Below are 57671 nucleotides of genomic sequence, written 5' to 3' on the forward strand. Positions count from 1 at the left end.
CCGGCGGCAACATCGTGAACCTGCGGATGCACCACCGGCAGTCCGACTTCTTCGATGTGGACATCGACGTCGACGTCAACGACGCGCGCCACCTGACGCACATTTCCGCCGCGCTCCGTGCCAATCCGAGCGTTGAAGAGGTGGAGCGGACAAAGGGGTAACCCGGGGGGCGCCCCCAAAAGGAGCGGCGGCTGAGGTATGACGCCCCAGCCGCCAGTATGCATCTCCCCGATGCCGTATCCTGATAGCAAGCGTCGCTGGTCGCCGAGGCGCGCGATTACCCAAAGAGGGTAGTCGGGCGGGCCGCCGCGCGCGGCGCAAACGAAAAGGGCCGGCGGGCGCCTCGGCGCGCCGCCGGCCCTCCGCCCACCACGAGGCGAATTGTCAGTTGGCGCCCTTGGCCAGGTAGTTGTCGAGCGCTTGCCGGGCGACGGTCTTGCACCCGCTGCTGTCGGCGACCCGGACGATGTCGTCCAGCGTGACCAGGGTCTCGACCGCCGGGCAGATGCCGCCGCGGCGGGCCCCGAAGGTCCGGCCGGAGGGCGGGGGTTCGACGAGGGCGCGCAGGGTCTCGAAGCGGGCGCTGTCGGCGGCGGCCATTTTCGCGCCCGGTACGGTCACGCCGGAGGGACCGCCCTTCAGCGTCGTGACCTCGCCCGAGGCGCGCATGAGGGTGATGGTCTTGCCGGCGCCCAGCGCCACCTTGGCGCCTGCATCGAAGGCCTGGCCGCGCTTGAACGCAGGGTCGGTCGAATTCACCACGATGTAGTCGCTCGCCGCGGCAGCGCCGCAGACCGTGAGCGAAAGAGCCAATCCAATCAAAATCTTACGCATCTATCTCACCCCGAAAGATGTCTGGCGCCCGTCCCGTGTCGGCGCCGCACTAGCATATCCGCGCCGTGAACGGTACCTGAACACCGACCGTCGCTCTCATGTACGCGACGTGGGGTCGCACAGACGCACCGCGCCGAACTTCGCCAGCCAGGCGAGTCCGCGCTCGGCGAAGGGACGCCGTTCGGCCGGCGTCGTCGCCAGCAGCTCGCCCACCGTGCGCGGACCGTTCCGGAGCGTCTCCAGCAGCGCCATCGCCTCGGCAGGGCTCGGGAGACGGGCGGCCTCGACCCGGGCCGATGGATTAGCGAGCCGCGCGGCGACCGCCTCCGGGGCCTCCACGAGCGCGACGATGTCCGCCGGTCCCAGGATCGCGCTGGGATAGGCGCTGAACATCCGGAAGGGGTCGGGGCGGTGCGGGTGCTCCTGCCCGGTCTGCGCCGGGACGGCCTGGCGGCGGCGGGCCAGTTCGGCCCACAGCGCCTGGTACTGCGGAATGACGACCCGCCAGTCGAAGGTCCCCCGCGCCCGCTCGCGGCCGGCTTCGCCCATCCGTGTCCGAAGCCCGGGATCCGCCAGCAGCCTGCTGAGCGCCTGCGCCGTGTCGCCGATATCGACGGCGGTGAACAGGGAGGTCGCCGCGGCGTAGGTCCCGTAGCCGATCAGGCGCTGGTCGTAGGCGTAGATCAGGTCGCCGCCCAGCCCGGGACGCGGCGCGACGGTGCGGATCCGGTAACCGTCCACACCGTGGCGCACGGTGTCGCGATAGCCGTCCCAGTCGCTGACGATGCAAGGCAGTCCCGCCGCCATGGCCTCCACCGGCGTCAGGCCGAATGTCTCCTGGACGTTGTCCGACAGCGAAAGGAACACGTCCGCCGCGGACAGGATCTCGTTGCGCGTGGACACCAGGCTGTCGGGCGCCTCGCGGATCAGAAGCTCCGGGCCAAAGGCCGCCGCGGCTTCGCGCCAGGCCGTCTCGTCGTCGGAGCTGAGCCCCGAGCCGTAGACCAGCCAATAGATGGGCCGGCCGAGCGTCTGCGCCGCCGCCTGTAGGGCCAGGGCCATGGGGGCAGGATGCATCTTTGTCCCGATGCTGAGCCGGCCCGAATAGAGCACCACCGGCGCGTCGGCCGGGATGTCGAGCCGCGCGCGCCAGCGGTTCCGCGATCCCGGATCCTGGCGGAAGTCGTCGGTGTGGACGCCCAGCGGGATTGTCGCCAGTTGCACGGCCGGCAGGCGGCTCGCGCCGAACCGCTCCTGAAGATAGGCCGCCGAGGATTCCAGGAGGTTTTCCGTGGCCTTGCGAACGGAGTCTGATGTGCAGACCAGGGCGTCCCACGGCTCCAGCGGCGCGGAGAGCAGGGCCGAGATCTCATCCAGGATATGGGTCGAGGCGATCGTGTGGGTGACGCCGGTGATGGAATAGGCCGTTGCGCCGAACGCATGGCGCGCCCAGGCCTCGGCGCGCAGCTCCGGCGTAGGAATGTGAACGCCGCCGGTGTAACCGAGCGCCGCGCGGTCGCCGCGGCCCAGCCAACTCACGGGCCGGCCCACGCCACCCAGCCGGGAGACGAGCGCCTCCAGCGCCGCCGGATCCTCGTCCAGGGCGTTCCATAGGTGGAAGCGATCGACGTCGCCGTACCGGAGGAACCCGCGCAGGAAGCCTTCGCCGGCGGCATGGCGGCCCATGGGCCGCGGCCGCGAGCCGTCATAGGCCTCCAGCGCCAGCCGGATCGCCGCGTTGGCCATGGCGGCGGCCGCCGCCTAGCGCGCCGCCGTCTGGGTCGTTGCGCCCGGCATGGCGCGCGATCCGTCGCCGACGATGGTGAAGGGCGCCCAGAAGTAGGGATGCGAGAACTGTTCGCTCTGCTGCAGGGCGATCTGCGCGCGCGCCATCGCGGCCGCCTGGTTCCCGGACGTCGCCGAGAACATGCCGGTCATGAGCCGCACCGTCGCCACGGAGTCCACGGACCAGTGCGACACGATCAGCGAGCGGCCGCCTGCGTAGATCACCGCGCGGGTCAGGCCGCCCAGGGCCTCGCCGCCGCCCTGCAGGCCGCTGGAGGCCTCGTCGCCCCCCGCGCCGCCGGTGTCGCAGGCGGACAGCACCACGAGGTCCGCGTCGAGCTTGAGGTCCAGGATTTCTGTGGCGTCGAGCAGGCCGTCGGAGTCGCCCAGGCCCACCGAGGTCATCAGCGCCGGCTCGGGCAGGCAGGCCGATGGTTGGGGCAGCAGGCCGTGGGTGGCGAAGTACAACACCTTGTAGTCCGCGAGGTCCTTGCGCGATTTCACCGAGGCGTCGGTGAAGGCCGCGCCGGTGACGATCTGCTCGCCCTGGTTCCCGGCGATGCTCGCGCCCACCTGGCGCACCTCGTCGGCGGTATCGGGCAGGGCGGGCATCTGCAGCAGCGCCAGCCGCGTGTTCTCGCAGACGTTGCTGAGGTCCCGCTCGCTGCGCAGGCTGACCGAACGACGGACCACCGAGGCGTAGGCCTGAGCGTCGGACTTCTTCGGCGTGGCAGGATCGGCGAAGCCCAGGAAGCTCTTGGTCGCTCTCGACGGCGCGAAGGCGCGAGACTGCATGAACGAGGCCGCGGACAGGACCAGGGCGGAGTCTACCTTGGCGCCCAGCCACGCGACCTTGCGGTAGTCGGGGTCGGCCCCGGTCGCCACGCCGGCCAGCACGGTGGACGGATCGGCGGTCACCAGTGCGCCGACCGGCAGCGAGATCAGGGCGCCGTCGGGCTCGTACACCAAGTGCTTCGCGGCCATGATGTCCGACGCCACGGGGCCGAAGAGCTGCTGGAACAGCCGGTGGGCGGTCGCAACGTCGAAGGCGGGCAGGGTATCCTCCGCCTCGAACGGAGCGCGCAGGCGGCGGACGGCGGCGCCGGCCGTGCCGCGGTTCAGCTCGATCGCATAGGGCCGGGCGCCGGTGGGCGTCACCAGCAGGCCGTAGCCCCCCGTGTCCAGCAGCAGGATCTTCACATAGACCTCGTCGGGTCCGAGAGCCTTCTGCAGGTCGGACAGTTTCGCCTCGGACGAGACGAGTTGGGCGTAGCGCGGATTGGCGGCCAGAAGCTGGCTCTCCAGGGCGTCGGACTGTGCCTGCAGTGTCTTGAGCTTGGCCTCGATGTCCGAGCGCGCCGCGCCTTCATATGTGTTCGCGGCCTGCAGGTTGGCCGCCTGGGCCTCGGTGGCGCGCAGCTCGCGGCGCGTGTCTTCAAGGGCCCGGACCAGGCCGGTGACCGCACTGTCGCCGGACGCCACGCGCGCGGCGAGCTTGGAGACCGTCTGGGCGGTGGCGTTGGACACCACGCTGGCGGCCGCCGCGAAGAAGCGCGCCTTGTAGTCGTCGGCCTTGGCTGGGTCGCTGCCGATCCGCTTGAGCAGCAGGTCGAAGTAGGGCGCGGCGTCGTCGGCCGACGCGCCGAGCGCGCCGCGCTGGGCCTGGAAGAGCTCGAAGGCCCGGGCATAGGTTGCCAGCGCCGCGTCCTCCTGGCCGGCGCGCACCTGCGCCCGGCCGAGGTCCAGCAGCAGCCCGCCCTCGGCGGCGGTGCCGGCGTGGCGCAGACGGATGGTGCGCAGCGCTTCGTTGTACTTGCCGATGGCCTGGGCCGGCTGACCGGAATCCATGTCGATCTCGGCGAGGTCGGCGGAGATTCGTGCGCGGAGCCACACGTTCAGCGCGCCGTTGGCCTCGGCCGAGGTCAGCGTGCGGCTGGCGCGGGCCAGCGCATCGCGCGCGCCGGCGGCGTCGCCTTGTGCGGCCAGGGACGAGCCCATGACCTCGAGGGCCTGGGCGTCCTGCACCGACAGGCGGTCGGCGAGAGTGACGCGGCTGCCGCCCAGTACGTCGCGGCCGCCGGGCCGGTTGTTGAGCGCCGAGGCCAGGTCGCCGCCGATGGCGAGGCCTTCGGGCCCCTGTGTCACGGCAGGGCCGGTCACGGCCAGGCCGCGGGCCGCCCGAACCTCGTCGCTGGCCTTGAGCGCCGCCTGGGCGGCGGTCACGGCGTCGGCGAACCGGCCGGCGTTGCGCAGGTGCAGGGCGCGATACGTGCGGGCGCGGGCCGACAACAGCGGATCGCCGGCGGCCGCCACCTGGACGTCGGCGTCGCGGAACAGCCGGTCGGCTTCGGCGAAGCGGCCGTTGTTGGAGACGTTCAGCGCCAGGTTCAGCAAGGCGTCGCCCAGTTCGGCAGGCGGTGCGCGGCGGGCTTCGGCGTCGGCGACCAGCGCCTGGAAGTCGGTCTCGGCCTCCTCAAAGCGCCACTCGTTGTTCTGGACGTAGGCGCGGGCGCGCAGACGATTGGGGTCGGTGGCCGCGGCCGCCTGCGAGCGGGCGAGGCCCCCCGTGGCGCCGCCGAAGTCCGCCGCGATCTCCGCGCTGGCGGCCGAGGTCTGCACCTGCGACATCGCCGGGGGCTTGGCGGCGCCGGCGACGACCTTCAGGCCCGTCTCCAGCACGTCGGCGATCTGGGCGGCGCCTTCCGCGACATAGACCTGTCCGCCGCGGTTCGAGACGTAGGTGAGATAAGGCGCCTTGCCGGCCGCGCTGCGGCAGGCGCGGCGGTCCACCGGACCCAGTCCGGCGACAGCGGCCGACTTGGGATCGGCGCAGTCGGCGCGGGCTGCGAGGGCAGCCTGCCACGCGCCGGCGTCGGCGCTTCGGGGCAGGGCATAGAGGCGGCCCAGACTGCCCTCCCAACCGCGGCAGCGGATGTTCCAGGCGCGCCGGCCTGCGGCCTGCACGACCGGGTCGTCGTAGTCGCGCACGGCCTGGCAGACGGCGCCCGAGGCGGCGCTCTGGCCCAGGGGGATGAGGTCGGCGCGCGTCTGGGCGCCGGCGACGGACGGGGCCGCCGCGACCGCGGCGATGCTGGCCATTCCGAGGAGGAGGCTCTTGCGGATCATTTGGATTGCCTGCGCTTGCGCCAGATTTCTTCGCTGCCGGCGCCCGTGACCACGGGGTCGGTGACGATCTCGTCGGTGGGGGGCTCGGAAAGCGTGAGCAGCACCGGCGGGCTCGTCAGGGTTTCGGCGCCCAAGGCGTCGACGCTCGCGTCGGTCTGGTCGCTGTCGCCGAGGCGGTCCCGGGTCGTGAGGATGCCCGCGTTCATGTCGCCCATTCCGCCGCCGGAGGCGGGCGTGGCGATGACGGGGCAGTTATTGGTTCCCACGTCGCACGCATTGAAGCGGTACTGCGCGCCGTCCGGCCGGGTCGTGGGATTGCCGCTGGCGTCGACCACCGTGAAGGTGATGCCGCTGCCGGCCGCCGCCCCCGTGACGACCTTGCCGTCCGCGCCGGCCAGGGCGCCCCAAAGCTCCACGATCCGCGGCGGGTCGATGATCAGCGCCGGGCTGAACGCGCCGGTGAAGAATAGGCCCGCCGTGCCGCCCGAGCCGACAGGCGCGGTGTTCTGTTGCACGGCCTTACCATCCGCCGACACTTCCAGCCGTCCGGTGGCGACGAAGACCTTGCCGACCTCGTCGCCGATGGGCGCGGCGCCGGCCGGCTGGCCGGCCGCGATGTCGATGGCGGTGATCGGCGTACCCTGGATCAGGCTGATGAAGCGCTGCGAGCCGAACAGGACGTCCTGCCGAGCGGCCAGCCGCACCTCGTCGAAGGCCCGGACGCCGGTGTAGCTGGCGCCGTTGTTGGCGAAGGTGGCCGCGCCGAGAGCGCCGCTCACCAGGATCGACGCCGGCCGCCAGGACAGGTCGCTGGCGTCGCCGATGCGGAGCGTTCCGCCGTTCGCGCTGGGCGCCACGGTGCCTTGCACCGACGCGGTGTTGGACGACCCCACCAGGAAGGCGACGTTCGGCGTGGCGGCGGTGTTGACCGTCAGGTTCTGCAGCGTGAGGTCGCCGCGCGCCGAGCCGGTGGTCGAGCCGGCGTAGAACCGGGTCTGACCCGTCACGCGAAGCTGGCCGAAGTCCGCCCCATCGAACACGAAGCCCGACCCGCCGGCATCGCCGCCGACCCGCATGGCGCCGCCCTTGGACTCGATCTGCGCGCTGGGCGTCGTGAGCAGGCCCGTGAGGTCGAGGTCGCCGGCCACGATCCGGATCGAGTTCGCCGCCGTTGTCGCGCCCAGCGTGGCCTTGCCGGCGACGTCGAGGGTCAAATTGCGCCCGGCGCTGAGCGGCGTGGTGGAGGTGAAGTTCCCCGACGATGTGATCGAGAGGTCGCGCGCGACCGAGCTGATCGTTGCGCCCAGCGACAGGGAGGATCCCTGAACGATCAGATCGCGGCCGGTCTTAAAGCTCGTCGTGGTGACCCCGCCGCTCAGCGCGCGCAGGGTCAGGTCCTCGCTGGCCGACACATTGCCGGCCGTGACCGTAGCGCCGACCAGGGTGACCGAACCGGCGTCCGCGCGGACGTCCGCCACCTTCAGCGCGCCGGCGGCGCTGACCGAGATGTTGCGCACGGCGCTGAGCGAGTTGGTGATCGTGAAGTCGCCCGTGGTGCTGCCGATCGAAAGGTCGCGACCGGCCCGGACCGAGTCGAGCGCGACCGTCGGCGCCCGCAGCGTGGCGTCACGGGCCGCCGTGACCGTGAAGGCGCCGGGCGTTCCCGTCACCTCGACCACGGCGTCGCGGCCGGCGATCACGCTGACGGCGCTGGCCCCGACTACGCTGCCCGTCCCCGTGCCCAGGCGGGCGTCCAGGTCGCTGGACTGGACCTGCACCACGCGGCCGTTGCCGGCCATGTCGGGATTGCCGGCGAACTCCAGGCCGACAACGTCTTGGCCCGCGCCCGTTAGGGTGGCGCTGCCCAGCGAGGCCGTGCCGTGCGTCGCCAGCACGTAGATATCGTCTCCAGCCGTGGCCGATCCGACGCTGGCGTCGCCGGCCGTCGCGACCACATAGAGGTCGCCCGAGGTCGTGACCGTTCCGATCTTCACGCTGGCCGCCTGGCCGAAGACCCGCGGCGCCGTGATCGTGCCGACATCGGCCGCGCCGCGAAGGTTGACGCTGCCGCCGGCGGTGATCGTGTCGATCCGACCGGAGGTCAGGTCGAGGGTCACGTTCTGCGGGGCGGAGAGGGTGATCGCGCCCGAGACGTCACCACCGCCGTCGCCGACGGTGATGTTCTGGCCGGAGGTGACGGTGAGCCCCCTCGGCGCCGAGATGTTCTCAAGCCGCGCGTCCGCCTTGGCGTTGATGACGCCCGGGCCCATGGCGCCCACGCCGGCGAGAACGACATCGCCCGTGGTGGAGGTCACCTGCAGGGCGCCGCTGGCCACCACCGCGTTCGCCTTGACGTCGCCGCCCTGGACGACGAGGTCCCGGGCCGAGGTCGACCGGCCCAGTTCGACGCTCGCCGTCGCGGCGATGCGGGTGTCGCGGCCGGAACTGATGGACGAGATCGCCGTGGGGTCGAAGAGGCTGGCGACCAGCGCGGGCCCGTCGAGGTCGATGGTCTCGACCGGGGCGAATCCGAACCCGTTGTCGTCCTGGCCGCAGTCACCGCGCGTGTCGCACTCGGCGGCCTCCTGCTCGTCCTGTTGGATCGTCTTGGGGTCGACGAATTCCTCGGGCGGCCGCGGCCAGGGCCGGCCGATAACCCGGCCCACCTGGCTGATCTTCAGGTCGCGCGAGGCGTTGGACTTGTTGAGGTAGATGGCGGTGGAGGCGACGCCGGCGAGCGCGGGGGCCGCCTGGCGATCGGCGATGCCGCCGCCGCCGGATAGGATGATGTCGCCGCCGTCCGCCTTCACGGCCTGGGCGGTCACAAGCCCGTCGATATTGATCACCGCGCTGCCAAGCGCCGAGCGGTTCACCGCCGCGACGAAGACCGCGTTCGCCTTGGTCTCCGCACCCAGGTCGAGGGCGATGTCGGCGTCGGATCCGCTGCCGGCGTCGGGTACGATGAAGTCCACCAGATCGAAGTCGCCGCCCGTCCCGGGGGCGAGGCGGATCTGGAAGTTGCGGGCGGACCCATAGAGCGCGCTGCCCTCGGTCGCGCTGACCAGGGCGTTGCCCCGCGTCTGCACAGTCGGGCCGACGAGCGCGACCATGCCGCCATGGGCGGTCAGCGACGCGTTGGCTAACACCATTATCCGGGCGCCGCTGATGTTGTCGGCGCCGTTGAACGAGAAAAGGTTGTTCGTGGGCTCGAGGAAGCTCGCCAGGTCCGGCGTGCCGATCGCGACCAGGATGCCCCCGGCGTCGACATGCGAGCCCTTGCCGAAGATGATCCCGTTCGATGCGCTGAACCAGATGTTGCCGCCGGCTTGGCCGCCCACCTTGCCTTCGATCGAGCCTTCGATCTTGTTCTGCTGCAGGCCGGTGATCCGGTTCAGGACGATCCAGTTCTTGGCGCCGAAGTTATAGGTGACGGACTCCTCCGGCTTGAGGTTGTAGCCGGTCCAGGTCAGCACCGTGCGGGGCGCGCCCAGAGTGATCTCGGTGTGCGTGTCGGTGCTGACGATGTTGGGCTGGGCGCCGCCGGCGCTCACCTGCGGGATGCCACCGCCTGTGGGCAGCGCCGAGGCGGGGTGGGGCAGCAGGCTGAGGCCGCACAGGGCGCCGCACAGGGCGGTGCGGGCGAGCAGGCCGTGGCGCTGGGCGATCGGGGCTTGGAGGCTGGCGTGGGTCGGAGCAGTCGACATCTGGCTTTCCTTCCGCATCACAGCAGGCTCGCGGTGAGCTGGATCAGGATGCGGTCGCCCGGCCGCGACGCACCGCGGGCGGTGGCGTGCAGCGGGTGGGCGTAGGTGACTTCGAGATTGGCGCGGTTGAACAGGCGGAAGATCACGCCACCGCCCACGGACGTGAGGCTGCGGTCCCTTTCGAGCCCGCTGAGCGCCGACTTGTTGTTCACGACATAGCCGGTGTCGACGAAGGCGTAGGGCGCGGCCAGCACCTTCGGGTGGACCTGCAGTGGCCCGTAGCGGACCTCGAAGGCCGCCGAGACGCCCTTGTCGCCGAGCAGCGCCGCCGGGTCGTAGCCCCGTCCGACGGTCAGGCCGCCCAGCGCGATCTGTTCATAGGGCAGGAGCACGTCGTCGGCGTACTGCGCCTGGGCGCGGATCGTGCCGGTGAGGCGCTCGGCGAGGGCGACGTCGGCGCCGCCCTGGGCGCGGACCACCCAGGCGTCCGGCTTGCCCAGCGCGCGCGTCAGGCTGGGGTCGCCCGCGTCGCTGGCGCCAAGGATCGACAGGCCCCGCCGAAGGGTAACGCCGCCGGAAAGCAGCACCGGCCGCTCGGCGACTTCGGTGCGATAGTCTCCGTCGGCGCGCGCGTAGAGCACGCGCAGCTTGTCGTGGCTGAGCTGGCCGAAGCCGCCAGCGTCCGTCTTCTGGTCGATCAGGTCGAGACCGCCGGCCAGGTTGAGGTTCTGGTTGCGCGACCGGACCAGCGGGTAGGCCAGCTCCACATTGCCGACCATCGAGCGGCTCTTGAGGTCCAGCGGCTTCAGCGATGCGCCCGGCCGGCTCTCTCCGTATGTGAAGGCTCCGCGCGCCGTCAGGCCTTCCGACCCGAACCGTGCGCTCTCGGCGATCTGCACCAGCCACTGCTCGTTGGAGTCCAGCGTGTGGAACGCGGTGAGCGAGGTGCTCTCGCCATAGGCCGTGTATCCAGCCAGCTCGGCCCGGACGAGACCGCCCCAACGGCCGGCGGATTTCGAGCCGGTGTTCGTGACGTTGGCGATCGCCTGGGGGCCATCCTTGGAGACCGTGAGGTCGATATCCACCGCGCCGCGCTCGCCGCTGGTGGACGGCCGAACCGCCGCGCGCACGCGCAGGCCGGGAATGTCGGATGCCAGCAGCAGGTAGCGCTGGGCCCTGGCCATGTCGAAGGGCCTCATGCCCCGCAGCTTTTCCGCGTAGCGCTCGACCGCCGCCTGGGCGGGGCCGACGTCGCCGCGCACCCGCACGTTCACAACGTGCGCTTCGATCACCTCCAGCGTCAGCGCGCCGCCGGCGATCCGCTGTTCCGGAATCTCGACCCGGGCGAGGACGCCGTGGTCGAAAACGATACGGGCCGCGTTGTCCCGAATACGGCAGATGACCGACACCGGCTGGGGCTTGCCCACGAACTCCGCATAGGCGCTCCGCAACTGCGCCTCGCTTACCGAGGTGGCCCCGCGGAACGCGACGCTGTTCAGCGTCACCTGCACATCGGATGACTCCAGCGGGCAGGGGCCCGGCGGTTCTGGCGTGAAGGCGCTGGCCGCCCGCGATGGCGGCGGACGCGAGACCCGCGCTTCGGGATTGAGTTCGGCGGCCGTGGTGCCCGGCGTGGCGGGCGTCTGCGCCCAGGCCAAGGCCGGTGTCAGGGCCGTGGTCGCCAGAGCGGCCACGGCAAGGCGCACGCACACACCTGCGCCAAGAGCGCTTAAGCTGCGCCCGGTCATATCAGGAACCCCCCAAGGTCGATTGGTTCGCGTCTTATCGATCGAAGAACGCATTGTTAAGTACGTGCGGTTGTCGCCCGAGGACGCATGCACGTCGCCCGCGGCATGGCAAATGGGCGGTTAGCAATCTATTCAGGCTACCGAAGCTCCACTGACCTCGCTAAGATTCGCAGCGGGTTGCGTGCCGGGGGAGGGCCGATGGGGGAGGGACGAACGTCGCGTGTCGTCGGCGCGCTGTGCGCCGCCGCCGTTCTTGCGATCGGCGGCCTCGCGATCGGATTGGGCCGTTCCGCCACGGCGGCGCCCGAGGCCTCCGCCGGCGGCGTGCACGAGGGCGTGGCGTCGTGCGCCGGCTCGACGTGCCACAGCCGCCAGGTCGATTCCGGCGTGAACGTGCGCCAGAACGAACTCATCACTTGGCAGGATCCGTCAAGTGTCGCCGGAGCGCACAGCCGCGCCTACCGCGTACTCTATGATGCGCGCGGGCAGGCGATCATCCGCAAGATGGGCCTGGATGACGGCGGCGTCGCTCGCCAGTGCCTGGGTTGCCATGCCGATCCCGCGGGCGCCGGCCAGCGCGGCGCGCGTTTCCAGATTTCCGACGGCGTGGGCTGCGAAGCCTGCCATGGCGGCTCCGGCGGCTGGCTCGCCAGCCACCGGGCAGTGAACGGCTCGCATGCCGACAACGTCTCGCGCGGCATGAAGGCGCTGGAGAACCCCCGGGTGCGCGCCGGCGTCTGTCTCGATTGCCACTTCGGCGGCAACAGGCCGGGCCAGTTCGTCAGCCACGAGATCATGTCGGCCGGCCACCCGCGGGTGGCTTTCGAGCTCGACCTGTTCTCCAGCCTGCAGCAGCACTGGGATGTCGACGCCGACTATGTGAAGCGCAAGACCTACGCTGGCGGCGTGAAGACGTGGGCGGTGGGCCAGGCGCTTGCGCTGGACCGCGCGCTGACGCTCTACGGCCAGCCCGGGCGTGGGAACGGCGCCTTCCCCGAACTCTATTTCTTCGACTGCCACGCCTGCCACCGGCAGATCTCGGACGATCCGAAGGCGCGGCCGCAGTGGCAGGCCAACCCAGGCCGACCGATCCCGGCCGGAACGCCGCCGTTCAACGACGAGAACATGATCATGCTCTCGGCGGCCGCCAAAGTGGTCGCGCCCGGCCTGGCCGCGCGTTTCGACGCCGACAGCCGGGCGTTCCACGCCGCCCTGGCCCGCGACCGGTCCGAGTCGATCCGCGCCGCCGCCAAGCTGGCCGCCACCTCGCGCGCCCTGGCCGACGCCTTCGCGGCCCGCAGTTTCTCCCGCAGCGAGACGCTGGCCATCGTGGACGTGGTGCTGCAGGGCGAGATCGCGCGGCGCTACACCGACTACGCCGGCAGCGCCCAGGCGGTCATGGCCGCCGACACCCTGCTGAACGCCCTGGTGAAGTCGGGCCAGGTCGATCCGGGCGCCGCCGCGCGTATCCGGCCGAACCTGGACCGCGCCTACGCCCAGGTGCGGGACCCCAACAGCTATCGTCCTGACGCGTTCCGAGCCTCGCTGGCCCAGGTCGCGCAGGCCGCGAGGTCGCTGAGATGAAGTCTGGAATGCGCTGGGCCGTGTCTGTGGCCGCGTTGGCGCTCGCGTCGTGCGGCGGCGGCGGAAGCAATGGCGACAGCGGCGGCGGGACGACCACGCCGCCGCCCACCACGCCGTCCGCACCGGCCTATACCCTGCCGGCGGCCCAGAGCCTGACGACCGCGGATGTCCAGCAGGTGATCGCCCAGGCCGTGGCCGAGGCCAAGGCGCGCAACCTGCCGGCGGTGATCGCGGTGACCGACCGCGTCGGCAATGTGCTGGCCGTCTATTCGATGACGGGCGCGCGAGCGACCGCGACGCTGCGCGCCGCGCCCAACGGCCAGAACATGGACGCCCAGGGCGTCGTCGTTCCGGCGGCGGCGGGCGCGATCGCCAAGGCCATCACGGGCGCCTACCTCTCGTCCGGGGGCAACGCGTTCTCGACCCGCACGGCCAGCATGATCGTGCAGGAACACTTTCCGCCGGCTCCCACCACGGCGGGGCTCGAAGGCGGGCCGCTGTTCGGGGTTCAGTTCTCGTCGCTGCCGTGCTCGGACGTTACCACCCGGACCGCCGCCACTTCGATCGGACCGCGCCGCTCGCCGCTGGGCCTGTCGGCCGACCCTGGCGGCTTCCCGCTCTACAAGAACGGGGTCCTTGTGGGCGGCGTCGGCGTCATGGCCGACGGGGACTACGGCTTCGACAAGAACATCCTCGACACGGATGACGACGCGGAGGAGGCGATCGCCTACGCCGCTGCGACCGGCTTCGACGCCCCCACTGAGATCCGGGCCGAGCGCGTGACGGTGGACGGCACGTCGCTGCGTTTCAGCGACGCCACGGCGGCCGGCCTGCGCAGCGTGCCGGCCAGCGCGCCTGCCTTTGCCAGCCTGCCGGCGGGAACCGGCGCGTTTACCGCGGTCACCGGATATTACCCGGGCGGCGGTGCGCTCGCGGGCGCTACGTACGGAACCGAGGCGTCGGGCCTGCGCCTGGCTTCGAGCGCCGAATTCTCCATCGCCAGCGCCATGGTGTTGACCAATGGTTCCGGCGCCAACCGCTTCCCGATCCGTGGGGGCACGGACGCCGCAGACGGCCTGACGCCGCTGACCGACGCCGAAGTGCGGGCGCTGCTCGAGGAAGCTTTCACGGTCATGAGCCGGGCGCGCGGCCAGATCCGGCGCCCGCTGGACAGCCGCGCGCAGGTCTCCATCAGCGTGGTCGATAGCCGGGGGCAAATCCTCGGCATCGTTCGTGCGCCCGACGCGCCGGTCTTCGGCATCGACGTCTCGGTCCAGAAGGCGCGCACGACGGCGCTGATGTCGGGCGCCTCCGCGGCGAGCGACCTCCTGGGCGACCCCAGCGCGGATGTTCGCGGTTTCGTGCAGAAGGTGCGCGACTTCTTCCCGGATCAGACCGCTCTCACCGGTAAGACGGCCTTTGCGGCCAAAGCGATCGGAAACCTCTCCCGGCCCTATTTCCCCGATGGTGAGGTCGGCCGGCCGAACGGTCCGCTCTCGCGGCCCATCGCGCAGTGGAGTCCGTTGTCCACGGGCCTTCAGTCGGCGCTGGTCATCGGCAATATCGGCCAGCACCTGAACTACGTCACTGGGGCGTCCGCCACCGACACGCCGCAGCGCTGCACCTTCCTACCCGACGTCGCGCCCGGTCAGAACCGGCTGCAGAATGGGCTGCAGATCTTCTCAGGCTCCGTACCGATCTACCGGGGCAGCCGGCTGGTCGGATCCATCGGCGTCTCGGGCGACGGCATCGACCAGGACGACATGATCTCGTTCCTCGGCGCGCACAACGCCGGTGTCCGCGTTGGCGGCATCGGCAATGCGCCGGCGGCTATCCGCTCGGATCAACTGCTCGTCGGGCCGACGTCGACCCGCCTGCGCTACGTGGGCTGTCCGTTCGCGCCGTTCCTCGACAGCAGCGAACAGAACGTGTGCCAGGGGAAATAGGCATGCGCCCGGCCACGCTTCTCGCGCTCACCGCCTTTGCCGCCCTCGCCGGGCAGGCCGGGGCCGCGTCCGCGCGCGAGAAGCCGGCCCTTAGCATCGACGACATTCTGGACGGTCGGGTCGCGGCGTCCGGCGCAGCCTCGGCCGGCGTCTCCGCGCAGGACGTGGCGGCCCAGGAGCCGGCCGCGGAGCCTCCGCCGCAGGCCACCGCGCCGGACGGCGAGCCTGCGCCGACGATCGACGACATCCTCGACGGCCGCCGTATTCCCGGCCGGCAGAAGGACCTGCCGCCGCCGGTGGTGCAGGACAATCCGGGCGCCGTCCGCGCGCCACCACCCGAGGCATTTCCCAAGGATGAGGTGCCGATCCCTGACCGCTGGCGTCTCGCCGGCGCGCTGGGCGTCACCAAGCCGCGCTGGTTCGACCCCTACAACCAGAACTTCCTGAAGGGCGACATCCCGATCAAGGGGACCGAGGACTGGTTCTTCGCCGTCACCGCAATCTCCGACACGGTGGTCGAACCGCGCAGCTTCCCGATCCCGGTCAGCGTCCAGACGACGTCGCGGCCGGGCAGCCTGGACGTGTTTGGCACCAACACCAGCCTCGTGCTGGCGCAGACGTTCATCGCCGCGGCCTCGATCATCAAGGGCTCGACGGCGTACAAGCCACCGGAGCTGGAGTTCCGGGTCGCACTGGCGTTCCAGGACAACTACGTGGACGTGCCCGAGAAGCGCGTCCTGCATGTCGAGCCGAGCAAGCCCACCCACCGGAACGACGCCTTCATCGGCGTGCAGGAAGTCTTCCTCGACTACCACCTGCGCAACGTCTCCGACCGCTACGACTTCGACAGCCTGCGCGTCGGCATCCAGCCGTTCTCCAGTGACTTCCGCGGCTTCCTGTTCCAGGACAACCAGCTCGGCGTCCGGCTGTTCGGCAACCGCGACAACAACCGGATCCAATACAACCTCGCCGCCTTCTGGCGGGTCGAGAAGGACACCAATTCCGGCCTCAACGACCTGACGCAGACGCCGCGGGACGACTTCGTCTTCCTCGCCAACCTTTACCGCCAGGACCTGCCGTTCCCGGGCATCACCTCGCAGGTGACGGTGGTCTACAACCGCAACCGCGAGGCTGGCGACATCCAGATCGACGAGAACGGCTTTCCGGTGCGGCCGGCGCTGATCGGCGACCTCCGGGGCCGCGACTACGACGTGACGTACCTGGGCTACAACGCCGACGGCCGGATCGGGCGGATCAACCTGACGGCCTCGGCCTATGCGGCGCTGGGCGAGGACCGCAACAGCATCTTCACCGGGCGCAAGACCAAGATCCGCAGCTACTTCGTCGCGGCCGAGCCTTCGATGGACTTCAGTTGGGTGCGGCTGCGCCTGCAGGGCCTGTACGCGTCGGCGGACAAGGACCCGTACGACAACAAGGAGACCGGCTTCGACGCCATCTTCGAGAACCCGCAGTTCGCGGGGTCGGACACCAGCTACTGGATACGCCAGACGATCCCGTTCGCCGGCGGCGGTCGGGTAATCGGCATCAACGCCCGCAATGGCGTGCTGAACAGCCTGCGCTCCTCGAAGGAAGAGGGGCAGTCCAACTTCAACAATCCGGGCACCATCCTGCTGGGGGGCGGGGCGGACGTCGACGTGACCCCGCAGCTTCGCGTCTCGACCAACATCAACCACCTGTCGTTCGCAAACACGAACGTGCTGCAGGCGCTGCGGATGGAGGGCTCGATCCCGAAGTCGCTGGGCTGGGACGCCTCGCTCTCGACTATCTGGCGGCCGTACATGACCCAGAACGTGGTGTTCCGGGCCTCGGCGGCGGTGTTCGATCCGGGGGCCGGGTTCAACGACCTGTTCACGAACCGCGACCGAGATAAGCGGTACTATTCGATCCTGCTGAACGCGATTCTCACCTTCTAGGGACAAGATGCTGAAATTCGGGGCGAAATGGCTGAGGACGGGCGCGCTGGTCGCGGTGGCCGTGCTCGCGCCTCTGTCCCTGAAGGCCAGCGAGGCGGAGAAGCCCGTCGCGCGCAAGTACGTCGCGGCGGCGCCGGCGCGGATCGGCATGACCGACGCCGAGGTCGACAAGGACAGCGCCGGTTGCGTGAGCTGCCACACCGACAGCGACGCCAAGACCATGCACATGTCGCAGGCGGTCAAGCTGGGCTGCGCCTCGTGCCACGGCGGCGACGCGGGTGTGGTCGCGTCGGTGGGCCTGGCGAAGACCGACCCGCGCTATACGGCCCTGCGCGACAAGGCGCACGTGCTGCCAAAGTATCCCAAGACTTGGCACTACCCCAGCTCGGCCAATCCGAAGCAAAGCTACGCGCTGCTGAACAAGGAAAGCCCCGAGTTCGTCCGCTTCGTGAACCCGTCGGACTATCGGGTCGCGCGCCAGGCCTGCGGCGCGTGCCACATGGAGCTGATCGAGCGGGCCGAGCGCTCCCTGATGGCCACCGGCGCGATGCTCCTAGGCGGCGCGTCCTACAACAACGGCCTGCTGCCCTATAAGAACTACGTCCTGGGCGAAGCCTACACCGCCCATGGCGAGCCGGCCCGCCTGCTGTCGCCGGGCAACCCTCCGGGCACGGTCACGCCGGCGCAGGCCAAGCGTGGGGCGCTGCCGACGCTCTATCCGCTGCCGACCTGGCAGGTGACGCCCCCCGCCGACATCTTCCGCGTCTTCGAGCGCGGCGGGCGCAACATCAACAGCCAGTTCGCCGAGGTGGGGTTGCCCAATGCGAACGGCGCCCTGCAGCGCCTGGAAGAGCCGGGCCGCCCCGATATTCGTCAGTCGAACCGTGGGCCCGGCACGGGCCTGCGCGCTGCGATCCCGCTGCTCAATATCCACAAGACGCGCCTGAACGACCCCTTCACCTGGTTCATGGGCACCAATGACCAGCCGGGCGACTATCGCTCGTCGGGCTGCGCGTCCTGCCACGTGGTCTACGCCAACAACCGCCAGCCGCACGCCAGCCTGACGTGGGCGCCGTTCGGCCGCGACGGGGAAAGCGCCCAGGCCGACCCGACCATTCCGAAGGGCGAATCCGGGCACCCGATCAAGCACGCCTTCACGCGCTCGATCCCGACGGCCCAGTGCATGAACTGCCACATGCACCAGCCCAACATGTTCGTGAACACCTACCTCGGTTACACGATGTGGGACTACGAGGCCGATGCGCCCTTCATGTGGCCCGAGCGGCAGAAGTACCCCACCTCGGAAGAGATCCGGAAGGTGCTCAACCGCAACCCCGAGGGCGCCGCGCCGCGGGGCAAGTGGGCAGACCTCGACTTCCTGCGCAACGTCTTCAGCCTGAACCCCAAGCTGAAGGACACCCAGTTCGCCGACTACCACGGCCACGGCTGGAACTTCCGCGCCATCTTCAAGCGCGACCGCGACGGCAACCTGCTCGACAAGGACGGCGCGGTCATCGCCAACGACGACCCTGAGAAGTTCCACAAGGCAGGCGCGCCCGAGTTCACCCCGGCCGGCCAGAATGCGCCCGGCAAGGCGGTCCACATGATGGACATCCACGCCGAGAAGGGCATGCAGTGCGCCGACTGCCACTTCAGCCAGGATAGCCACGGCAGCGGTCTGATCATGGGCGAAGTGGCGAATGCGGTGGAGATCCGCTGCAAGGACTGCCACGGCAGCTCGCAGGCCTATCCGACCCTGCGCACGTCTGGACCGGCTGCGGACCCGAAGGGCAACGACCTGTCCCTGCTGCGCAACCCCGACGGCCAGCGCCGTTTCGAGTGGATGGAGCGAGAAGGCCGCCAAGTGCTGATCCAGCGCTCGCTGCTGGACCCCAAGCTGGAATGGCGGATCAAGCTGACCAAGGACACGGTCGATCCGACCTCGCCGGACTACAACGCCAAGTCGGCGCGCGCGAAGCTGATGAGCAAGATCAGCGAGAACGGCAAGCCGTTCCAGTGGGGGCCGGGCGTGGCGCCCGGCAACCGTGCGCACAACGACGACGAGATGGAATGCTTCGCCTGCCACACCTCGTGGACCACGGCGTGCGCGGGCTGCCACCTGCCGATCGAGGCGAACTGGAAGACCACGACGCACAAGTACGAGGAGCAGGAGACCCGCAACTACGCGACCTACAATCCGCAGGTCGCTCGGGACGACATGTACCAACTGGGCAAGCACATGACGACGAAGGGGGCCACCATCGCGCCGATCCGCTCGTCGTCGGCCCTGGTGCTGTCCTCGACCAACGTCAACCGAGAACGCATCTACGTGCAGCAACCGCCGATCGCCGCCTCGGGCTTCTCCAGCCAGGCCTTCGCGCCGCACTTCCCGCACACGGTGCGTTCGACCGAGACCAAGACCTGCTCGGACTGCCACGTCAGCGCGGCCAACGACAACAACGCCATCATGGCCCAGCTCCTGCTGCTGGGGACCAACTTCGTGAACTTCGTGGGCCAGAACGCCTGGGTCGGCCTGGACGGCGGCGTCGAGGCGGTCCGCGTCTCCGAGTGGAGCGAGCCGCAGGCGGTGTTTGGCTCGTACCTGCACCGGTACGCCTATCCCGACTTCTACAAGCTGCACGTCGAGCAGAATAAGCGCGAGCTGAAGAACTGGGTGCGCGGCAAGCCCTTCGCCAAGGGCAAGGGCGTGTCCGGCGGCGAGGAAGACTCCGCCGAGGAGATCTCCAACTTCGTCGCGAAGACCGACGGCGCGGCCCGCTGCCTGCAGCTGCGCGGTGAGTACATGTTCGTGGCCGAAGGGAAGGGCGGCTTCAACGTGCTCGACGCCGCCAGCGTGGCCAACAAGGGCGTGTCGGAGCGCGTGATCTCCGCGCCGTTCTCGCCGCTAGGTCATAACACCCGCGTGCCGTCGAAGAACGCCACCTGCATGGCCCTGCCGACGAACCAGAACATCGCGCCGCTTCGCAACGAGGCCATGCAGAAGATGATGGTCAAGGACGCTGCCGGCGCCGAGATCAGCATGCTGCAGGCCAATCAGGAACAGACCTTCCACCCGCTCTATTCCTACGCCGTCGTCACCGACAGCGAGGAGGGCCTGATCCTCGTCAACGTGAACACGCTGGCCGACGGCGACCCGCGCAACAACATGCTGAAGCGGGCGGTGACCTGGAACCCGGGCAACGTGCTGAAAGGCGCCCGGCACATCACCCTCGGCGGGCACTACGCGTACATCGCCGCCGACGCCGGCCTCGTCGTGGTCGACCTGAACGACCCGATGAAGCCGCGCCACATCACCACAGTCGCGCTGCCCGACGTCCGCGCTTCGGCGCTGCAGTTCCGCTATCTGTGGGTGACCACCGCGCGCGGCCTCGAAGTTCTGGACGTGACGAAGCTGGACCAGCCCCGCCTCGTCGAGGGCGCCACGATCCCGTTGGTGGACGCCCGCCGCGTCTACGTGGCCCGGACCTACGCCTACGTCGCGGCAAAGAAGGACGGCCTCGTCATCGTCGACGTGAAGAACCCCGAGCGGCCGCGCCTCTACCAGAAGTTCGACGCCGGCGGCGCGCTGAACGACGCAGAGGATGTGGTCGTCGGCTCGACCAATGCCTCGCTGTTCGCCTACGTGGCCGACGGCCGGAACGGCATGAAGGTGCTGCAGCTCATCGGCCCGGCCACCCAGCCGAACTTCTACGGCTTCTCGCCGGCGCCGAAGCCCGAACTGATCGCCTGGGCCCGCACGCCGGGGCCGGCCCTCGCCATGTCCAAGGGCCTGGATCGCGACCGGGCGGTCGACGAAACGGGCGGACAGATGGCCATCTTCGGCCGGCTGGGCTCGCGCCCGTTCACCCGGCCCGAGATGGAGCGCTTCTTCACAGACAGGTGGGGTCGCCCCTACCGCGTCACCGACACGGTCGACATGACGGGCTGGCTGGGTCCGCGCACGACGGGGCAGGCGGACCGCTGACGAAGTCCTTCTTGCGCGAGAAGGTGGCCTGCGTAGCAAGTCGGATGAGGGCGCACTCTGCTATCCAGTTCACGGCACGCCCCAGACGCTGTCTTTTTCGGCCACGAACCCACGGCGCTAACGCGCCACCGCGCAGAGGCCAGCACGATCCCTCATCCGTCAGCTACGCCGACATCCTTCTCCCGCCACGGGAGAAGGATGCCGTCTCGCGCCCTTAAGCGGCGTCGGTCCGGGTCGTGTAGGCCGGGATCGGCACCGGGACGCCCTTGAGGTCGATCTCGCCAACCGCGTCGATGGGCACGTCCTTCTTCGCCAGCTTGAGCGTGTCGCCGCTGAACAGGATGCGCGTGCCGAAGGTCTTGTTCGCCGCCTCCAGGCGCGCGGCGATCACCACCACCTCGCCATAGGCCGTGTAGTTGAACCGGCGCTCGCCGCCGAAGTTGCCGACCAGGCCGATGCCGGACGACAGGCCCATGCGCGTGTAGCCGAACTTGATGCCGCGGGCGATCATCCGCTCCCGGATCTCCAGGGCGTACTGGTCGATCTCGCGGGCGCAGGCGATGGCCTTGTCGGCGTGGTCGTTGGACGCCACGGGCGCACCGAAGATCGCGATGATGCCGTCGCCGGTCATCTTGTCGATCATCGCCTCATGCTTCCACAGGATGTCGATCACCCCGTCGAAGTACTCGTTGATCACTTCGGAGAACGTATCGAGGGGCAGGGTGGCGACCAGGGTGGAGAAGTTCTCCAGGTCGGAGATCATGACGGTGATCTCGCGCTCCTCGGCCCCGATCTTCACCTCCTCGCGGCCGTCGACCATGCGGTCGATTACCTGCGGCGCGAGATAGCGCTCCAGGGTCGAGGAATAGAAAGCCCGCTGGGTCTGCAACTCGGCGGCCGACAGCCGGCTCAGGATAAAGAAGCCGAAGGCGAAGCCCAGCAGGGGCGTCATCATCGGGATCATCAACGCCCCGTAGACGTACAGCCCGAAGGCGCTGCCCAGCAGCACCGCCATACCCAGCAGCACGATCCCTAGCGAGATCCACCAGCGCTGCGTCGAGCGGCCTAGGAGCGCGCCGCAGACGGCCGCCAGCAGCACCATCAGGGTGTCCAGCACCGGACCCGGCCGCCGCACCTTATCGCCGGCCAGGATCTGCGACAGCGCGTGGACGTGCACCTCGACGCCGGGCGTGCCTTGGGTGTGCCCCGGCAGGAAGCGCAGCGGCGTGGCGTGCATGTCCTCCTTAGGCGTCGAGGAGTCCGCGGTCGCCGAGCGGGTAACGCTTCCGATGAACGCGATCTTACCCTTCAGCAGGTTGGCCGGAACGAACGGGACGAAGGCTGCGGAGTAGGAAGGGGCGATCGCGCCCATGTTCTCGTCCGACACGTTCGGGTCGCGCTGGCGATAACGGATGTCGAACTCTTCGGTCGGCGGCTTCATCCCCGTTACCGCCGTCGCGACGCGAACCGCGAAGGCCTGGTAGCGGCTGGGCGTGGGATCGTAGCGCCGGATCACGTCGTCGTAGTCGACATGCATCAGCGCCCGGGCGTCGGAATAGAGCACCTTCTTCGAGACCGGGAAGTCCACGCCCGGCGTGCGCGCCGGATCGACGACCGCGATGAGCGGGGCCTTCACGCCTGCGATCCGCCGTTCGAAATCCTGGAACTCCTCGGGCGAGGACCAAGTGTCCAGCAGGTAGTCGACGGCGATCGCCTTGACGCCCTTGGCGTCCAGGGCCGCGATGAGGTCGCCCAGCCACGCCTTGTCGATGGGCGCCAGGCAGTGGCACGGCGAGGACTCGGCCATGGCCTGGGTCGCCGCGTCGTCCATCTTGATGATCGCGAAATCCGACTGGGCCTTCGGCGCGCCGAAGGCGAGGCGCAGGTCGTAGGTGACGTTCTCGACGAACCGCACGGGGGTCGTGTCGCCCAGGTAGAGGGCCGCGCCGGCCGCGGCCCCGGCCACCACGGCCACGACCACGATGTCGGCCAGCCGCTTGCCGCCGACAGCCCGCAGTCGGGCGACGAGAGCGACCAGCCGCGAGAAGACTCCGCCCCGGACGCGCCCCGCCATCGGTCAGGCCAGCTTTCGGAACGGGAAGTTGTAGGTCACCGCTGGAGCGTAATCGCCCGCCAGGCATACGTGGGTGGTCAGGTTCGGCCCGTCCGACATCAGCAGGGCGTAGCCCGGCGGCTCCTCCACCAGAATTTCGCGGCCGTCCGGCACATGCATGTCGACCTCGGTCAGGTCGAGGGTGAGCTGGATCGAGGTCGCAGGGGCGGCCGACACCACGTGGCCCGCGAAGACACCGTTGAAAGCGCGGTGGATGTGGCCGCACATCAGCACCTTCACCTGTGGGCGGCCGGTCAGAACCTGCGCGAGGCGGCCGATCCACGGAGAGTTGGGGTCGGGATCCATCCACTGGATGCCGCTGGGGATCGGTGGGTGGTGCAGGATGACCGCCGTGGGACGGTCCGGCGCCTCGTCCAGCGTGCGCGCCAGCCAGGCGGCGCGCGCCTCGTCGTATTCGCCGTCGTTGGGGCCATCCAGGGTGTCGCACATGACCACCCGCATGTCGCCGAAGTCGGCCGTGTACTGCACGAAGCCGTTTGCGTCGGTCTCCGCGCCCTGACCGCTGAAGATGCTCAGGAAGGCGTCGCGGTTGTCGTGGTTGCCCATGCCGTAGAGGACTGGAATTTCGCTCTCGGCCATCAGGCGCTTGAGCTCGACATATTCTTCCGGCTCGCCGCGGTCGACCAGGTCGCCGCTGGCGATGATCGCGAGGGGACGCGGGCGCAGGGCATGGATCGTCTGCATCACCTGGCGCAGGCGCTCCTCGTTCCGCCGTTGATTCAGCGGATCCTTCTCCGTGGTGACATGGAGGTCGGTGATCTGCGCGATCGTCAACAAAAAGGCCGCCTCCCCAAGCAGCGCGCATGGTCCCGTCTAGATACGGCCCGTCAGCGTCGACGGATGACGAGATTCCGGATTTCCGTCATGTCTTCCATGGCGAAGCGTACACCCTCGCGTCCCAAGCCGGAGTCCTTGACCCCGCCGTAGGGCATGTTGTCCACGCGGTAACTCGGCACGTCGCCGATGACGACCCCACCAACATCCAGGTGATCCCACGCCTCGAGCATCTTGTAGAGGTCGCGCGTGAAAACGCCGGTCTGCAAACCAAACTTGGAGTCGTTCACCTCGTCGAGCGCATCTTTGAACTCGGTGAACTTCGACAGGATCGCGACGGGCCCGAAAGCCTCCTCGGCGTAGAGCGCGGCGGAACGGCCGACGCCCTCCAGCAGGGTGGCCTCCAGCATGGCGCCTTCGCGCTTGCCGCCCACCAGCAGCTTGGCGCCGTCGGCCACAGCCGCCTGGATCCAGCTATCGAGGCGCCGGGCCTCCTTCTCGTCGATCATCGGCCCGACGAAGGTGCTTTCCTCGCGCGGGTCGCCGGCGATCAAGGTCTTGGTCTTGGCGACCAGCCGGTCGCGCAGTTCGTCGTAGATGTCGGCGTGGATGATGATCCGCTGTACGCCGATGCAAGACTGGCCCGACTGGTAGAAGGCGCCGAAGATTATGCGCTCGACGGCGTCGTCCAGGTCAGTGTCCTTGTCGACGACCACCGCGGCGTTGCCGCCCAGCTCCAGCACTACCTTCTTCTTGCCGGCCTTGGCCTTGAGGTCCCAGCCGACGCCCGGCGAGCCGGTGAACGACAGGAGCTTCAGCCGCTCGTCGGTGGTGAAGAGGTCGGCCCCGTCGCGATGGGCGGGTAGGATCGAGAACGCGCCCTTGGGCAGGTCGGTCTCGGCCAGCACCTCGCCGATGATGATGGCGCCCAGCGGCGTGCGCGAGGCGGGCTTCATGACGAACGGGCAGCCCACCGCCAGCGCCGGCGCGATCTTGTGCGCAGCCAGGTTCAGCGGGAAGTTGAAGGGGCTGATGAACGAGCAGGGGCCGATCGGCACCCGCTTCCACATGCCCTGGTAGCCCTTGGCGCGTGGCGAGATGTCCAGCGGCTGGACCTCGCCCGTCATCCGCACCGACTCCTCGGCCGCGATGCGGAACGTGTCGATCAGGCGGCTGACCTCACCGCGGGCGTCGCGGATCGGCTTGCCCGCCTCGATGCACAGGGCATAGGCCAGTTCCTCGAACCGCTCCTGGAAGCGCGCCACGCAGTGCGCGAGCACTGCCTGGCGCGCGTAGGCGGGCAGGCGGGCCATCGGCTCGGCCGCTTCGACGCAGGCGGCGATGCCTGCGTCGATGGTCTTGGCGTCGGCCTGCGCGACCCGCGTCGCCACCTTGCCCGTGTACTTGTCCGTCACCTCCAGATCGAGGTTCGGGGTCTGGGCCTCGTTGGCGAGGTAGAGCGGGTAGGAGTCCTTCAGGGCGGTCATGTCCGGGGTCCTTGAAGCCTACGCCGCTCAGAGCGCCGCGCTCAGTTCCTTGATCTGCTTGTTCAGGATCGAGTCGTTGTCGGAATAGTCGACGGGGCAGTCGATGAGATTCACCCCAGGCGTGTCCAGGCACTGCTTCAGCAGGGCCGGCAAGCTGCTGGCGCTCTCCACGCGATAGCCATTCGCGCCGTAGCTCTTGGCGTACTCCACGAAATCCGGGTTGCCGTAGGTCAGGCCCCAGTCCTTGAAGCCCATGTTGGCCTGCTTCCAGCGGATCATGCCGTAGCTGTTGTCGTTGAGGATGAGCACCGTGATGTTCATCTTCAGACGGACGGCTGTCTCCAGCTCCTGGCTGTTCATCATGAAGCCGCCGTCGCCGCAGATCGCCATGACCTTGCGGTTCGGATAGACCATGTGCGAGGCCATCGCCGAGGGCAGGCCGGCGCCCATGGTGGCGAGCGCGTTGTCGAGCAGGACGGTGTTGGTCATCCGCGCCGGATAGTTGCGGGCGAACCAGATCTTATAGACGCCGTTGTCGAGGCAGATGATGCCGTCCTGCGGCATCGCTTCGCGGATCTGCTTCACCAGGTATTGCGGATAGATCGGGAAGCGCTGGTCGTTCTCGTACTTCTGGGTGTGCGCCACCTCGGCTTCGCGCGCCTTCATCATGGCCGAGAAGTCCCAGCCCGCCTGGGGCATGATGTCTTCCTTGATCTGCCAGATGGCGTTCCCAATGTCGCCGATCACCTCGTACTGCGGGAAATAGACCGGATCGACTTCGGCCGAGCGGAAGTTGATGTGGATCACCTCGGCGCCGCCGCGTTGCATGAAGAACGGCGGCTTCTCGATCACGTCGTGGCCGATGTTGATGATCAGGTCCGACGCGCCGATCGCCCGGTGCACGAAGTCGCCGGCCGACAGGGCCGCGCAGCCCAGGAACTTGGGCGACAGCTCGTCCACCACGCCCTTGCCCAGTTGGGTCGAGACGAACGGGATCCCGGTCTTCTCAATGAACTGGCTCAGCATCCGGCTGGTCATCGTCCGGTTCGCGCCGGCGCCGATCACCAGGATGGGCGACTTGGCCTGCTCGATGCGCTTGGCCGCCGCGCGGATCGCCTTCTCGTCGGCGACGGGGCGGCGGGCGTTGCTCTTGGGAATCGGCGTGGAGTCGGTCTGCTCGTCGGCGACGTCCTCCGGGAACTCCAGGTGCACTGCGCCCGGCTTCTCTTCCTGCGCCAGGCGGAAGGCTTCGCGGATGCGGCTCGGGATGTTGTCCGCCGAGGCGAGCTGGTGGGTGTACTTCGTGATCGGCTTCATCATGTCGACCACGTCCAGGATCTGGAACCGACCCTGCTTTGACTTCTTGATGGGCTTCTGGCCGGTGATCATCATCATCGGCATGCCGCCCAGCGTGGCGTAGGCCGCGGCGGTGACGAAGTTGGTCGCGCCCGGACCCAGGGTGGCGACGCAGACGCCGGCCTTGCCGGTGTGCCGGCCGTAGGTCGCGGCCATGAAGCCCGCCCCCTGCTCGTGCCGGGTCAGGATCAGCTTGATCTTCGTGGAGCGGCTCAAGCTGTCCAGGAAGTCGAGGTTTTCCTCGCCCGGAACGCCGAAGACGTGCTCGACGCCTTCCTCTTCCAGGCACTGCACGAACAGATCTGACGCCTTGGTCATGACTTAAGCCCCCATCCCACGGGTGTGAGTTGTCGCAAATTCCAGGCTCTTGTGAAGGGGCAAAGACAGCGGGCGCATTTTGCGTCTGGAAATGCGCTTAGCCCGTACGGATTTCGAAGCTAAGCTTCTTAAGGGAAGAGCCGGCGGCGACCAGGACTGGGCCGCCTTAGGGGGAGTCACATGGCAGTCAGTGATCACGTCGACCTCAATGGGTTCATCGAGGGCGTGAAGCGCCGCAATCCGGGCCAGCCGGAGTTCGTCCAGGCGGTCCAGGAAGTGGCCGAGGACATCTTCGACTTTATCCAGGACAAGGAGAAGTATCACGAGGCGCAGATTCTGCGCCGGATCGCCGAGCCGGACCGCGTGGTCAGCTTCCGCGTCTGCTGGCAGGACGACAAAGGCAACGTGCGCGTGCAGCGCGCCTGGCGCGTGCAGAACAACAACGCCATCGGCCCCTACAAGGGCGGTATCCGCTTCCACCCCTCGGTGACCGAGAGCGTGCTGAAGTTCCTGGCCTTCGAGCAGACCTTCAAGAACGCTCTGACCGGCCTGCCCATGGGCGGCGGCAAGGGCGGCTCGAACTTCAATCCGAAGGGTAAGTCCGACGGCGAGGTCATGCGCTTCTGCCAGAGCCTGATGACGGAGCTGTACCGCTACATCGGCGCCGACGTGGACGTGCCCGCCGGCGACATCGGCGTGGGCGCCCGCGAGATCGGCTACATGTTCGGCCAGTACAAGCGCCTGACCAACGAGTTCACCGGGGTGCTGACCGGCAAGGGCCTGGAGTACGGCGGCTCCCTGATCCGCACCGAGGCAACGGGCTACGGCGCCACCTACTTCCTGCAGAACATGCTGAAGACCCAAGGCAAGGACATCGAGGGCCATACGGTGGTCATCTCGGGCTCGGGCAACGTGGCCACCCACGCTGCCGAGAAGTGCACCATGCTGGGCGGCAAGGTCGTGACGCTCTCCGACTCCGAAGGCTTCGTCTACGACCCGGACGGCTTCACCCAGGAGAAGATCGACTGGGTGAAGGACCTCAAGAACAAGCGCCGCGGCCGCATCAGCGAGTACGTCAAGGAGTTCAAGACGGCCGAGTTCCACGTCGGCAAGACTCCCTGGGGCGTGCCGTGCCAGCTCGCGCTGCCCTGCGCGACCCAGAACGAGTTGCTCGGCGACGACGCCCGCACCCTGGTGGCCAACGGCTGCATCGGCGTGTCCGAAGGCGCCAACATGCCGACCAACCTGGAAGGCGTGCACGTCTTCAAGGACGCCCAGATTCTGTACGCGCCGGGCAAGGCGGCCAACGCCGGCGGCGTGGCGGTCTCGGGCCTGGAGATGAGCCAGAACTCGGCGCGCATCTCCTGGAAGGAAGAGGAGCTCCAGCGCCTGCTCCAGGACATCATGGCGGGCATCCACGCATCGTGCCTGGAATACGGCACGCGCCCGGGCTCCAAGATCCCGGACTACGTGAAGGGCGCCAACATCGCCGGCTTCAAGAAGGTCGCCGACGCCATGCTGGCCTTCGGCGTCGTCTGACCCACCTCACATCGCTGAAACACGAACGCCGCCCCGGGCAACCGGGGCGGCGTTTTTATTAGCTCCCCTGTTGTGGACGCCGCGGCGGGAGAGGGGCTGCGCCAATTTTCGGGGAAGGCCTAGATCTACGCCCCCGCGGCCTTGCGGGGCGTCGCCTCGGTCCAACGCAGCGTCCGCAGCGGGGGGGCGCCTGGCTTCGGTGTCGACTGCCCCGGCTTGTGGAAGCTGTGGCAGGTCGTGCAGTCGGCGTCGTCGGCGGCGGCGATCTGGGCCGTGGTCTTGCCATGGCACGTGCCGCACTTGGCGAGGTCGGGGATCAGCACGTCGGCCGACTTGTCCGAGACCTTGGCCCGGTGGCAATCGGCGCAGGCGAAGCCGCCCTTCTTGGACTCTCCGGGGCCGCCGTGTTCGGGCACGCTGTGGTCGAAGCCGCCCCGCGGCAGGTACTTGCTCGCTAGCTTCGTGGGCGCGAGCTGCACCGTGTCGCCGGCCCAGGTGATCGTATGGCAGTCGTAGCAGGCGCCGCCGGGCGAGAAGGTCGCGCGGAAGGCGCTGGCTCCGGCGCCGGAGAAGGCGGTCGGACGGATGCCGCCCGGCCGCGTGCGGTCCGAGCCGCCCGGCGCCGAGATCGAGCGGCCGGCAAGGGTGGCGATCACCTTGTTGACATCGCCGTGGGGCAAGTTGCGCAACTGCCCGCCGACCCGGTCGTAGGCCAGGCTGTGGCAGGTCCCGCAGTCGCGCTCCATCTCGATCGGCTTGAAATTCTTGCCCGTCGCGTCGCGACGGTGGCAGTCGGCGCACTCCAGCGCCGCGCCGTAGCCCGCGCCCTTGCCGAGATTGATCGCCTGGCGCGCGACCCCGCCCAACGGGTCGAGGTGCAGCCGGTGGGGGAAGATCAGGCCGTTCCGCTCCTGCGGCGCGGTGTCCAGCGCCACCCGCTGGAACTTCGGCGACGGCCCGGCCTGGGTCATCACCTGCGCCCGGAAGTTGGGGTGCTTGCTCCAGTCGGGCGTGTCGATCAGCTCGGTCGTTTTGAGCCGCATCTTCAACTCGGCGTGGCAGCTTTCGCAGGACTGCACGACCACCAGCTTGGGCTTGTCGGAGGCCGGAGCTTCGGCCGTGCCGCCCTTGGCCCTGGTGTGCTCGATATGACAGCTCGCGCAGCGGTCGGTCGGGTGGTTGAAGGCCCGCTGAATCAGCACATTGGCCTTGGCGCCCAACCCGGGCGGCAGGGGCGTCGCCTTCACCAGTTTGCCGTGTTCGGCGTGCTCGGAGATCAGCAGCGGCTCGAAGGGACTGCCCAGCCGCTTCGCGTTCGCCAGGGCCTTGGGCGCCTGGGCCGGGTCGGCCGCGTGGCAGGACAGGCAAGCCTGGTCTCGGACGGCCACGAACGCGTTGGCGTGGCATGATTTGCAGTCCTGCTGCAGGAAGGCGTGTGACTTGGACAGCGCGCCGGTCGACCACTGCTCGTCCGGATGGATCTTCGGGTTCGCCGCGAACAGCACGAAGATCATCGGGATCGCGAGGCACAGCAGGAAGATGCCGGAGCCGAGGACCCAGGCCATGTTGCGGCGGCCGAACACCTTGGCCTGTAGCGAGAAGACGCTGGGGCTGGCGTGGTGCTCGTCATCGTCGCGGCTGATGGTGACGCCCACGCCGCCGTCCTCGGCCGGCTCCAGCGCCAGGCTGAAGTCGCCGAAGCGGACCACGGGCCGGCTGGCGGCGTCGAGCGTGGCGCCCATCACCGACTTGCCGCCGACATCGAAGGGCAGGCCGGCGGTGGATTCGATGCTGACCCGGCCGGGTCCGCTGAAGCGCATCCGCGCGTGTTGCGGATCAACGGAAAGGTCGGTGAGGACGATGTCGTTGCCGCTGGCGCGACCGATCGAGAGCTCGGCCTTCTCCAGCGTGCGCTCGCGGATGATCGGATCGCCGCCGCCGGCGCGCTGGGTGATCAGTCGGAGGTGGAAGGTTTCGGCCACCGGATCACCAGTACGTAAAGACGCTGACGATGTGGGCCGTCAGCGCCGCCAGCAGCGCGAAGGTCGCGGGGATGTGCACGAACAGCCAGCCTTCGAGGACGGCGGTGATCTGCATCTGCCGGCGCGCCAGCCCCAGGACGTCGGCCTTCTGCTCCAGGACCGTGACGATCCTATCGACCGCTTCGGCCTGACGCGGATCGGAGGGGGCGGGCAGGGCCTTCATCTGGCGAAGCGCGCGGGTGTTGGCGCAGTCGCCGTAGCTGCCTGTGAGGCGCTTCCAGAAGCTGCCGCCGAGGTCTGTCTCCTCCAGCGACAGGCGCACGATCTGCGCGCCGTTCCGATCGAGCGGCAGAGCAAGGTCGTGAAGCTGCTTGTCCAGGCTCTCCAACGCTTCCAGCATCTGCTTGCGGGTGGTCTCCCCGCGGTTGCCATGCAGACGCTGGGGCAAGGTGGCGTAGGCCCAAATCCCCAGCGCGCCGGAGACGATGACCAGCATCATCAGCGCATAGGCCAAAGTGTGGATGTTCCAGCCGAACTGGAAGCCGGTGTGGAGGGTCGCCAGGATGACCAGCGACAGGCCGAGATAGACGTGCGCCGAGACCCAGGCCTTCAGCGAGTAGTGGCCCGAGGTGATCACCCGTTTACGGATGCCGAGGCAGGCTAGCCAGACGATGAGGCCGGCGCTGATCGTGCCGAGGACGTAGCCCAGCCAGCTACCGCCGCTGGGCGGCTCGGAGAGGCGGGCGGCCACGAAGAAATAGACCGCGATCGCGACGAGACAGAGCAGGGACGCGATCTGCGCCCAGCGGAAGCCCTTGTGCCGCAGGAACCCCTCGTGGGTCCGCTGCCGCACGCGCTCGGTATGATGCCCCCCAACCTGTGTCACGGCCTAGCCGGCGCCTTTCTCGATCCGCGCCACCGACAGGAAGGCGTCGGGGGAAACCCGGATCGCCGCCCCCGTAGGACACGCCCGCACGCAAGCCGGCCCCCCCGCCTTGCCCGAGCACATATCGCACTTGATGGCGAGCTTAGGCGATTCCGCGCCGGCGCCAGACTTGGCCGCCTTCTTCCGCCACTCGTACGGCGGCTGGCCGGGGCCGGGGCCCTTGCCGAACAGCATCCATTCCCAGAGCTTCGGCTTGGGGGGCGGCGGCTTGTCCATCTGGATCACGCCGTAGGGGCAGGCCCGTTGGCAGTTGCCGCAGCCGATGCAGGTGTCCGAGATGAACACCTCGCCGTCCGGTCCGCGGCGGATGGCGTTCGGCGGACAGTCGCTCATGCAGTGCGGATGCTCGCAGTGCCGGCAGGACGTCGGCACGTGGATGTTGGCGAAGGTGGTGCCGGCCTCGCGGTTCAGGCGCGACAGGCCGTCGTGGCTGTCGGCGCAGGCCTTCTCGCAGTTGTCGCAGCCGACGCAGAGGCTCTCGTCGATCAGGAGCACGTCGGTGGCCTCGCCGATGCCCTGCTTGATGAGGAAGTTGGCGACCGAGGAGTACATGTCGACGGCGCCGCCGAACTCCTCCTTCTGCTCCTCGATGAAGGCGTTGATCTCGCGCCGCGCCTTCATCTCGTCGTACATGCGCTTGGCCAGTTCCGGCTTGCGCGCCAGCAGGCGCCGGAACGGGTCGGCAGGCAATTTCACGACGGTCGAGCGGATGGCCGCCTTCACGGTGGCCACGCGCGGCGCGCGCTCGATCATCGCCATCTCGCCGGAGTACGAGCCGGCGGGCACGTAGCTCATGAAGACCGGCTTTCCGCCCAGGTTCTTCTCCACGATCATCGAGCCCGAGCGGATGATGTAGAGGTCGTCCGAGACGTCGCCCTCGTTGATGATCGCCTGGCCGGGGCGGATCTCCATCACCTCGGCGCTGGCCAGCACCTCGGAGATGTCGGCGGGCGTCAGGCCTGACTTGAAGATCTGCAGCACCTGCCGCTCGCTGGTGATGCGGTTCACCGTGTCGCGAGCTTCCGGCACCTGGGCCATCAGCTTCAGCGCGGCCATGCGCGGGATTTCGACGCAGATCGTCGGCTCCGCCGCCCGGATCGTCGCGCCGCGCTTGCGTCCCGAGATCAGGCCCACCTCGCCGAAGATCGAGCCCTCGCCGATCGGCACGGTGATGTTCGGATTGGACGGGTCGACCTCCACTTTCACCGAACCTTCGGCGATCCCGAACAGGGACGAGCCTTGGTCGTTGCGAATGAAGATCGCCTCGTCCGCCTTGTAGGCCTTCACCTCGGAGTCGAGCAGGAACTCGCGCATCTGCAGGGGGGAGAGGCCGTTCAAGATCTCGACCCGGCTGCGCAGGAACTCAAGCCACTCCGACACCGTGCGGCGACCGGGGAGGCCCTGCAGTTTTTCCTTCAGCAGCGGCTCGTCGGCGGGCTCCAGGTCGGTGGTGCCGGCAATGAATTCAACGACGTCGTACCCCTGGTTCATGCAGTGCTTGATCAGGGGATAGCCGGCGAGAGCGCCGATGACGTAGATGCCAGGCTTGGTGGTCTCGAAAGTTGGCGACAGCGTCGGGAAGGCCGAGGGCGACTCGCTGGCGAAGGCGATGCCGCAGCTCTCGACGAACTTGCGCGGCGGCGAGGCGCCCATCCGCGCGATGATCCGGTCGCATTTGTAGCGGGACGAGCCCTGCGGCGTTTCCACCGTGATCCAGCCCGGCTCGACCAGACTGGGCGACGTCTCGGTCATCACCGTCATGCGACCCGCGTCGCGCGCCGCCATCAGGTTGTCGACGTTGGCCTTCTTGGCGCGGGCGAAGTCGGCCGAGCGGTTGAGGATGGTGACGGTGTTGCCCTGGGCGGCGTCGGCGGCCAGGCCCAGTGCGTTTTCGATGCCGGCGTCGCCCGATCCGACGACGAAGATGTGCTCGTCGGTGTACTCGCCGGGATCGTCCAATTGGTACTGCACGTGAGGCAGGTTCGCCCCGTCGCAGCGCATCAGGTTCGGGTTGCCTTGGGTGCCGATGGCCAGGACGATGTTCTCGGCCCGGATCGGCTCGCCCTTGGTGAGTTCGAGCGTGAATGCGCCCTTTTCGCCAGTGATCGCCTTGACCTCGGCCTTGTAGCGCACGTTCACGCCGGCGGCCTTCACATCGGCGTCCCATTGCTCAAGGATCTTCTCGCGCTTGCCGGCGTCGAAGTCGCAGTCGGAGCGGAGGACCAGCACGGCCGGCGTGGCCATGACGTGCTTGCCCTTCTGGTAGCGGAAGATGGTGTCGGAGAGATGGTCGGTCTTTTCGAGCAGGACGTGGCTCATGCCCTTGCTGGCCGCGTGAGCGGCCGCGCTCATCCCGGCCGGACCGGATCCGACGATCGCGATCTTGTAGACTTCCGACATCGCCCCCAACGCCCCTAAGCACCTTACGGCCGACTCAAAGCGTTGGCCGCAATCCCTCCGCCTTCACGCTTCCACCTGCCTTTGGCACAGTAACATTTCCGATCCGCGCCGAACGCGGTACCACGCACCGCGGGTCGGAGGGGAGCATAAAGTCCATGTTGGCGGAAGTCGGTCAGTTCGCGCTGATTCTCGCGCTGCTGCTGGTCGTGGTCCAGTTGGCGACCCTGTTCTGGGGCGCTCATCGAGGTGACGGCGTGCTCATGGCCGTGGGCCGGCAGGCGGCCCTGCTTCAGGCCGGCTTCATCGCCCTGGCCTTCGGTGCGCTGGCCTGGTCGTACGTCACCTGCGACTTCTCGGTGGAGCTCGTGGCCGAGCACAGCCACACGACCCAGCCGCTGGCTTACAGATTCGCCGCGACCTGGGGCAGCCACGAAGGCTCGATGCTGCTGTGGGTTCTGATCCTGGCCATCTACGGCGCCGGGGTTTCGGCCTTCGGCGGCGCGCTGCGCGAAACCCTGCAGGCCCGGGTGCTGGCGGTGCAGGGCGTCATCGGCGCGGCCTTCCTGGGGTTCCTGCTCTTCACGTCGAACCCGTTCCTGCGCCTCTCGCCGGCGCCCGTGGAGGGCACGGAACTCAATCCGCTGCTGCAGGACCCCGGCCTGGTCCTGCACCCGCCGCTGCTCTACCTCGGCTACGTCGGGTTCTCGATCGCCTTCTGCTTCGCCGTCGCCGCGCTGATCGAGGGTCGCGTGGACGCCGCCTGGGCGCGCTGGGTTCGCCCCTGGGTGCTGGCGGCCTGGATCCCGCTCACCGCGGGCATCACCCTGGGCAGCGCCTGGGCCTACTACGAACTCGGCTGGGGCGGCTGGTGGTTCTGGGACCCGGTGGAGAACGCCTCGCTGATGCCCTGGCTGCTGGGTACGGCGCTGCTGCATTCGGCGCTGGTGCTGGAGCGGCGGGGCGCGCTGGTGAGCTGGACGATCCTGCTCGCGATCCTGACGTTCTCGCTCAGCCTCGTAGGCACGTTCCTGGTCCGCTCGGGAATCCTGACCAGCGTCCACGCCTTTGCGGTCGACCCCAAGCGCGGCGTCTACATCCTGGGCATCCTGGCGGCGACCACCGGCCTGTCGTTGGCCCTCTACGCCTGGCGGGCCCCGGCCATCCGGACCGGGGCGCTGTTCCAGCCGCTGTCGCGCGAAGGCGGGATCACGCTCAACAACCTGTTCCTCACAGCGCTAACCGCGACCGTGTTCCTGGGCACCTTCAGCCCGGTGTTCATCGAGATGATCAACGCCGACAAGATCTCGGTGGGGCCGCCTTATTACGCCAAGACCTTCGCGCCGCTGGCGATACCACTGCTGGTCCTGGCGGTCTTCGGGCCGGTGCTGAACTGGAAGAAGGATCAGGCGAAAGCTGCGTTCCTTCGGCTGCGCATTCCCGCGATCGTCGCGGGCCTTGTCCTTCTGGCGGCGCTGCCGTTCGGGGGACTGAAAGGGATCGCGACGGCCGACGGCCTGGCGCTCGGCGTCTGGCTGGTCCTGGGCTCGGTCTGGATCCTGGCCCGTCGCTGGTGGTCCGGCCGGGCCTATCTGCAGCGGGCGATCCTGACCACGCCGCGTTCGATCGTCGGGCTGGTCGTGGCGCACGCGGGCCTGGGCCTTTTGACCCTGGGCATCACGGGCGTGACGTCCTGGGAGTCCGACAAGGTGCTCAACATGAAGGTCGGCGACACCGTCGCCTTTGCGGGCCGCACGCTGACGCTCACCGACTATGCCCTGACCGAAGGGCCCAACTACCAGGCCAAGACGGCGCGCTTCGCGGTGAAGGGGGCGACGGGAGGCTATGACCTGCGCAGCGAGAAGCGCTGGTTCCCCGTGGCGCAATCCCAGACCACGGAAGCGGGGATCCGCGTCGGCCCGCTCGGCAACCTCTATGTCTCCATCGGCGAGGAATCCGAGGCTGGCGTCATCGTCCGTCTATGGAATCATCCCCTGATCGTGTGGATCTGGATCGGCGGCTTCGCCATGGCGGCCGGCGGCGCGGTTTCCCTCAGCGACCGCCGCCTGCGCGTGGGGGCCGCGATCAAGACCCGTCCCATCGCCCAACCGGTTCCAGCGGAATGAAGCGTCTCCTGTTCATCCTGCCTGTCGTGGGCTTCCTCGTCCTGCTGGGTGTGTTCTTCGCCGGCCTGGGCCGCGACCCGCGCGCGTTGCCCTCGGTGTTCATCGGCAAGCCGCTGCCGGCGTTCGCCACCGCGCCCCTGCGCCCGGGCGACACCGGGCTCGCCAATACCGATTTCCAGAAGGGCGAGCCGGTCCTGCTCAACGTCTTCGCCTCCTGGTGCGGCCCGTGCCGCGTGGAGCACCCGGTCCTGATGCGCCTGCGGCAGGAGGGCGTGGTTATCCACGGCCTCGACTGGAAGGAAGACGCCGCCGCAGGACAGAGATGGCTGGCCGAACGGGGCGATCCCTACGTGCGCGCCGGCAACGATCCTACGGGACGTACCGGCATCGAGTTCGGCGTCGCCGGGGTGCCTGAGACCTTTGTCATCGATAAGCAGGGCCGCGTGCGCTACCGCCACGTGGGCGCTCTCACGCCCGAGGACTGGGACAGCAAGATCGGCCCGCTGATGGAACAACTGAGGAAGGAATCGTGAGGCGCCTTCTCATCCTCACCGCGACACTTGCACTGTTGGCCGGGCCGGCCGCGGCGGTGAACCCCGACGAAGAGCTCAAGGACCCGGCGCTGGAGGCGCGGGCCCATCAGCTCTCCAAGACCCTGCGGTGCGTGGTCTGCCAGAACCAGTCGATCGACGATTCCGACGCCGCGCTCGCCCGCGACCTGCGGATCATCCTGCGCGAGCGGATCGACGCCGGCGACACCGACCAGCAGGCCGTCGACTACATCGTGGCCCGCTACGGGAGCTTCGTGCAGCTCGATCCGCCTATGCGCTTCGACACCCTGGCGCTGTGGTTCGGCCCCCTGGCCGTGCTGGCGCTGGGCGGGATCGGCGCCTTCGTCTACATGCGAGGCCGCTCGCCGGCCGCCGCCGGTGCGCTCACCCCGGATGAGGAGGCCGACGTCGCCGCGATGCTGAAGTCGGATGAGGCCCGCTAGATGCTATGGATGATCCTGACCCTGATGACGGTGCTCGCCGCCGTCGGCCTGGCCATCCCGCTGGTGCGCCGCCGGGATGCGGCGCGGGCCCAGCGCGCGGACGCGGTCAGCGTCCTCAAGGACCAGCTCGGCGAGATCGAGGCCCAGGCCGCGTCGGGGGCCTTGGGCGAGGGCGAGGCCGAAGCCCTTAAGTCCGACCTGAAGCGCCGCGTGCTGGCCGAGGGCCGCCGCGCCGACGCGCCAAGCCGGCCTCTGCCCGATAGGACGCTGCTGATCCTGGCCCTGGGCATCGTGGCGGTCGTCACGCTGGCGGGGACGGGGCTCTACCTCAAGATCGGCCGTCCCGACGTGCCCGGGACCTCGGCGCTGAAGGGCGGCCCGGCGTCGATGGCCACCACCGCCGACGGCGCCCATCCGAACGGCGACGTGACGGCCATGATCGGCCAGCTCGAGGCCCAGATGCGCGAGCGGCCGGACAATGCTGAGGGCTGGCGGATGCTGGGCTGGTCCTACATGCAGACCGGCCGAAACGCCGAGGCGGCGGTGGCTTACGGCAAGGCCGCGGGGCTCGACCCGAACAACGCCGAGTACCTGTCCGCCCAGGGCGAGGCGATCGTGCTCTCGTCCGACGGCGCGGTGACGCCCGCCGCCGAGGAGGCGTTCAGGCGCGCCGTGACGGCCGATCCCGGCGATCCGCGCGCGCGCTACTACCTGGCTGTGGCGAAGGACCAGCGCGGCGAGCGCGAGGCGGCCATGAACGACTGGATCGCCCTGCTGAAATCCGCGCCGCCGGACGCGCCTTGGGCGGTCGAGGTCCGCACCTTCGTCGAGAAGGTCGCCGCCGACCGCGGGATCGACATCGCCTCGCGCCTGCCCGCAGCATCGGCGGGGCAGTCGCCCCCGCAGATGGCCGGGCCGGCGATGGGTTCGGCCCCGCGCGGCCCGACGCAGGAGCAGATGGCCGCCGCCCAGACCATGAGCGAGGGCGACCGGCAGCAGATGATCCAGGGGATGGTCTCGGGCCTCGCGGCGCGTCTGAAGCAGAATCCGAAGGACCGCGCCGGGTGGGAGCGGCTGCTGCGCGCCCGCATGGTCCTGGGCCAGACGCGGGAGGCCGCGGCGGACTATCGAGACGCCTCGCGGGCCTTCGCCGGCTCGCCGGCGGACCAGCAGGCGCTGCGCAGCACCGCCCAGCAGCTCGGCGTTCCGGTGGGGTGATGACGGACATCCTGGAAAAGAGTGTCGCGGGAACGGCGGCCCAGCGAATCCTGGAGCTGCTGCCCGAGCCGGTCCTGCTGGTTCAGGGCGGGGAGGGCGATGCGCCCGAGATCGCCTACGGCAACCGCGCCGCGCGCGAGGTCTTCCGGATCGAGCTGGAGGGCGCGCCGCTCGGCGCCGCCCTGCGCCGGCCGGAAGTGCTGGAGACGATCGAGGCGGCGCTGGAAATGGCAGCGCCGGCCGAGGTGGCCTTCGAGACCATCGGCGTGCAGCCGCGGTTCTGGCGGGCCTTCGCGAGGCCGCTAGACACCGATGGCGAGGGCCCCAACCAGCTCGTGGTGATGCTGCGCGACGAGACCGACGCGCGCCGCACAGAGCGCATGCGCGCCGACTTCCTGGCGAACGCCAGCCACGAGCTGCGCACGCCGCTGGCCTCTCTGGCAGGCTTCGTCGAAACCCTGCGCACCCACGCCAAGGACGACCCCGAAGCGCGCGACAAATTCCTGGGGATCATGGCCCAGCAGGCCACGCGCATGGCGCGCCTGGTCGACGACCTGCTCTCGCTGAGCCGTATCGAGCTCAACGAGCACATTCCTCCGTCGGGCAAGGTGGAACTGGCGCGGACGATCCAGGACGTCTCCGACGCCGTGAAGCCGCTGACCGCCGAGCGCGACGTGAGCATCGTGGTCAGGCCCCAGGCTGGGGTCACTCCGGTCACCGGCGACCGCGACCAGTTGGTGCAGGTCATCCAGAACCTGGTCGACAACGCGGTGAAGTACACGCCGCGGGGTGGGAAGGTCACCGTGACGCTGGAGTCCGCCGCCAGCCTCGACGCTGCCCGCGCCGCCAGCCGGACGGGCGTCGGCCTTTCGCTGCTGTCGCCCGACAGCGGAGAAGGGCAGGCCTATGTCGTCCTGCGCGTCACGGATGAGGGCCCCGGGATCGCCCGGCAGCACCTGCCGCGCCTGTCCGAGCGGTTCTACCGCGTCGAGGGGCAGCGCAGCGGCGGGACGGGCCTCGGCCTCGCCATCGTCAAGCACGTGGTCAATCGCCACCGCGGCGGCCTCACGGTCGAATCGCAGGAAGGCGAGGGCAGCACCTTCAGCGTCTACCTGCCGGTCGCGCCGACCTCCGCGCCTGCCGCGACGAGCTGACGCCGCCCAGCAGTTTTCGCTGTCACAAATCCCCGTCGCCGTCGCAAAACTGTCGTCAGACCGCTTTATTTTGCACTGCGATGGAGAGGGGTGGCGTGACACGTACCTATCAGGCCGAGCTACGGCAGCTCGTGGCCGAAGTCATTCGGATGGGCGGCCTCGCCGAGGCCCAGGTCGTCGACGCGATCGACGCCGTCGTCCGCCGTGACGTTCCCCTGGCCCAGGCGCTGATCGTCCGCGACCTGCGCCTCGACAGCCTGCAAAGCGAGGTCGAGCGCCGGGCGCTGGACCTGATCGCCACCCACCAACCCGGCCATGCCGACCTGCGCCGAGCGATCTCGACTCTCAAGCTGGCCATGAACCTCGAGCGCTGCGGGGACCTCGCGCGCAACATCGCCAAGCGCAGCCTGGTCCTGTCGGCGGGCGAGCCGATCATGCCGCTCACGGGCGCCATCGAGCGCATGGGCCGGCTGGTCTCGTCTCGCCTGCGCGAAGTGCTGGACGCCTATGCCGCCGGTGACGTGGAGCCCGCGCTCGATGTCTGGCGGCGCGATGGCGAAGTCGATGAACACTACGAGAGCCTGTTCCGCGAACTGCTCTCGCTCATGACCAATCACCCTGGCTCAGTCGCCGCCGGGGCCCACCTGCTGTTCATCGCCAAGAACCTGGAGCGCATCGGGGATCACGCGACCAACATCGCCGAGATCCTGCACTTCCAGATGACGGGCGAGGAGCTGACCGGTGCGCGGCCCAAGGTGAGCTTGCCGGACATCGAAGTGGAAGGCTCATCGCCGTGACCCCTTACGTACTGGTCGTCGAGGACGAAGACGCGCTCGCGACCCTCCTGGACTACAACCTCATGAAGGAGGGCTTCCGCGTCGAGCGGGCCGCCGATGGCGAGGAGGCGCTGCTGCGCGTCGCCGAGGAGCCGCCGGACCTCGTGGTCCTCGACTGGATGCTGCCGAAGGTCTCGGGCGTCGAGGTCTGCCGCCAGCTCCGCGCCGGCGCCGAGACCCGCCGCATCCCGGTCCTCATGCTGACCGCCCGGGGCGAGGAGGCCGACAAGGTCCGCGGCCTCGACACCGGCGCCGACGACTATGTGGTCAAGCCTTTCGCCATGAGCGAGCTCGTGGCCCGTATCCGCGCGCTGCTGCGCCGCACCCGGCCGGAGCTGGTGGAAGAGCGCCTCGAATACGCCGACCTGATCCTCGACCGCGGGCGCCATCGCGTGACTCGTTCGGGGAAGGACGTGCACCTCGGCCCCACGGAGTATCGCCTGCTCGACTTCCTGATGCAGCGCCCCGGCCGGGTGTTCAGCCGCGAGCGGCTGCTGGACGCGGTCTGGGGCGCCAACACCTACGTCGAGGTGCGCACCGTGGACGTCCATGTCGGGCGCTTGCGCAAGGCGCTTCGCCAACCGAACGCCCCAGACCTGATCCGCACGGTCCGCTCTGCGGGTTACGCCCTCGACACCGAAGGCTGACCGCCGAACGGCGTCATCCGAACGTCACAGACTCGGCGGATCGTCCGATGCGTCTTCTCGCCGTTGGGGGCAGCGATGCTTGAGACCACCTCGGCCGTCCGCTGCCGGACGGCGTTCATCTCCGACATCCACCTGGGCACGAAGGGCTGCCAGGCCGAATTGCTCCTCGAGTTCATCCGCGAACTGGAGTGCGAGACGCTCTACCTGGTCGGCGACATCGTCGACGGCTGGAAGCTGCGCTCGGGCTGGCACTGGCCCCAGGCGCACAACGACGTGGTCCAGAAGATCCTGCGCCTGGCGCGCAAGGGCGTGAAGGTGATCTACGTCCCCGGCAACCACGACGAGGTCGTTCGCGACTTCTGCGGCGTCCACTTCGGCGGCGTGATCGTGGCGCGCGACGCCGTGCACGAAGCCGCCGATGGTCGGCGCTACCTGGTCACCCATGGCGACGAGTTCGACGGCGTGGTGCAGAATGCCCGGTGGCTCGCGTTCCTGGGCGACTGGAGCTACCGCGCGCTGATCGCGCTCAACACCCACTTCAACCGCGTGCGACGCATGTGCGGCCTGGGCTACTGGAGCCTGTCGGCCTACCTGAAGCACAAGGTGAAGGACGCCGTGGCGTTCATCGACCAGTTCGAGGCCGCCATGGCCGAGGAGGCGCGCCGCCGCGGCGTTCACGGCGTGATCTGCGGTCATATCCACAAGGCCGAGATGCGCGACATCGGCGGCGTCATGTACCTCAACGATGGCGACTGGGTGGAGAGCTGCACCGCCATCCTCGAGGGCTTCGACGGCAAGTTCGAGATCGTCGACTGGCTGCAGGCTCGCAAGGCCGTTGTCGCCCAGCCCATCCCCCTGCGGCCGATCGCGGCCTGATCTCCGCAAAAAGAGGGCCGCGACCGGGGGGCGGTCGCGGCCGAAACGCGGCCTCGGGGCGGCCGACTGGAGAGATACGCGAGGGGTTTACTGCGCGGGACGCTAGCCGCGCCCCATGTCGGCCCCGTGACGTCTTTGCGAAGGCCGAAAAAGAAAAGCCGCCGCGGCGAACCGCGACGGCCCGAAGGCGCTCCGGGGGGAGGAGCCGCTAGAAGTTGACCTGACCGCGGGCGGCCAGCGCGTTGTATGTCTGGCCGACTTGGACGCCCGCCGCATTCAGCCGGTCCACGTCCACGTGCTGCCAGTCGAGCATCAGGCGCATGGACGGGTTCAGATACCAGTTCAGCCCGACGGTCCAGATCTTCTGCTCGCCGCCGCGGACGGCGCCCAAAACCGGCGCGGTCCCGAGATTGCCTTCCCGGTAGTTGAGGTCGGTCATCGAGTAGCGCGCGGCCACTTCGAAGGCGCCCCAGGTGCCGGCCTCGGGATTGAAGTTGTAGTTCAGCTTCGGGGCGTCGAAGCGGGCCTCGGCGGGGTTGTAGACCCGCGGCTCACCGGTCAGGACCCACGAGCCCATCACGTACCAGCCGCTGAAGCGCGGATCCGGCGGGACCGCCGCCGTCGTGATGCGGCGGTCGATCTTGTACTTGAACCACTCACCCTCGATCATCGCCGGGCCGTACTGGAATGCGCCCTCGAGGCCCAGGACGGCCACGTGGCTCGCGTCGATCGCGCCGGTGTCGATCAGGCGCGTGCCGTCCAGGCGCAGTTCGGGGCGGTCACGCAGTTGCGCGGCATAGCGCGGGTTGGCGCTCGCGCCCGCGTCGTTCGGCTGGATCACGTACTGGTAGTTCGCGCCCAGGTGGGCCAGCCAGGTCGTGCCGCCGTAAGGGGCGAAGGCCACGCGGCCGATCCAGGCGGTCTGCTCGTCGAAGGGCTGCACCGTGGCCGAGGCAGCCGAGCTGCCGGTGGCGATGATGTTGCCGGTGTAAGCGGTCGAGAAGAACCAGCGGGTGGCGATCCCCTCGTCACTGCCGCCGAGCACGCCGTTGCCGCTCACCTGCGCCGCGACGCGGCTGTCGCCGGCGGCGACGCTGCGCGCGATCTCGGCGGGCGCGGGGCGTTCCATCAAGGGCATCTGGCTGGTGGAGACCGCCGCGGCGAGGCCGATGTTCGGCTCGAACGCGCCCACCTTGATGCGGAAGGGCTTGAGCGCCGTGTAGGTGATGGCGGCTTCGTAGAGCCGGCCGGGGTCTTCCTGGCCGGACCCGCCGAACTCGTAGATGAACGAGTAGTCGAAGTCGCGGAACAGCTTGCCGTCCAGGCCGATGCGGGCGCGGCGGAAGTTAGCGCCCTCGTTCAGGTCGCGGTTCGTGACGGCGGCCGGGAGATTGTCCTTCTGGAAGTACTTGCCGGCGTCCAGCATCAGGATCGCCTTGATGTTGGCCGTGAAGCGGCCGTCGGCCGTGGCGAACGACGGACGGCCGTTCGGCAGGCTGGGCGTGACGGTGGCGCCGGGCGGCGCCTGCTTCAGCGTGGCGATGTCGGTGGTCGCCGTCTCCTGCGTCGACTTCATGTCGGCGATCTGGGCGGCCATGGCGTCCAACTGCTGCTGCATGGCGGTCAGTTGGCTGTTCTGCTGGCCCTGGGCCATGGCGTCGAGCTTGGCGCGCATCGCGTCCAACTGCTGCTGCATGGCCTGGAGCTTGGCGTCGTTGGCGGAGGCTGGAGCGGCGAGGGCGGTGGTCGAGACGCTGGCGAGCAGCACCCCGGCCAGGCTCGCCGACAGCCACGCGGCGCCGCCGCGCTTGAGAGACGTTCCCATCGTGAGGAATCCTTGGTTTGGCCGCCAGGACGGCGACGTCGACGGGCCGGTCTCTAGGCTTCCAGTGCGACGCTTCGGCAAAGATCGGATGACGAATTGATGACAAGGCCGGAAGCGCCGCCGTTGTCATGTAACTGACATCGCAGCGTCACCTCATCTTCGCGCGGCCTGCCTAAACCGGCCTCGAACAGGCGCCCGCCGGCGCCGTGTCGACGAGGGGTCTCCCAATGTTCAAACGCTATCTCACCGCCATCGTGGCGGCGGCCTCCCTGGCCGGCTTCGGCGCGCAGGCCGCCGACATCTCGGGCGCGGGGGCGACGTTCCCGGCTCCCGTCTACGCGAAGTGGGCCGAAACCTACCGCGCTCAGACGGGCAACCGCCTGAACTACCAGGCCATCGGGTCGGGCGGCGGCATCCGCCAAATCACCGCGGGCACGGTCGACTTCGGCGCCACCGACAAGCCGCTGAAGCCCGACGATCTCGCCACCGGCGGGTTCTCCATGTTCCCGACCGTCATCGGGGGGGTGGTGCCGGTGGTGAACCTGCCCGGGATCAAGTCGGGCCAGGTCAAGCTGACCGGCGCCCTGACGGCCGACATCTTCCGCGGCGTCCTGAAGAAGTGGAACGACCCGCTGATCGCGAAGTACAACCCGGGTGTCCAGCTTCCGAACCTGCCGATCACCGTGGTGCACCGTTCGGACGGATCGGGCACCACCTTCCTCTTCACCAGCTACCTCGCGATGAAGGCTCCGCGTTGGGCCTCGGAAGTCGGTGCGAACGACGCGGTGAAGTGGCCGGTGGGCCTGGGCGGCAAGGGCAACGACGGCGTCGCCGCCTACGTCAAACAGACGCCCGGCGCGATCGGCTATGTGGAATACGCCTACGCCAAGCAAAACGGCCTGACCTACACGCTCCTCCAGAACAAGGCCGGCAAGTACGTGGCGCCGGCCGCCGCGAACTTCAGCGCCGCCGCCGCCAACGCCAACTGGAAGGCCGCCCCGGGCTTCTACCTGCTGCTGCTCGACCAGCCGGGCGGCGAAGCCTGGCCCATCACGGGCGCCACCTTCATCCTGGTGAAGACCAAGCAGGAGGACGCCTCGAAGGGCAAGGAGGTCCTGGCCTTCTTCGACTGGTGCTACAAAAACGGCGACGCCGCGGCGACCCAGCTCGACTACTTGCCGATGCCGGCCGCTGTGAAGGACATGGTCCGCAAGTCGTGGGCCAAGGTCGTCGGCCCGGACGGCAAGCCGGTCTACAAGTAGGTCTGTCCGACACGGACCGGAGACGTCATGGCCGGCCTCACCGCCGGCCATGTGCGTTTCGGAACTACCCTAACGACCGGTCCGCCAGCCGCGCCAGGCCGTAGAACGCCGCCGCGATCAGGCCCGAGGCGGGCAGGGTGATGACCCAGGCCCAGACGATGCGGCTCGCGATGTTCCAGCGCACCGCGGAGATCCGCCGCGAGGCCCCGACGCCGACGATGGCCCCGGTGATGGTGTGGGTCGTCGAGATCGGCACGCCGATATGGGTGGCCAGGAAGATCGTGATCGCCCCGCCGGTCTCGGCGCAGAAGCCCTGCTGCGGCGACAGGCGCGTGATCTTCGAGCCCATGGTGTGCACGATCCGCCAGCCGCCGAACAGCGTGCCTAGCCCCAGGGCCGCCTGGCAGCTCAGCACCACCCAGAACGGGACGTGAAACTCGGCGCCGAGTTGGCCGTGGGCGAACAGCAGCACGGCGATGATGCCCATCGTCTTCTGGGCGTCGTTACCGCCGTGGCCCAGCGAGAACAGCGCCGCCGAGACGAACTGCAGCTTGCGGAACGTGGAGTCGGCGAAGGCGGGCGTCGCCTTCACGAACGTCCACGACACGATCAGCACCAGGACCAGCGCCAGCACGAAGCCAAGTGTCGGCGAGACCACGATGCCGGCCACGGTCTTCCAGACGCCCGACCAGACAACCCCCTCGAACCCGGCCTTGGTGATGCCCGCGCCCAGCAGCCCGCCGATGAGGGCGTGCGACGAGGAGGACGGGATGCCGGCCAGCCAGGTAATCACGTTCCAACTGATGGCGCCGCCCAGGGCGCCGAAGATCACCGCGTCCGAGATGATGTCGGCGCTGATGATCCCCTTGCCCACCGTGTTGGCCACGTGCAGGCCGAAGAACAGGAAGGCGATGAAGTTGAAGAAGGCCGCCCATAGCACCGCCCACCGCGGCGACAGGACGCGGGTCGATACGATGGTGGCGATCGAATTCGCCGCGTCGTGCAGACCGTTCAGGAAGTCGAACGCCAGCGCGACGAAGATCAGGAAGATGAGCAGCCAGCTCACGCCTGCGAGGTCCATGGCGGCCTAGAGGTGCTCGATCAGCACGCCGCTGATCCGGTTGGCCACGTCCTCGAAGCGGTCGACCACCTTCTCGAGATGATCGTAGATCTCGGCCCCGACGATGTAAGCCATGGGATCGGTCTTGCCGACATTGCGATAGAGCGCCGCGATCCCCGCGTCGTAGAGTTGGTCGGACTCTTCCTCAAGCCGGGTCACCTGCTCGGTGATGCTGTTGAGGCGTGCGGCGTTGGCCTTCATCGAGCGGAGCAGGGGCACCGCCTGCGCCGTCAGGTCGGCGGTCTTTACGATCACTTCGCCCAGACGCAGCATGTCCGGCTGGAAGGTCCGCTGCTCGAACAGCGCCGTGACCTTGGCCGTCTTGTGCATCTGGTCGATGGCGTCGTCCATCGAGGTGGTCAGGTCGATGATGTCGGCCCGGTCGAAGGGTGTGATGAACGTGCGTCGGACCAGCAGCATCACCTCGCGGGTGATGTCGTCGGCGTCGTTCTCATGCTTGGCGACGGCGGCGCAGTGCTCGGGCGTGGTCGGCCCACCCTCGAGCAGCTTGTGGAGCGATTGCGCGCCGGCGCAAAGTGTCGCAGCGTGCCGTTCGAACAGGTCGAAGAACCCGCGCTCCTTGGGCATGAGGGCCTGGAACCAGTTCACATTCGACCTCTATGGATGGCGGCGCGTCGGGTGCGCGGCGGTCCCATAGCGCGATCCGCATCGGCCGTCATCGAACTGTCGTGTCGACGTCGCAAAAGCTTCAGCAAAGTGTCGCCAAACTGTCATGCGCCCCGCGTAGAGCGAGCTTCAGGATCGCCCGAGAGCGGAGGTGTCGTCGCGTGCGTCGGAAAATCATCCTGAGCCTGGTCGCGTGCCTGGCGCTGTCGGCCTGCGGCCAGAAGACGGACAAGAAGGGCGAGGCGGCGCCGGCCGCCGCGGGCGCCCAGATCTCGGGCGCGGGCGCGTCGTTCCCCGCGCCGCTGTACGCCAAGTGGGCCGAGGCCCAGAAGGCCGAGACGGGCGTGGCGCTGAACTATCAGGCCATCGGCTCGGGCGGCGGCATAAAGCAGATCAAGGCCAAGACGGTCGCCTTCGGCGCCAGCGACAAGCCCCTCAAGGGCGAAGAGCTCGACGCCGACGGCCTAGCCCAGTTCCCGACCGTGATCGGCGGCGTGGTGCCGATCGTGAACCTGCCCGACATCCAGCCCGGCCAGCTCAAGCTGACCGGTCCGCTCCTGGCCGACATCTTCCTCGGTAAGGTCAAGAAGTGGAACGAGCCGGCGATCGCGGCGCTCAATGCTGGCGTGAAGCTGCCGAACCTGCCGATCACCGTCGTGCACCGTTCGGACGGCTCGGGCACCAGCTTCCTCTTCACCAGCTACCTGACGGCGGTCGCGCCGCAGTGGGCGTCGGTGGGCGCCAGCGACGCCGTGAAATGGCCGACCGGCCAGGGCGGCAAGGGCAACGACGGCGTCTCGGGGTACGTGAAGCAGACCCCGGGCGCGATCGGCTATGTCGAATACGCCTACGCCAAGCAGAACGGGCTGCCGCACGCCTCGCTGCAGAACGCCGCCGGCAAGTTCGTCGATCCGACCGCGGATAGCTTCTCGGCCGCGGCCGCCGGCGCCGACTGGAGCAAGGCTCCGGGCTTCGGGACGCTGCTGATCAACCAGCCGGGCGAGGGCGCCTGGCCGATCACCGGCGCCACCTTCATCCTGATGCACAAGGCCCAAGCCGACGCGGCCACGGGCAAGGCGGTCCTCGCCTTCTTCGATCGCGCCTATTCGACGGGCGACGCCGCCGCCAGCGAACTGGCCTATGTGCCGCTCCCGGCGGACCTCAAGGCCAAGGTGCGGGCGAGCTGGGCGACCATCGTGGGCCCGGACGGCAAGCCGGTCTTCGTCCCGGCCGCGCAATGACCGTCACGGCCGACACGGCGCCGGCCGCCGCGGCGCCCGCGCCGCCGCGGTCGGCCTTCGGCGCCGCCTTCGACCGCGGCTTCGAGATCCTCTGCTTCTCGGCGGCGACCTTCCTGCTGACGGCGCTGGGCGGCATCGTCGTGTCGCTCGTCATCGGCGGCTGGCCGGCGTTCCAGACGTTTGGGTTGAACTTCTTCGTCAGCGCCGAATGGGATCCGGTGCAGGAGATCTACGGGGCAGCGGGCGCCGTCACCGGCACGCTGGTAAGCGCCACTCTGGCGCTGGTCCTGGCCCTGCCGCTGTCGCTGGGCATCGCCATCTTCCTGGTCGAGCTGTGCCCGCCGATCCTGCGTCGGCCGATCGGCACGGCTGTCGAGCTGCTCGCGGGTATCCCGTCCATCGTCTACGGCATGTGGGGCCTGTTCGTGTTCGCCCCGTGGTTCGCTAAGCACGTGCAGATGCCGATCATGATGTCGGCCAGGCCGGGCACCCTCTGGGAAACGATCACCACCGGCGTGCCGAACGGCGCCGGCATCCTTTCGGCCTCGATCATCCTGGCGATCATGATCCTGCCGTTCATCGCCGCCACGATGCGCGAGCTGCTGCTCACCATCCCGGCCCAGGTGCGCGAGAGCGCCTACGGCCTGGGCTCCACGACCTTCGAGGTCGTGCGCAAGGTGAGCCTGCCCTACATCCGCACCGGCGCCATCGGCGCGGTGATGCTGGGCCTGGGCCGCGCGCTCGGCGAGACGATGGCCGTCACCTTCATCATCGGCAATGCGCACGGCTTCCCGACCTCGATCTTCGCGTCCGGGTCGACGATCGCCTCGACGATCGCCAACGAGTTCGCCGAAGCGACCGAGGAACTCCACGCCGCGTCGCTTATCGCGCTCGGCCTGGTGCTCTTCGTCATCACCTTCGCGGTCCTGGCGCTCGCCCGGCTGCTCATCGGACGGCAACAACACACATGAGCACGTCGCCCGCGCCGCGGCTGGCCCGCCGCATCAACGAACTGGTCTTCCTCGCCTTCTGCTGGACGGCGACGGCGGTGGCGCTCCTCTTCCTGGCCGCCATCCTCTGGTCGCTGCTCAGCCAGGGCATCGGGGGCCTGGACCTCGACATCTTCACCAAGAGCACCCCGGCGCCCGGATCGGTGGGCGGCCTGCTCAACGCCATCGTGGGTTCGCTGATGATGTGCGTGGTGGCGATGGTCGGCGCGGTGCTCGTCGGCGTGCTCGCGGGCACGTGGCTGTCGGAGTATGCGCGGGACAGCCATTACGGAAAGGTGGTCCGCTTCCTGAACGACGTGCTCCTGTCGGCGCCGTCGATCCTGGTCGGCCTCTTCGTCTACGAGGTGCTCGTCGCGCCGGTGAAGGGCTTTTCGGGCCTCGCCGGTTCGGTTGCGCTCGGCCTGCTGGCCGCGCCCGTCATCACGCGCACGACCGAGGACGTCCTTCGGCTGCAGCCCACGGCCTTGCGCGAAGCCAGCGTCGCCCTGGGCGCGCCCGTTTGGCGGACCATCCTGGCTGTGATCTGGAAGTCGGCCCGCGGCGGCATGCTGACCGGCGCGCTGCTCGCCTTCGCGCGCATCAGCGGTGAGACCGCGCCGCTGCTGTTCACCGCCCTGAACAACCAGTTCCTCAGCTTCGACCTCACCAAGCCCACGGCCAACCTGCCGGTCGTGATCTTCAACTTCGCCCTGTCGGCCTACGACGACTGGCGCCGCCTGGCCTGGGCCGGCGCGCTGCTCATCGCCGCGACCGTCCTGACGGTGACCGTCGTCGCCCGCATCCTCGCCCGGGAGCCTCGCCGCTCATGAACGTCCAAGTCGAAATGCCCCAGGAGACGGCCGTCCTCGAACTGCCGCCCGAGATCGTGAAGCTTCAGATCAAGGACCTGAACTTCTTCTACGGGCAGAAGCAGTCGCTGTTCGACGTCAGCGTGTCATTCGCGGCCAACGCCGTGACGGCGCTGATCGGCCCCTCGGGGTGCGGCAAGTCCACGCTCCTGCGCACACTGAACCGCATCTACAACCTCTATCCGGGCCAGCGCGCCACGGGTCAGGTGCTGCTCGACGGCGAGGACATGCTGGGCCCGCGGGTCAACGTCGCCGCGCTGCGCGCTCGGATCGGCATGGTCTTCCAGAAGCCGACCCCCTTCCCGATGTCGATCTTCGACAACGTCGCCTACGGCGTGCGGCTCTACGAGAAGCTCGGCAAGGCCGACCTCGCCAATCGCGTCGAGGACAGCTTGCGCCGCGCGGCCCTGTGGGACGAGGTGAAGGACAAGCTCAAGGAGTCGGGGCTCAGCCTGTCCGGCGGCCAGCAGCAGCGCCTGTGCGTCGCCCGCGGCATCGCGGTGAAGCCCGAGGTCCTGCTGCTCGACGAACCAGCCTCCGCCCTCGACCCGATCTCAACGGCGCGTCTGGAGGAGACGATCTCGGAGCTGAAGCGCGACTACACGATCGTGATCGTGACCCACAACATGGGCCAGGCGGCGCGCCTCTCGGACCACACCGGCTTCATGTACCTGGGCAAGCTGGTGGAGTTCGGCGAGACCGAGCAACTCTTCACGAACCCGGTAACCACCCGGGCGCGTGACTACATCACCGGCCGCTTCGGCTAGGAGGACACCGTGGACCATACCCTCAAGGCGGTGGACGACGACCTGGGCGCCCTGACGCACGACGTGGCGGCCCTCGGCGACCTGGCGGTGGCGCAACTCCGCGCGTCGGTCGACGTGCTCGTCCGCTATGACCTGCCGGCCGCCGAGAAGGTGGTGCGGGCCGACAATGCGGTGGATATCCAAGACGCCGAGATCGAACGGAAGGCCGTGCGGTTCATCGCGCTGCGCCAGCCCATGGCCGACGACCTGCGCCGGCCTATCGCGGCGATGAAGATCGCCATGCAACTCGAACGTTCGGGCGACCTCGCGAAGAACATCGCCAAGCGCGTGCCGCGCCTGGACGCCGCCCCGTCGGAGGGTCACTCGGCCCTGATCGCCGAACTGGGCCGGATGGCGGCCGAGCGGCTCGCGGCCGTGGTGAACGCCTATCGGGAGGATGACGCCCAGGCCGCCTACACCGTCTGGCTCAAGGACACCGAGATCGACGAGCGGCACGAGGGCGTGGTGCGGGAGATCGTGGCGGGGATGGCGGCCCAGGCCGACACCGTGGGGGACTCGATCCACCTGCTCTTCATCGCCAAGAACCTCGAGCGCATCGGCGACCACGCCACGAACATCGCCGAGCTCGTCCACTATCAGATCACCGGACAGGATCTGGCGGACCGTCCGAAACTCTAGGCCGTCGTCGCCCTGGGCGCGTCCGGGGGGGCAACTCCCCGCTCGTCATGGCCGGGCTTGTCCCGGCCGTCCGGACAGCCTGCGGATTGCGGAAGGCGCGTCGGGGCCCCGTATGCGCCCAATCGCCAGGCGTCCGTGCTGCTGGATAGCCGGGACAAGCCCGACGACTACGAGCGGAGGGTTTGGCCTTGCCTCGAACGGGTGGGCTCCCCGAAGGTCCGCCGGGCAGGGAGGGCGCGCGGATGGATTCGAAGCTCGTACATTTGGCGGACCGTCGCGCGTTGCTGCAGCGGTCGGTGGCGCTGGGCAGCCTGGGCATGCTCGGCGGCTGCGCCACGACGGGGCGGGGGGCGCAGCTTCAGCGGCCTGCCTTCGCCGCCCCGCCGCCCCTGGCGCCGATCTGGGCGCGGTCCGATCGCATCATGAACATCACCGTCTGCCTGCGCCCGTTCCGCGCGGCGGGGCCGCGGATCGAGGCCGAGACGGTGGGCGACAAGCTGGTGGTCCACAACTACGGCCACGGCGGCAGCGGCTGGTCGCTATCCTGGGGCTCGGCGCTGAAGGCGCTGAAGATCGCCCTGGCTGGCGGCGAGACGGACATCGCCGTCGTCGGCTGCGGAGCGTTGGGCCTGACGGCCGCCACCCTGGCGCAGCGCGCCGGTTGCCGCGTCACCATCTACGCCAAGGACCGCCTGCCGGACGCCCGCTCCGCGCGCGCCACCGGGGTCTGGTCGCCGGACAGCCGCATCGCCTTGACCAGCGCCACGGGACCGGGCTTTGCAGCCCAGTGGGAGGAGATGGCCCGGCGCTCGTTCCGCATACACCTGCAGTATCTGGGGCTGGCGGACCGACCGGTGGAATGGCTGGACCAATACCGCCTGTCGGACAGCGCCCAGCCTTCACCGCCGCAGCCCGAACCCATGGACTTCGCGCACTACTTGCCCAGGATCGCGGACATCACGCCGCCGTCCGAGGTAATCCCTGCGGGACAGCATCCTTTCCCGGTGGCCCGCGTGCGCCGCGGCAGCACGCCGATGTTCAACATCGCCGGGTACGGCCACACCCTGCTCAACGACTTCCTCCTGAACGGCGGCAAGCTCGAGATGGCCGAGTTCCATGCGCCCGCTGAACTCGCCACGCTGCGGCAGAAGGTGATCCTCAACTGCACAGGTTATGGCGCGCGCGCGTTGTTCAGGGATGAGAGCGTTGTACCCGTACGCGGCCAGATCGGCTGGCTGATCCCGCAGGCCGAGGTCACCTACGGCCTCTACTATCGCGGCGTCGGCGTGATCTCCCGGCACGACGGGATCGCGGTGCAGTATTCAGGCCCGGACGAGTCCTACGGCTACAACGACGCGAACGAAGAGCCGGACCGGGCCGAGGCGGAGGCGGCGGTCGCCACCATCGCGCCGCTGTTCGCGGCGGGCTCGGCAAGGCCGCGGACCTGACCTATATCAAGGGCGCTGCGGCGGGCTACGACGACCCATCGGTGCGCCGATCCTCGGCCCCGTTCCGGACGGTGGGCCCGAGCGTCTTCGCAAGAGCGCTCTCCCGCCGCAGCGTCCTTCCGGAGAGCGGGCTTACTGCTGTTGCTGCTGCATCTGGTGCAGCCGCTGCTGATGCTGGTAGGCGGCGTTGCCGGTAGCGCGGCGACCGGCCGGTATGCTCGCCTTGGAGCCGCCCGAGACCCGCAGGAATTCCGGATCGCTCAGAGCGGCGCGCGCCTTGCGCACCGACACGCCGACGGCGAGCTGGCTGTCGGACTCGCCCTTGTAGACACCCCGCGATGGAGGCACGTCGGAATAGTCGCGGCCTACCGCGCAGGCCACGTGACGTTCGGTGGCCGGCGTGTTGTTGGTGGGATCCAGGCCGATCCATCGCAGGCTGGGCAGGAACACCTCAACCCAGGCGTGGGTCGCGTCCGGATCCGAGCGGTCGCCGTGCTTGCGGTCGGTGAAGAGGTAGCCCGAGACGTAGCGCGCCGGGATTCCCCAGGAGCGGCAGATGGCGATCATCACGTGGGCGAAGTCCTGGCAGACGCCCTTGCGCGCCCTCAGCACGTCGTCGATGGGGCTGTCGGCGCGCGTGACGCCGGCCTCGTAGCCGAAGGCGCCATAGAGCAGCTCGTTGAGCTGGCGCACGGCGCTGAGCGGATCGCGCAGGCGTAGCTGGTCGATCTGGTGCTCGGCCATGAAGCCATGCAGCGCGTCGGTCTCGCGGGCGAAGCCATGCGGGTTCAGGTAATCGAAGTTCTCACCCCGAAGGAACTCGGACTTCAGCCGGTCCCATTCGCCGCGGTCGAGTTGCTCGGGAAGCGGCGGCGCGGCCTGGGTCTCGACCGCCGACCGGGCCGTGATCGTCAGCCGGTCGTGCGGCTGCGGCACGTCGAAATGATAGACGGCGTTCCCGAAGCTATCGGCGTAGCTGAACACCTGGGCGGGCGGATCCAGGTCCAGGTCGAAGCTCACCAAGCGCTGCCGCGCGCTCTTCTGGGGCTGCATCCACACCTCCATCACGCTTTCACGGACGGGGGCGGCGTAGCGGTACTGGGTGACGTGGCGGATCTCGAGCAGCACGGGAAGAGGTCCTTTACGCCGGCAGGCGGTCTTCGAGGGGGTAGGCGACGAAGGTGTCGTAGAGGCTGCGGTGGATCGCCGAGCACTCGTCCAGCACGGTCTTCAGGAACGCGCTGGCGCCCTGGGCGTCGATCTCGTCCATGTCGGCGTACTGCATCCGAGCGCGCAGACGCCCGGCCAGCCGGTCCGGTCCGACGCTGCCGGCGAGGCCTGCGTGGCGGATGATCGCCGAGAGGTGCGCCTCGATCTCCTGGGCGCAGAACCTGATCGAGCGCGGAAAGTCCTCGTCCAACATCAGGAACTGCAGGATCAGCCGGGGCTGCATCTCGGCGGTGTAGGCGCGCAGGTAGGGCTCCAGGGCGCAGCCCATGCGCAGCACGCTGGTCAGGGCGAAGTGGTCGCCGATCGGCCGCCGCCGGCGACCCTCGCCGAACACCACCTCCAGCAGCGAGGCGATCAGTTGCGCCCGCTCCAGGTAGACGCCCAACAGGAGGAAGCTCCAGCCCTCGCCGTGGCTCATTGTGGCGTCGCCTGCGCCCTTGAACAGGTGCAGGTCGGCGATGGTATCGTGCAGGAAAGCCTGCGAACTCTCGTTGAACGCGCGCACCGCGTCGGCGTCGATCATCCGCAGGTAGATGAGGTTCAGGCGCTCCCACGTCTCGGTGGTGATCTGGTCGCGCACCTGCCGCGCGTTCTCCCGGGCGCGGGAGATCGAGGACAGGATCGAACCGTCGTCGTCCTTGTCCAGCGCGAGGGCGAGCGCGGCGTCGTAGGGAGTCTTGGCCTTGGCGACGTCGGGATCGCCCACGGCGGTGAGGGCGATCCGCGCCACCTGGGTCGCCGCCTCGGAGCGGTCGAGGGTGGCGTTGAGCATAACGTCCGACAGCCGGCACATGTGCTCGGCGCGCTCAACGTAGCGTCCGATCCAGTAGAGGCTGTCGGCCACCCGCGCGAGCATCATGCTCGGAATCCTTCCCAGTGGTTCCTGGCGGGCGTCACGCCTTGTCTCCCTTGCCGTCGGCGAGCACCCAGGTGTCCTTGGATCCGCCGCCCTGGCTGGAGTTCACGACCAGCGAGCCCTTCTTCAGCGCCACGCGGGTCAGCGCCCCGGGCGTCACCACGATCTTGTCGCCCGACAGGATGAACGGCCGCAGGTCCACGTGCCGCGGGTCGACCTGGTGGTCGATCAGGCAGGGTGCGGTTGAAAGTTGGATCGTGGGCTGGGCGATGTAGTTCGACGGGTCGGCGCGCAAGGCGTCGGCGAACTCCGCCTGCTGGGCCTTGGTGGAATGCGGCCCGACCAGCATGCCGTAGCCCCCGGAGGCGCCCACGGCCTTGACCACCAGCTTGTCGAGATTTGCCAGCACATGGCTGAGCTGTGCGGGCTCGCGGCAGAGGTAGGTTTCGATGTTGGGGAGGATCGCGTCCTCGCCCAGGTAGTAGCGGATGATGTCGGGGACATAGGCGTAGACCGCCTTGTCGTCGGCGACCCCCGTTCCTGGGGCATTGCAGATCACCACGTTGCCGGCGCGGTAGGCGTTGAACAGGCCCGCCGCGCCAAGCGCGGAGTCCCGGCGGAAGGTGAGGGGGTCGATGAAGTCGTCGTCCACCCGCCGGTAGATGACGTCGATCCGGCGCAGCCCCGTGGTGGTGCGCATGTAGACCATGTTGTCGTGCACCACGAGGTCGCGGCCCTCGACCAGCGGTACGCCCATCAGGCGCGCGAGATAAGCGTGCTCGTAGTAGGCGGAATTGTAGACCCCCGGCGTCAGCACCACGACCTGCGGGTTGGGCCGCCAGTCCGCCGCCATGCTCTTCAGCGTGGCCAGCAGCAGGTCGGGATAGCGGTCGATCGAACGCACGCCCGCGCCCCGGAACGTGCCGGGGAACACCCGCTTCGACGCCTCGCGGTTGGCCAGCATGTACGAGACGCCGGACGGGACGCGCAGGTTGTCCTCCAGCACCGCGAACTCACCGTTCGGCTGGCGGATGAGGTCCGAGCCGCAGACGTTGGCGTAGGCCTTGTGCGGCACGTAGAGGTTCTGCATCTCCCGCCGGAACGAGGGGGCCTTGAGCACCAGCTCGCGCGGCACGACCCCGTCCATCAGGATCTGCTGTTCGGAGTAGATGTCGGCCAGGAACATGTTCAGCGCCTGCAGGCGCTGGGTCAGGCCGGCCTCGACACGCGCCCACTCCGTCGCCGGAATGATGCGGGGCAGGATGTCGGTGGGAATGATCCGCTCGGTCGAGCTCTCGGCCCCGTAGACCGTGAACGTGATGCCCTGGAGCAGGAAGAACCGCTCCTGCGTCCGCTGCCGCTCGGCCAGCTCGTCGGCCGTCAGTGTCGACAGGCGCGCATCGAGCGCGGCGTAGTGGGGCCGGACCTTGTCGTCCGGCGTGAGCATTTCGTCGTAGGGGCCCGCTGCCGGGGTCTCCACGTCCGGGGCCGGTTCGTCCCGCCTGACGCTCACGATGGAATCCACGCCTTCCCGCCGTTTCTCATTTGGAATCTGTAGGACGCTTACGGCGAGCCAGGAAGCCGGCGCGGGAAATTCGTGCCGTTTCGCCCATTGCCTGGTCAGGCGCCCGAAATTTAGGCGCCGCTCCTGTGCGACCGCCGGATGACACGAACGGGGCGCGCAGCTACACCCGCCTTCAAGGGGGCCGAACGAGGATTCGGGCTTGGGTCGACTGCTATACGCCGTCGCCGCCTCGGCGGCCTTGTGCGCTCCCGGCCTCGCCGAGGCGGCCGAGCCTAAGGCGACGGTCCAGGGCGAGATGGATGCCGATCTCCGCACGACGATCCAGCGCGTGATCGGCGAGACCGATCGCCCCATCGAGAACCGGTTCGAGGCAAGGCGGCGCGCGCGCGCCGCCGCCGAGGACGCCATCGCCGCCCTGCGTTCCGAAGGCTACTACGGCTACCGCGTCGAGCCCGACGTCAGCGAGACCGATCCGCCGCGCCCCCTCGTCCAGATCGCGCCGGGCCCCCGGTTCACCATCGGCGGCGTCGCCGTCGAATGGCGGGGCGTCGCGCCGGACGCCGACGCGCAGGCCGCGGCCCAGGCCGCCGTGGCGCTGCCGAAGGGAGCGCCGGGACGGGCGGTCCAAGTCATCGCCGCCGAAGGCCGCATCGTCGCGGCGATCCAGAAACGGGGCTATGCCGACGCCGCCCCGGAGCCCAGGGACGTCGTCGTCGATCACGCCGACCATACGGTGCGTCCCACCTATCGCATCGCCGCGGGCGCGCTGGTGCGGCTGGACGGGCTGAAGGTGAGTGGCGGCGGACGCACCGATCCTGCCTGGCTGCGTCGCCTAGCGCCCTGGAACGCCGGGGACCCCTACGATCCAGACGACGTCGCCGAACTGGAACGCCGGCTGCTGGACACTAGCGTCTACGACAGCGTGACGGTGGCCCTAGCGCCCCCCGAGAACGCCACCCCCGACGGGCTGCGCCCGGTGATCGTCAGCCTTAGCGAGCGGAAGACGCGGACCATCGAGGCCAGCGCCAGCTACGCCACCACCGATGGCCCGGGGGTCACGGTCCGCTGGACGCACTACAACCGGCTTCACCGGGCCGATACGATCGCGCTCTACGGCACAGTGTCGGATCGCGACACCCGGGCCGGCACGGACGTCTCGCTCCCGCACTGGCGGCGGCCGCAGCAGACGCTGAAGGTCGGCGGCTCGGCCTACCGCGAGGAGACCGACGCCTACGACGAGACCGGTGCGGAGGCGCACGCCGACGTCACCCGCCGGCATGGCCGGATGTCGTACGTGACCCTGGGCGCTTCGGTCACCGCCAGCCGCTCGGACGAGAAGAAGGCCGGCACGCTCACGACCCTCGGCCGCGATCTGGTGACGGTGGCCGGTCTCGGAGACGTCCTCTTGGACCGCTCCAACGACGCGCTGAACCCCACCCGCGGCTGGCGGCTCAGCGCGCGACTGGAACCGTCCCTGATCCTGGGCGACACGAACCTGCCCTACCTGCGGGCGGTGGCTCAGGGCGTCTACTATCTGCCGCTGGACAAGCAGGCGAAGACCGTGTTGGCTGGCCGGCTTCGCCTGGGACGGATCTTCAACGGCACGGTCGACGAGATCCCGGCCTCGCAGCGCTTCTACGCCGGCGGTGGCGGTTCGGTGCGAGGTTTCCCATACCAGGCGGTCGGCCCGCGGCTGTCGGACAACACGCCCCGCGGCGGCGTCTTCCTCTTCGAATCCTCACTGGAAGCGCGCCGCGACCTGACCTCGAAATGGGGGATGGCGGTCTTCGTGGACGCCGGCGCG

At 68.9% G+C, this 57671-nt stretch carries 39 protein-coding genes and 1 pseudogene (1 of these 40 running past the window's edge); 22 read left to right on the forward strand and 18 right to left on the reverse strand.

The window, feature by feature from the left end; genetic code table 11:
- Nucleotides 1-161: ACT domain-containing protein (locus Q0L11_RS21285; RefSeq protein ID WP_296600073.1), on the forward strand; the 161-nt coding region annotated here is incomplete at its 5' end.
- Between the two features lie 223 nt (nt 162-384).
- Here Q0L11_RS21285 and Q0L11_RS21290 read toward each other — a convergent pair.
- The 5 genes from Q0L11_RS21290 to Q0L11_RS21310 form a co-directional block, all read right to left on the reverse strand.
- Nucleotides 385-834: a hypothetical protein gene (locus tag Q0L11_RS21290; RefSeq protein ID WP_296599940.1), complete on the reverse strand. Its 450-nt coding sequence runs from the start codon at nt 832-834 to the stop codon at nt 385-387.
- A 96-nt stretch (nt 835-930) separates the two neighbouring features.
- Entirely contained in the window at nt 931-2580 is a 1650-nt protein-coding gene (locus Q0L11_RS21295) for a glycosyltransferase family 4 protein (RefSeq protein ID WP_296599941.1), read from the reverse strand.
- 15 nt (nt 2581-2595) lie between these two features.
- Nucleotides 2596-5745, reverse strand: a complete 3150-nt coding sequence (locus tag Q0L11_RS21300) for a CHAT domain-containing protein (protein ID WP_296599943.1) — start codon at nt 5743-5745, stop codon at nt 2596-2598.
- Nucleotides 5742-9449, reverse strand: coding sequence for a filamentous hemagglutinin N-terminal domain-containing protein (locus Q0L11_RS21305; protein WP_296599944.1), 3708 nt, complete (start codon nt 9447-9449; stop codon nt 5742-5744). Before Q0L11_RS21305 ends, Q0L11_RS21300 begins: the two co-directional genes overlap by 4 nt.
- Nucleotides 9450-9466: 17 nt before the next feature.
- Nucleotides 9467-11155, reverse strand: a complete 1689-nt coding sequence (locus tag Q0L11_RS21310; RefSeq protein WP_296599947.1) for a ShlB/FhaC/HecB family hemolysin secretion/activation protein — start codon at nt 11153-11155, stop codon at nt 9467-9469.
- Nucleotides 11156-11395: 240 nt separating this feature from the next.
- On the opposite strand from Q0L11_RS21310, the gene Q0L11_RS21315 reads away from it, so the two are divergent.
- The 4 genes from Q0L11_RS21315 to Q0L11_RS21330 are packed head-to-tail and all read left to right on the forward strand — an operon-like array spanning nt 11396 to nt 20646.
- On the forward strand, nt 11396-12781 hold the full coding sequence (locus Q0L11_RS21315; protein WP_296599948.1) for a multiheme c-type cytochrome: 1386 nt from the start codon (nt 11396-11398) through the stop codon (nt 12779-12781).
- A gap of 8 nt (nt 12782-12789) precedes the next feature.
- Entirely contained in the window at nt 12790-14727 is a 1938-nt protein-coding gene (locus Q0L11_RS21320; protein WP_296599949.1) for a heme-binding protein, read from the forward strand.
- Nucleotides 14728-14729: 2 nt separating this feature from the next.
- Nucleotides 14730-16661, forward strand: a complete 1932-nt coding sequence (locus Q0L11_RS21325; protein ID WP_296599950.1) for a hypothetical protein — start codon at nt 14730-14732, stop codon at nt 16659-16661.
- 7 nt (nt 16662-16668) lie between these two features.
- Nucleotides 16669-20646, forward strand: coding sequence for a hypothetical protein (locus Q0L11_RS21330; protein ID WP_296599951.1), 3978 nt, complete (start codon nt 16669-16671; stop codon nt 20644-20646).
- 214 nt (nt 20647-20860) lie between these two features.
- Here the strand turns inward: Q0L11_RS21330 and Q0L11_RS21335 are convergent, their stop codons facing one another.
- Genes Q0L11_RS21335 through Q0L11_RS21350 form a run of 4 tightly spaced genes read right to left on the reverse strand, consistent with a single transcriptional unit; the run spans nt 20861 to nt 26715 of the window.
- Nucleotides 20861-22720, reverse strand: coding sequence for an adenylate/guanylate cyclase domain-containing protein (locus Q0L11_RS21335; protein ID WP_296599952.1), 1860 nt, complete (start codon nt 22718-22720; stop codon nt 20861-20863).
- Nucleotides 22721-22723: 3 nt separating this feature from the next.
- The gene (locus Q0L11_RS21340) at nt 22724-23554 is read right to left on the reverse strand and encodes a phosphodiesterase (RefSeq protein WP_296599953.1); all 831 of its coding nucleotides are present in this window, start codon (nt 23552-23554) and stop codon (nt 22724-22726) included.
- Nucleotides 23555-23607: 53 nt separating this feature from the next.
- The gene (locus tag Q0L11_RS21345; protein ID WP_296599954.1) at nt 23608-25041 is read right to left on the reverse strand and encodes an aldehyde dehydrogenase family protein; all 1434 of its coding nucleotides are present in this window, start codon (nt 25039-25041) and stop codon (nt 23608-23610) included.
- A 27-nt stretch (nt 25042-25068) separates the two neighbouring features.
- Nucleotides 25069-26715: an acetolactate synthase large subunit gene (locus tag Q0L11_RS21350; RefSeq protein ID WP_296599956.1), complete on the reverse strand. Its 1647-nt coding sequence runs from the start codon at nt 26713-26715 to the stop codon at nt 25069-25071.
- A 180-nt stretch (nt 26716-26895) separates the two neighbouring features.
- Between Q0L11_RS21350 and gdhA the strand changes: the two genes are divergently transcribed.
- On the forward strand, nt 26896-28254 hold the full coding sequence (gdhA, locus tag Q0L11_RS21355; protein ID WP_296599957.1) for an NADP-specific glutamate dehydrogenase: 1359 nt from the start codon (nt 26896-26898) through the stop codon (nt 28252-28254).
- A 125-nt stretch (nt 28255-28379) separates the two neighbouring features.
- On the opposite strand, the gene Q0L11_RS21360 is transcribed toward gdhA, so the two are convergent.
- Genes Q0L11_RS21360 through Q0L11_RS21370 form a run of 3 tightly spaced genes read right to left on the reverse strand, consistent with a single transcriptional unit; the run spans nt 28380 to nt 33582 of the window.
- A complete protein-coding gene (locus tag Q0L11_RS21360; protein ID WP_296599959.1) occupies nt 28380-30236 on the reverse strand; it encodes a cytochrome c3 family protein in 1857 nt (618 codons plus the stop codon).
- Nucleotides 30237-30240: 4 nt separating this feature from the next.
- Nucleotides 30241-31089 (reverse strand): hypothetical protein, encoded by an 849-nt coding sequence (locus tag Q0L11_RS21365; RefSeq protein ID WP_296599960.1) that lies wholly within the window; start codon nt 31087-31089, stop codon nt 30241-30243.
- A gap of 36 nt (nt 31090-31125) precedes the next feature.
- Complete coding sequence (locus Q0L11_RS21370) at nt 31126-33582, reverse strand: cyclic nucleotide-binding domain-containing protein (protein ID WP_296599962.1); 2457 nt, start codon at nt 33580-33582, stop codon at nt 31126-31128.
- Nucleotides 33583-33737: 155 nt separating this feature from the next.
- Here Q0L11_RS21370 and Q0L11_RS21375 point away from each other — a divergent pair, with 155 nt between their 5' ends.
- From Q0L11_RS21375 to Q0L11_RS21410, 8 genes and pseudogenes are all read left to right on the forward strand, one after another.
- Nucleotides 33738-35705 carry a heme lyase CcmF/NrfE family subunit gene (locus Q0L11_RS21375; protein ID WP_296599963.1) on the forward strand — a complete coding sequence of 656 codons (1968 nt, stop codon included), beginning with the start codon at nt 33738-33740 and terminating at the stop codon, nt 35703-35705.
- Nucleotides 35702-36238, forward strand: coding sequence for a DsbE family thiol:disulfide interchange protein (locus Q0L11_RS21380; protein ID WP_296599964.1), 537 nt, complete (start codon nt 35702-35704; stop codon nt 36236-36238). The genes Q0L11_RS21375 and Q0L11_RS21380 overlap by 4 nt, the downstream gene beginning before the upstream one ends.
- A complete protein-coding gene (locus Q0L11_RS21385; RefSeq protein WP_296599966.1) occupies nt 36235-36699 on the forward strand; it encodes a cytochrome c-type biogenesis protein in 465 nt (154 codons plus the stop codon). Before Q0L11_RS21380 ends, Q0L11_RS21385 begins: the two co-directional genes overlap by 4 nt.
- 9 nt (nt 36700-36708) lie before the next feature.
- Nucleotides 36709-37917 (forward strand): c-type cytochrome biogenesis protein CcmI, encoded by a 1209-nt coding sequence (gene ccmI, locus Q0L11_RS21390; protein WP_296599967.1) that lies wholly within the window; start codon nt 36709-36711, stop codon nt 37915-37917.
- Nucleotides 37917-39071, forward strand: a complete 1155-nt coding sequence (locus tag Q0L11_RS21395; protein WP_296599968.1) for an ATP-binding protein — start codon at nt 37917-37919, stop codon at nt 39069-39071. Before ccmI ends, Q0L11_RS21395 begins: the two co-directional genes overlap by 1 nt.
- 95 nt (nt 39072-39166) lie before the next feature.
- Nucleotides 39167-39868: a phosphate signaling complex protein PhoU gene (gene phoU, locus Q0L11_RS21400; RefSeq protein WP_296599970.1), complete on the forward strand. Its 702-nt coding sequence runs from the start codon at nt 39167-39169 to the stop codon at nt 39866-39868.
- Nucleotides 39865-40554, forward strand: a complete 690-nt coding sequence (gene phoB / locus Q0L11_RS21405) for a phosphate regulon transcriptional regulator PhoB (protein WP_296599971.1) — start codon at nt 39865-39867, stop codon at nt 40552-40554. The genes phoU (Q0L11_RS21400) and phoB overlap by 4 nt, the downstream gene beginning before the upstream one ends.
- A 75-nt stretch (nt 40555-40629) precedes the next feature.
- A pseudogene (locus tag Q0L11_RS21410) lies at nt 40630-41382 on the forward strand (UDP-2,3-diacylglucosamine diphosphatase); the annotation flags it as partial.
- A 256-nt stretch (nt 41383-41638) separates the two neighbouring features.
- Here the strand turns inward: Q0L11_RS21410 and Q0L11_RS21415 are convergent.
- On the reverse strand, nt 41639-43255 hold the full coding sequence (locus Q0L11_RS21415) for a porin (RefSeq protein ID WP_296599972.1): 1617 nt from the start codon (nt 43253-43255) through the stop codon (nt 41639-41641).
- 227 nt (nt 43256-43482) lie between these two features.
- On the opposite strand from Q0L11_RS21415, the gene pstS (Q0L11_RS21420) reads away from it, so the two are divergent.
- Nucleotides 43483-44517 carry a phosphate ABC transporter substrate-binding protein PstS gene (gene pstS / locus Q0L11_RS21420; protein WP_296599975.1) on the forward strand — a complete coding sequence of 345 codons (1035 nt, stop codon included), beginning with the start codon at nt 43483-43485 and terminating at the stop codon, nt 44515-44517.
- A 64-nt stretch (nt 44518-44581) separates the two neighbouring features.
- Here pstS (Q0L11_RS21420) and Q0L11_RS21425 read toward each other — a convergent pair whose 3' ends face one another.
- Nucleotides 44582-45598, reverse strand: coding sequence for an inorganic phosphate transporter (locus tag Q0L11_RS21425; protein ID WP_296599976.1), 1017 nt, complete (start codon nt 45596-45598; stop codon nt 44582-44584).
- Between the two features lie 6 nt (nt 45599-45604).
- Nucleotides 45605-46246: a DUF47 domain-containing protein gene (locus Q0L11_RS21430; RefSeq protein WP_296599977.1), complete on the reverse strand. Its 642-nt coding sequence runs from the start codon at nt 46244-46246 to the stop codon at nt 45605-45607.
- 179 nt (nt 46247-46425) lie between these two features.
- On the opposite strand from Q0L11_RS21430, the gene pstS (Q0L11_RS21435) reads away from it, so the two are divergent.
- The 6 genes from pstS (Q0L11_RS21435) to Q0L11_RS21460 all read left to right on the forward strand — a co-directional run bounded on the left by pstS (Q0L11_RS21435) (nt 46426) and on the right by Q0L11_RS21460 (nt 52256).
- A complete protein-coding gene (pstS, locus tag Q0L11_RS21435; protein ID WP_296599978.1) occupies nt 46426-47505 on the forward strand; it encodes a phosphate ABC transporter substrate-binding protein PstS in 1080 nt (359 codons plus the stop codon).
- Nucleotides 47502-48476, forward strand: a complete 975-nt coding sequence (gene pstC, locus Q0L11_RS21440) for a phosphate ABC transporter permease subunit PstC (RefSeq protein ID WP_296599980.1) — start codon at nt 47502-47504, stop codon at nt 48474-48476. Before pstS (Q0L11_RS21435) ends, pstC begins: the two co-directional genes overlap by 4 nt.
- A complete protein-coding gene (pstA, locus tag Q0L11_RS21445) occupies nt 48473-49324 on the forward strand; it encodes a phosphate ABC transporter permease PstA (protein ID WP_296599982.1) in 852 nt (283 codons plus the stop codon). Before pstC ends, pstA begins: the two co-directional genes overlap by 4 nt.
- Nucleotides 49321-50130 carry a phosphate ABC transporter ATP-binding protein PstB gene (gene pstB, locus Q0L11_RS21450; protein ID WP_296599983.1) on the forward strand — a complete coding sequence of 270 codons (810 nt, stop codon included), beginning with the start codon at nt 49321-49323 and terminating at the stop codon, nt 50128-50130. Before pstA ends, pstB begins: the two co-directional genes overlap by 4 nt.
- A 9-nt stretch (nt 50131-50139) precedes the next feature.
- The gene (phoU, locus tag Q0L11_RS21455; RefSeq protein WP_296599984.1) at nt 50140-50808 is read left to right on the forward strand and encodes a phosphate signaling complex protein PhoU; all 669 of its coding nucleotides are present in this window, start codon (nt 50140-50142) and stop codon (nt 50806-50808) included.
- 263 nt (nt 50809-51071) lie between these two features.
- The gene (locus Q0L11_RS21460) at nt 51072-52256 is read left to right on the forward strand and encodes an FAD-dependent oxidoreductase (protein ID WP_296599985.1); all 1185 of its coding nucleotides are present in this window, start codon (nt 51072-51074) and stop codon (nt 52254-52256) included.
- Between the two features lie 132 nt (nt 52257-52388).
- Here Q0L11_RS21460 and Q0L11_RS21465 read toward each other — a convergent pair whose 3' ends face one another.
- Genes Q0L11_RS21465 through Q0L11_RS21475 form a run of 3 tightly spaced genes read right to left on the reverse strand, consistent with a single transcriptional unit; the run spans nt 52389 to nt 55789 of the window.
- Nucleotides 52389-53384, reverse strand: a complete 996-nt coding sequence (locus tag Q0L11_RS21465; RefSeq protein WP_296599986.1) for a transglutaminase family protein — start codon at nt 53382-53384, stop codon at nt 52389-52391.
- 13 nt (nt 53385-53397) lie between these two features.
- On the reverse strand, nt 53398-54345 hold the full coding sequence (locus Q0L11_RS21470) for an alpha-E domain-containing protein (RefSeq protein ID WP_296599987.1): 948 nt from the start codon (nt 54343-54345) through the stop codon (nt 53398-53400).
- Between the two features lie 34 nt (nt 54346-54379).
- Nucleotides 54380-55789: a circularly permuted type 2 ATP-grasp protein gene (locus Q0L11_RS21475; protein ID WP_296600075.1), complete on the reverse strand. Its 1410-nt coding sequence runs from the start codon at nt 55787-55789 to the stop codon at nt 54380-54382.
- 277 nt (nt 55790-56066) lie between these two features.
- Between Q0L11_RS21475 and Q0L11_RS21480 the strand changes: the two genes are divergently transcribed.
- Nucleotides 56067-57671, forward strand: partial view of an autotransporter assembly complex family protein gene (locus Q0L11_RS21480; RefSeq protein WP_296599988.1) — the 5' portion only. Its footprint extends 171 nt past the window's final position; only the first 1605 of its 1776 coding nucleotides appear in the window; it begins with the start codon at nt 56067-56069; its stop codon lies off the right edge, out of view.

The sequence above is a fragment of the Phenylobacterium sp. genome, from assembly GCF_024508875.1.
Taxonomy (GTDB): domain Bacteria; phylum Pseudomonadota; class Alphaproteobacteria; order Caulobacterales; family Caulobacteraceae; genus Phenylobacterium.

Bases quoted from the DNA above. Each gene is read 5' to 3' on its own strand.
- Q0L11_RS21395 (WP_296599968.1), top strand. From the start codon at position 37,917: ATGACGGACATCCTGGAAAAGAGTGTCGCGGGAACGGCGGCCCAGCGA.
- Q0L11_RS21330 (WP_296599951.1), top strand. From the start codon at position 16,669: ATGCTGAAATTCGGGGCGAAATGGCTGAGGACGGGCGCGCTGGTCGCG.
- gdhA (WP_296599957.1), top strand. From the start codon at position 26,896: ATGGCAGTCAGTGATCACGTCGACCTCAATGGGTTCATCGAGGGCGTG.
- Q0L11_RS21300 (WP_296599943.1), bottom strand. From the start codon at position 5,745: ATGATCCGCAAGAGCCTCCTCCTCGGAATGGCCAGCATCGCCGCGGTC.
- Q0L11_RS21295 (WP_296599941.1), bottom strand. From the start codon at position 2,580: ATGGCCAACGCGGCGATCCGGCTGGCGCTGGAGGCCTATGACGGCTCG.
- pstA (WP_296599982.1), top strand. From the start codon at position 48,473: ATGAGCACGTCGCCCGCGCCGCGGCTGGCCCGCCGCATCAACGAACTG.
- Q0L11_RS21315 (WP_296599948.1), top strand. From the start codon at position 11,396: ATGGGGGAGGGACGAACGTCGCGTGTCGTCGGCGCGCTGTGCGCCGCC.
- Q0L11_RS21325 (WP_296599950.1), top strand. From the start codon at position 14,730: ATGCGCCCGGCCACGCTTCTCGCGCTCACCGCCTTTGCCGCCCTCGCC.
- Q0L11_RS21350 (WP_296599956.1), bottom strand. From the start codon at position 26,715: ATGACCAAGGCGTCAGATCTGTTCGTGCAGTGCCTGGAAGAGGAAGGC.
- Q0L11_RS21290 (WP_296599940.1), bottom strand. From the start codon at position 834: ATGCGTAAGATTTTGATTGGATTGGCTCTTTCGCTCACGGTCTGCGGC.
- Q0L11_RS21380 (WP_296599964.1), top strand. From the start codon at position 35,702: ATGAAGCGTCTCCTGTTCATCCTGCCTGTCGTGGGCTTCCTCGTCCTG.
- Q0L11_RS21415 (WP_296599972.1), bottom strand. From the start codon at position 43,255: ATGGGAACGTCTCTCAAGCGCGGCGGCGCCGCGTGGCTGTCGGCGAGC.
- pstB (WP_296599983.1), top strand. From the start codon at position 49,321: ATGAACGTCCAAGTCGAAATGCCCCAGGAGACGGCCGTCCTCGAACTG.
- pstS (WP_296599975.1), top strand. From the start codon at position 43,483: ATGTTCAAACGCTATCTCACCGCCATCGTGGCGGCGGCCTCCCTGGCC.
- Q0L11_RS21345 (WP_296599954.1), bottom strand. From the start codon at position 25,041: ATGACCGCCCTGAAGGACTCCTACCCGCTCTACCTCGCCAACGAGGCC.
- ccmI (WP_296599967.1), top strand. From the start codon at position 36,709: ATGATCCTGACCCTGATGACGGTGCTCGCCGCCGTCGGCCTGGCCATC.
- Q0L11_RS21475 (WP_296600075.1), bottom strand. From the start codon at position 55,789: ATGCTCACGCCGGACGACAAGGTCCGGCCCCACTACGCCGCGCTCGAT.
- pstC (WP_296599980.1), top strand. From the start codon at position 47,502: ATGACCGTCACGGCCGACACGGCGCCGGCCGCCGCGGCGCCCGCGCCG.
- Q0L11_RS21375 (WP_296599963.1), top strand. From the start codon at position 33,738: ATGTTGGCGGAAGTCGGTCAGTTCGCGCTGATTCTCGCGCTGCTGCTG.
- Q0L11_RS21320 (WP_296599949.1), top strand. From the start codon at position 12,790: ATGCGCTGGGCCGTGTCTGTGGCCGCGTTGGCGCTCGCGTCGTGCGGC.
- Q0L11_RS21305 (WP_296599944.1), bottom strand. From the start codon at position 9,449: ATGTCGACTGCTCCGACCCACGCCAGCCTCCAAGCCCCGATCGCCCAG.
- Q0L11_RS21470 (WP_296599987.1), bottom strand. From the start codon at position 54,345: ATGATGCTCGCGCGGGTGGCCGACAGCCTCTACTGGATCGGACGCTAC.
- Q0L11_RS21335 (WP_296599952.1), bottom strand. From the start codon at position 22,720: ATGGCGGGGCGCGTCCGGGGCGGAGTCTTCTCGCGGCTGGTCGCTCTC.
- Q0L11_RS21370 (WP_296599962.1), bottom strand. From the start codon at position 33,582: ATGTCGGAAGTCTACAAGATCGCGATCGTCGGATCCGGTCCGGCCGGG.
- Q0L11_RS21425 (WP_296599976.1), bottom strand. From the start codon at position 45,598: ATGGACCTCGCAGGCGTGAGCTGGCTGCTCATCTTCCTGATCTTCGTC.